The 57,671-nt window shown below is 64.6% G+C and carries 48 protein-coding genes, 1 riboswitch and 1 other annotated feature; of the genes, 29 read left to right on the top strand and 19 right to left on the bottom strand.

Annotated features, from left to right (window positions below; all coding sequences use genetic code 11):
- Positions 1-94: 94 nt before the first annotated feature.
- The 6 genes from acuI (at position 95) to IEX32_RS08520 (ending at position 6,525) form a co-directional block, all read left to right on the top strand.
- Positions 95-1,078, top strand: coding sequence for an acrylyl-CoA reductase (NADPH) (gene acuI / locus IEX32_RS08545; RefSeq protein ID WP_188770461.1), 984 nt, complete (start codon positions 95-97; stop codon positions 1,076-1,078).
- A 73-nt stretch (positions 1,079-1,151) separates the two neighbouring features.
- Positions 1,152-2,864 (top strand): class I adenylate-forming enzyme family protein, encoded by a 1,713-nt coding sequence (locus tag IEX32_RS08540; protein WP_188770459.1) that lies wholly within the window; start codon positions 1,152-1,154, stop codon positions 2,862-2,864.
- The gene (locus IEX32_RS08535) at positions 2,861-3,283 is read left to right on the top strand and encodes a nuclear transport factor 2 family protein (protein WP_188770457.1); all 423 of its coding nucleotides are present in this window, start codon (positions 2,861-2,863) and stop codon (positions 3,281-3,283) included. Before IEX32_RS08540 ends, IEX32_RS08535 begins: the two co-directional genes overlap by 4 nt.
- 237 nt (positions 3,284-3,520) lie before the next feature.
- Positions 3,521-4,258, top strand: coding sequence for an SDR family oxidoreductase (locus tag IEX32_RS08530; RefSeq protein ID WP_188770455.1), 738 nt, complete (start codon positions 3,521-3,523; stop codon positions 4,256-4,258).
- A 36-nt stretch (positions 4,259-4,294) separates the two neighbouring features.
- Positions 4,295-5,776, top strand: coding sequence for an aldehyde dehydrogenase family protein (locus IEX32_RS08525; RefSeq protein ID WP_188770453.1), 1,482 nt, complete (start codon positions 4,295-4,297; stop codon positions 5,774-5,776).
- A complete protein-coding gene (locus IEX32_RS08520; RefSeq protein WP_229736259.1) occupies positions 5,746-6,525 on the top strand; it encodes a TetR/AcrR family transcriptional regulator in 780 nt (259 codons plus the stop codon). Before IEX32_RS08525 ends, IEX32_RS08520 begins: the two co-directional genes overlap by 31 nt.
- Positions 6,526-6,789: 264 nt before the next feature.
- Here the strand turns inward: IEX32_RS08520 and IEX32_RS08515 are convergent, their stop codons facing one another.
- Together IEX32_RS08515 and IEX32_RS08510 are read right to left on the bottom strand one after the other, a co-directional pair.
- Positions 6,790-7,614, bottom strand: a complete 825-nt coding sequence (locus IEX32_RS08515; RefSeq protein ID WP_188770450.1) for an enoyl-CoA hydratase/isomerase family protein — start codon at positions 7,612-7,614, stop codon at positions 6,790-6,792.
- Between the two features lie 16 nt (positions 7,615-7,630).
- On the bottom strand, positions 7,631-9,823 hold the full coding sequence (locus IEX32_RS08510) for an acyl-CoA dehydrogenase family protein (RefSeq protein ID WP_188770448.1): 2,193 nt from the start codon (positions 9,821-9,823) through the stop codon (positions 7,631-7,633).
- Positions 9,824-10,082: 259 nt separating this feature from the next.
- Here IEX32_RS08510 and IEX32_RS08505 point away from each other — a divergent pair, with 259 nt between their 5' ends.
- Together IEX32_RS08505 and IEX32_RS08500 are read left to right on the top strand one after the other, a co-directional pair.
- Positions 10,083-10,871, top strand: a complete 789-nt coding sequence (locus tag IEX32_RS08505; RefSeq protein ID WP_188770446.1) for a DUF2889 domain-containing protein — start codon at positions 10,083-10,085, stop codon at positions 10,869-10,871.
- Positions 10,872-10,909: 38 nt separating this feature from the next.
- Positions 10,910-12,250 (top strand): amidohydrolase family protein, encoded by a 1,341-nt coding sequence (locus tag IEX32_RS08500; protein WP_188770444.1) that lies wholly within the window; start codon positions 10,910-10,912, stop codon positions 12,248-12,250.
- Positions 12,251-12,302: 52 nt separating this feature from the next.
- Here IEX32_RS08500 and IEX32_RS08495 read toward each other — a convergent pair whose 3' ends face one another.
- Complete coding sequence (locus tag IEX32_RS08495) at positions 12,303-13,106, bottom strand: helix-turn-helix domain-containing protein (RefSeq protein WP_188770443.1); 804 nt, start codon at positions 13,104-13,106, stop codon at positions 12,303-12,305.
- A gap of 187 nt (positions 13,107-13,293) precedes the next feature.
- On the opposite strand from IEX32_RS08495, the gene IEX32_RS08490 reads away from it, so the two are divergent.
- Positions 13,294-14,355, top strand: coding sequence for an enoyl-CoA hydratase/isomerase family protein (locus tag IEX32_RS08490; protein ID WP_229736258.1), 1,062 nt, complete (start codon positions 13,294-13,296; stop codon positions 14,353-14,355).
- On the opposite strand, the gene IEX32_RS08485 is transcribed toward IEX32_RS08490, so the two are convergent.
- From IEX32_RS08485 to IEX32_RS08465, 5 genes are all read right to left on the bottom strand, one after another.
- Entirely contained in the window at positions 14,352-15,713 is a 1,362-nt protein-coding gene (locus IEX32_RS08485) for an amidohydrolase family protein (RefSeq protein WP_229736257.1), read from the bottom strand. The genes IEX32_RS08490 and IEX32_RS08485 overlap by 4 nt on opposite strands.
- Positions 15,707-16,930, bottom strand: coding sequence for a CoA transferase (locus IEX32_RS08480; RefSeq protein ID WP_188770438.1), 1,224 nt, complete (start codon positions 16,928-16,930; stop codon positions 15,707-15,709). The genes IEX32_RS08485 and IEX32_RS08480 overlap by 7 nt, the downstream gene beginning before the upstream one ends.
- Positions 16,920-18,419: a class I adenylate-forming enzyme family protein gene (locus IEX32_RS08475; protein ID WP_188770436.1), complete on the bottom strand. Its 1,500-nt coding sequence runs from the start codon at positions 18,417-18,419 to the stop codon at positions 16,920-16,922. The genes IEX32_RS08480 and IEX32_RS08475 overlap by 11 nt, the downstream gene beginning before the upstream one ends.
- A 49-nt stretch (positions 18,420-18,468) precedes the next feature.
- On the bottom strand, positions 18,469-18,759 hold the full coding sequence (locus IEX32_RS08470; RefSeq protein ID WP_188770434.1) for a hypothetical protein: 291 nt from the start codon (positions 18,757-18,759) through the stop codon (positions 18,469-18,471).
- Between the two features lie 125 nt (positions 18,760-18,884).
- Complete coding sequence (locus IEX32_RS08465) at positions 18,885-20,114, bottom strand: CaiB/BaiF CoA transferase family protein (RefSeq protein WP_229736256.1); 1,230 nt, start codon at positions 20,112-20,114, stop codon at positions 18,885-18,887.
- Between the two features lie 352 nt (positions 20,115-20,466).
- Here IEX32_RS08465 and IEX32_RS08460 point away from each other — a divergent pair, with 352 nt between their 5' ends.
- Positions 20,467-20,778, top strand: coding sequence for a hypothetical protein (locus IEX32_RS08460; RefSeq protein WP_188770432.1), 312 nt, complete (start codon positions 20,467-20,469; stop codon positions 20,776-20,778).
- A gap of 134 nt (positions 20,779-20,912) precedes the next feature.
- Here the strand turns inward: IEX32_RS08460 and IEX32_RS08455 are convergent, their stop codons facing one another.
- The gene (locus IEX32_RS08455) at positions 20,913-21,401 is read right to left on the bottom strand and encodes a MarR family winged helix-turn-helix transcriptional regulator (RefSeq protein ID WP_229736255.1); all 489 of its coding nucleotides are present in this window, start codon (positions 21,399-21,401) and stop codon (positions 20,913-20,915) included.
- A gap of 56 nt (positions 21,402-21,457) precedes the next feature.
- Positions 21,458-22,711 (bottom strand): acetyl-CoA C-acetyltransferase, encoded by a 1,254-nt coding sequence (locus tag IEX32_RS08450; RefSeq protein WP_188770431.1) that lies wholly within the window; start codon positions 22,709-22,711, stop codon positions 21,458-21,460.
- Positions 22,712-22,962: 251 nt separating this feature from the next.
- Between IEX32_RS08450 and IEX32_RS08445 the strand changes: the two genes are divergently transcribed.
- The 3 genes from IEX32_RS08445 (at position 22,963) to IEX32_RS08435 (ending at position 28,260) form a co-directional block, all read left to right on the top strand.
- Positions 22,963-24,648 (top strand): MFS transporter, encoded by a 1,686-nt coding sequence (locus IEX32_RS08445; RefSeq protein WP_188770429.1) that lies wholly within the window; start codon positions 22,963-22,965, stop codon positions 24,646-24,648.
- Between the two features lie 132 nt (positions 24,649-24,780).
- Complete coding sequence (locus IEX32_RS08440) at positions 24,781-27,087, top strand: TonB-dependent receptor (RefSeq protein WP_188770427.1); 2,307 nt, start codon at positions 24,781-24,783, stop codon at positions 27,085-27,087.
- A gap of 132 nt (positions 27,088-27,219) precedes the next feature.
- Complete coding sequence (locus IEX32_RS08435) at positions 27,220-28,260, top strand: NAD(P)H-dependent amine dehydrogenase family protein (RefSeq protein WP_188770425.1); 1,041 nt, start codon at positions 27,220-27,222, stop codon at positions 28,258-28,260.
- Positions 28,261-28,399: 139 nt separating this feature from the next.
- On the opposite strand, the gene IEX32_RS08430 is transcribed toward IEX32_RS08435, so the two are convergent.
- On the bottom strand, positions 28,400-29,623 hold the full coding sequence (locus IEX32_RS08430; protein ID WP_188770423.1) for a nitrate/nitrite transporter: 1,224 nt from the start codon (positions 29,621-29,623) through the stop codon (positions 28,400-28,402).
- A 98-nt stretch (positions 29,624-29,721) separates the two neighbouring features.
- Between IEX32_RS08430 and IEX32_RS08425 the strand changes: the two genes are divergently transcribed.
- Complete coding sequence (locus IEX32_RS08425; RefSeq protein WP_229736254.1) at positions 29,722-31,413, top strand: bifunctional protein-serine/threonine kinase/phosphatase; 1,692 nt, start codon at positions 29,722-29,724, stop codon at positions 31,411-31,413.
- A gap of 440 nt (positions 31,414-31,853) precedes the next feature.
- Here the strand turns inward: IEX32_RS08425 and IEX32_RS08420 are convergent, their stop codons facing one another.
- Entirely contained in the window at positions 31,854-32,567 is a 714-nt protein-coding gene (locus IEX32_RS08420) for a helix-turn-helix domain-containing protein (RefSeq protein ID WP_229736253.1), read from the bottom strand.
- Between the two features lie 363 nt (positions 32,568-32,930).
- Between IEX32_RS08420 and IEX32_RS08415 the strand changes: the two genes are divergently transcribed.
- The 10 genes from IEX32_RS08415 (at position 32,931) to cobU (ending at position 43,085) form a co-directional block, all read left to right on the top strand.
- On the top strand, positions 32,931-33,557 hold the full coding sequence (locus IEX32_RS08415) for a response regulator (RefSeq protein WP_188770419.1): 627 nt from the start codon (positions 32,931-32,933) through the stop codon (positions 33,555-33,557).
- Positions 33,558-34,035: 478 nt separating this feature from the next.
- On the top strand, positions 34,036-35,730 hold the full coding sequence (locus IEX32_RS08410; RefSeq protein WP_229736252.1) for a sensor histidine kinase: 1,695 nt from the start codon (positions 34,036-34,038) through the stop codon (positions 35,728-35,730).
- A 224-nt stretch (positions 35,731-35,954) separates the two neighbouring features.
- Positions 35,955-36,146: riboswitch (cobalamin riboswitch) on the top strand.
- A 371-nt stretch (positions 36,147-36,517) separates the two neighbouring features.
- Positions 36,518-36,925 carry a DUF1636 domain-containing protein gene (locus IEX32_RS08405; protein ID WP_188770417.1) on the top strand — a complete coding sequence of 136 codons (408 nt, stop codon included), beginning with the start codon at positions 36,518-36,520 and terminating at the stop codon, positions 36,923-36,925.
- Positions 36,922-37,938, top strand: a complete 1,017-nt coding sequence (cobT, locus tag IEX32_RS08400) for a nicotinate-nucleotide--dimethylbenzimidazole phosphoribosyltransferase (protein WP_188770415.1) — start codon at positions 36,922-36,924, stop codon at positions 37,936-37,938. Before IEX32_RS08405 ends, cobT begins: the two co-directional genes overlap by 4 nt.
- Positions 37,935-38,513 carry a histidine phosphatase family protein gene (locus IEX32_RS08395; RefSeq protein WP_188770413.1) on the top strand — a complete coding sequence of 193 codons (579 nt, stop codon included), beginning with the start codon at positions 37,935-37,937 and terminating at the stop codon, positions 38,511-38,513. Before cobT ends, IEX32_RS08395 begins: the two co-directional genes overlap by 4 nt.
- Positions 38,510-39,223, top strand: a complete 714-nt coding sequence (locus IEX32_RS08390) for an adenosylcobinamide-GDP ribazoletransferase (RefSeq protein ID WP_188770411.1) — start codon at positions 38,510-38,512, stop codon at positions 39,221-39,223. The genes IEX32_RS08395 and IEX32_RS08390 overlap by 4 nt, the downstream gene beginning before the upstream one ends.
- A complete protein-coding gene (cobD, locus tag IEX32_RS08385) occupies positions 39,220-40,206 on the top strand; it encodes a threonine-phosphate decarboxylase CobD (protein ID WP_188770409.1) in 987 nt (328 codons plus the stop codon). The genes IEX32_RS08390 and cobD overlap by 4 nt, the downstream gene beginning before the upstream one ends.
- A complete protein-coding gene (gene cbiB / locus IEX32_RS08380) occupies positions 40,199-41,134 on the top strand; it encodes an adenosylcobinamide-phosphate synthase CbiB (protein ID WP_188770407.1) in 936 nt (311 codons plus the stop codon). The genes cobD and cbiB overlap by 8 nt, the downstream gene beginning before the upstream one ends.
- The gene (locus IEX32_RS08375; protein WP_188770405.1) at positions 41,122-42,582 is read left to right on the top strand and encodes a cobyric acid synthase; all 1,461 of its coding nucleotides are present in this window, start codon (positions 41,122-41,124) and stop codon (positions 42,580-42,582) included. The genes cbiB and IEX32_RS08375 overlap by 13 nt, the downstream gene beginning before the upstream one ends.
- Positions 42,579-43,085: a bifunctional adenosylcobinamide kinase/adenosylcobinamide-phosphate guanylyltransferase gene (cobU, locus tag IEX32_RS08370; protein WP_188770404.1), complete on the top strand. Its 507-nt coding sequence runs from the start codon at positions 42,579-42,581 to the stop codon at positions 43,083-43,085. Before IEX32_RS08375 ends, cobU begins: the two co-directional genes overlap by 4 nt.
- Before the next feature lie 11 nt (positions 43,086-43,096).
- Here cobU and IEX32_RS08365 read toward each other — a convergent pair whose 3' ends face one another.
- Positions 43,097-44,164 (bottom strand): mechanosensitive ion channel family protein, encoded by a 1,068-nt coding sequence (locus IEX32_RS08365; RefSeq protein WP_229736251.1) that lies wholly within the window; start codon positions 44,162-44,164, stop codon positions 43,097-43,099.
- Positions 44,165-44,863: 699 nt separating this feature from the next.
- On the opposite strand from IEX32_RS08365, the gene hslV reads away from it, so the two are divergent.
- From hslV to IEX32_RS08340, 5 genes are all read left to right on the top strand, one after another.
- Positions 44,864-45,424 (top strand): ATP-dependent protease subunit HslV, encoded by a 561-nt coding sequence (hslV, locus tag IEX32_RS08360; RefSeq protein WP_308421035.1) that lies wholly within the window; start codon positions 44,864-44,866, stop codon positions 45,422-45,424.
- Positions 45,425-45,521: 97 nt separating this feature from the next.
- A complete protein-coding gene (hslU, locus tag IEX32_RS08355; protein ID WP_188770401.1) occupies positions 45,522-46,823 on the top strand; it encodes an ATP-dependent protease ATPase subunit HslU in 1,302 nt (433 codons plus the stop codon).
- A 198-nt stretch (positions 46,824-47,021) separates the two neighbouring features.
- Positions 47,022-48,080: an IS110 family RNA-guided transposase gene (locus tag IEX32_RS08350; RefSeq protein WP_188770399.1), complete on the top strand. Its 1,059-nt coding sequence runs from the start codon at positions 47,022-47,024 to the stop codon at positions 48,078-48,080.
- 269 nt (positions 48,081-48,349) lie between these two features.
- Positions 48,350-48,751, top strand: a complete 402-nt coding sequence (locus IEX32_RS08345; RefSeq protein ID WP_188770397.1) for a GFA family protein — start codon at positions 48,350-48,352, stop codon at positions 48,749-48,751.
- 41 nt (positions 48,752-48,792) lie between these two features.
- A complete protein-coding gene (locus IEX32_RS08340; RefSeq protein ID WP_188770395.1) occupies positions 48,793-48,999 on the top strand; it encodes a DUF1737 domain-containing protein in 207 nt (68 codons plus the stop codon).
- Positions 49,000-49,012: 13 nt separating this feature from the next.
- On the opposite strand, the gene IEX32_RS08335 is transcribed toward IEX32_RS08340, so the two are convergent.
- The 6 genes from IEX32_RS08335 to IEX32_RS08310 form a co-directional block, all read right to left on the bottom strand.
- Positions 49,013-50,503, bottom strand: a complete 1,491-nt coding sequence (locus IEX32_RS08335) for a SulP family inorganic anion transporter (RefSeq protein ID WP_188770393.1) — start codon at positions 50,501-50,503, stop codon at positions 49,013-49,015.
- 67 nt (positions 50,504-50,570) lie between these two features.
- Positions 50,571-50,626: a sequence feature (sul1 is cis-regulatory element that is thought to sense ions involved in sulfur or methionine metabolism; They are found in Alphaproteobacteria), on the bottom strand.
- 103 nt (positions 50,627-50,729) lie between these two features.
- Positions 50,730-52,550 (bottom strand): ABCB family ABC transporter ATP-binding protein/permease, encoded by a 1,821-nt coding sequence (locus tag IEX32_RS08330; RefSeq protein ID WP_188770391.1) that lies wholly within the window; start codon positions 52,548-52,550, stop codon positions 50,730-50,732.
- 36 nt (positions 52,551-52,586) lie between these two features.
- Positions 52,587-53,486, bottom strand: coding sequence for an aspartyl protease family protein (locus tag IEX32_RS08325; RefSeq protein WP_188770389.1), 900 nt, complete (start codon positions 53,484-53,486; stop codon positions 52,587-52,589).
- A 128-nt stretch (positions 53,487-53,614) separates the two neighbouring features.
- Positions 53,615-54,814 (bottom strand): glycosyltransferase family protein, encoded by a 1,200-nt coding sequence (locus IEX32_RS08320; protein ID WP_188770388.1) that lies wholly within the window; start codon positions 54,812-54,814, stop codon positions 53,615-53,617.
- Positions 54,811-56,343 (bottom strand): oligosaccharide flippase family protein, encoded by a 1,533-nt coding sequence (locus IEX32_RS08315; RefSeq protein ID WP_229736250.1) that lies wholly within the window; start codon positions 56,341-56,343, stop codon positions 54,811-54,813. Before IEX32_RS08315 ends, IEX32_RS08320 begins: the two co-directional genes overlap by 4 nt.
- A 4-nt stretch (positions 56,344-56,347) precedes the next feature.
- Positions 56,348-57,340, bottom strand: a complete 993-nt coding sequence (locus IEX32_RS08310) for a glycosyltransferase (RefSeq protein ID WP_188770386.1) — start codon at positions 57,338-57,340, stop codon at positions 56,348-56,350.
- Positions 57,341-57,671: the final 331 nt, after the last annotated feature.

Genomic DNA, 57,671 nt, shown 5'->3' with positions numbered 1-57,671 from the left:
TGCGGTGGATTCTAAGTCGCGGCGGGCGCCATCCCGCCGGTACGCGGCATGTTTGGTCGAAGGGCGAGGCCCTCACAGAGGAAGGAAGTTCTCCATGTTTTCCGCGATCGTGATCGACAAGACCGACGAGGGCCAGACGGTTACCCTGCAACAGCTCGATGAAAGCGCGCTGCCCGAAGGCGACGTCACCATCGACGTTGCCTATTCGACGCTCAACTTCAAGGATGGCCTCGCCATCACCGGCAGCTCGCCCGTCGTGCGCAAGTTCCCGATGGTGCCGGGCATCGACCTCGTTGGCACCGTTTCGGATAGCAGCCACGGTGACTGGAAGGCCGGCGACACGGTCGTTCTCAACGGTTGGGGCGTGGGCGAAGCCCACTGGGGCGGCCTGGCGCAGAAGGCCCGGCTCAAGGGCGACTGGCTGGTGCCGCTGCCAAGCGCATTCACCCCGGCGCAGGCCATGGCGATCGGCACGGCCGGCTACACCGCCGCGCTTTGCGTCGACGGACTGGTCGACTGGGGCGTGACCCCGGAACAGGGCGAAGTGCTCGTTACCGGCGCCACCGGCGGCGTCGGTTCGGTGGCTATAGCGCTGCTGAAGAAGCTGGGCTTCTCGGTCGCCGCGCTGACCGGCAAGCCGGGCGAGGCGGATTATCTCAAGGCGCTGGGCGCCGAGACCATCATCGACCGCGCCGAAATGTCCGAAAAGGGCAAGCCGCTGCAGAAGGAGCGCTGGGCCGGCGTGGTGGATACCGCCGGCAGCTTCACCCTCGCCAACGCCTGTGCGCAGACCCGGTATGGCGGCGCGGTCGCGGCCTGCGGCCTGGCCCAGGGCGCGGACCTGCCGGCCACGGTCATGCCTTTTATCCTGCGCGGTGTGTCGCTGCTCGGCATCGACAGCGTCATGGCGCCCAAGGCCAAGCGCCTCAAGGCCTGGGACCGTCTCGCCAGGGATCTCGATCCGGCGGCGCTAGACACCATCGGCCAGACCATTGGCCTGGGCGAGGCGATCGATGCGGCGAAGAAGTTCATGTCGGGTGACGTCAAGGGGCGTTACATCGTCGACGTGAACGCCTGAGCGGGGAGGGGCGGGTACGGGCTTGCCCGTCTCGCCCCATCGACCGTTCCAAAGCAATAATGACGAGGATGGCATGACAGGTTCGGTTAGGGTGGTAGATGACTTGTCGATCGTCCACGGCATTCCTCTTTCGGAAGAGGAGGGCATCGGCCCGCTGACGCTAGGCGGGTTCATTCGTGAAGTGACGCAGCGCCACGGCCCGTCCGAGGCGGCGGTCATTCACCTCGACGGCAAGGTCGAGCGCTGGACTTATGACGATCTCTGGGCGCGTTCGGTCGAAGTCGCGCGATCCCTGATCGCCTGCGGTGTCGGCAAGGGCACGCGCGTAGGCATCCTCACCACCAACCGCCTCGAATTTCTTTCCGGCGTTTTCGGCACCGCGCTTGCTGGCGGCGTTGCGACTACCATCAGCACGTTTTTCACGCCGGCCGAACTCGACACCGTGCTGCAGATGGGCGGCTGCTCGGTGCTTCTGCTCGAACGCAGTGTGCTCAAGAAGGACTTCGCGCAGATCCTCGTCGATCTGGAGCCGCAGATCGGCTCGGCCCAGCCCGGACGCCTTGCTTCGGCCAAGTTTCCGTTCCTGCGCCATCTGGCGGTGGTGGACAGCGACGAGGGAATGGGCGCGATCGAGGGATGGAGCACCTTCCTGGCGCGGGGCGGCAGCGTCGATCCGGCCATGGTCGCCGCCACGTCCGCTTCCGTTACTCCCGCCGATCCGGGAGTGCTGTTCTTTTCCTCGGGGTCGACCGGCAAGGCCAAGGGGATTCTTTCCGCCCATCGCGGCGTGACCTTGCAGCTCTGGCGCTGGCCGCAGTGGTACTCCATCACCGAGCCGCCACGCACCTGGTCGGCCAACGGCTTCTTTTGGTCTGGCAACTTCGCCATGGCGCTGGGCGGCACGCTGGGCTCGGGCGGGTCACTGGTGCTGCAACGCTGGTTCGATGCCGAGGAAGCGCTGGCCCTGATGGAGGCGGAGAAGGCGACGATGATCATCGCCTGGCCGCATCAGTGGGCACACCTCATGGCCGCGCCCAATTACGAGAGCGTCGATCTGTCCGCGATGCACTACCTCGATGCGCAAACGCCTTGCGCGCAGCATCCGACGATCAGCACGAACTGGCGCGAGCCGGCGCAGGCTTACGGCAATACCGAGACATTTACGCTCGTCTCCGTATACCCTTCCGGCACGCCGGATGAGATCGCCGGCAAGTCGTACGGCCAGCCCACGGCGGGATCGACGATCAAGATCGTCGATCCGTTCACTGGCGCGACGATGCCGCTGGGCGAACGCGGCGAAATCGCCGTAAAGGGGCCAACGCTGATGCTCGGCTACCTCGGAATCCCGCTTGACCAGTCGCTTGACGAGGACGGCTTCCTGCGCACGGCCGACGGAGGTTACGTCGATGAGCAGGGGCGGCTGTTCTGGGAAGGACGCCTGAACGACATCATCAAGACCGGCGGCGCGAACGTCTCGCCGATCGAGATCGACGAAGTCATTCGCGCCCATCCCCAGGTCAAGGTCTCGCAGACCGTCGGCGTGCCCGACGAATTGCTGGGCGAAATGGTCGTCACCTGCATCGTCCCGGTGGAGGGGACAAATCCGGACCCGTCGGCTATCCGCGACTACGCCCGGGGACAGCTTGCCAGCTACAAGGTGCCGCGCCGCGTCCTCTTCGTCGAGGACCGCGACCTCAAGACCACCGGCAGCTCCAAGATCAAGACCGCCGACCTTCGCAAGCTCGCAGCAGAACGGGTCGCGGCGCTGGGTGAGGACGGCGTATGAGCACGGCACCGGAATTCGCCGACTGGCTGGCAATCTGCAATCTCAAGGCTGCCTATTGCCGGCTGCTCGACACGAAGGACTGGGAGAACTGGAAGCAGCTCTTCACCGAGGACTGCGTGATCGACACGACGGGCAGCGGGGGCACGGTGGAGCGGAGTCGCGATGACTTCGTTAAGGCTGTCAGCACGTCCCTGACGAATGCCAGAACCGCGCATCACATCCACTCTCCGGAGATAACCATCGACGGCGACGTTGCCCGCGTGGTCTGGGCCATGCAGGACCGGGTTACCAAGGACGACTTCTCGCTGACCGGCTATGGGCACTATCACGAGACCTGCGTGCGCACTGCCGAGGGCTGGAAGATCGCCGAGCAGAAGCTGACGCGCCTCATCATGGAAGTGGATCGGCCTGCTGCGTGAACCCGGATCGCGCGCCCCGAGAGCGCTTCGGTGAGGATAGGAACGCCTTCTTCAAGTCCTTGAAATTGGGCGCTTCAATTCATCCGCAAGCCTGAAATGGCACCCGTTGCGGCGGGCTGCTGAAGCCTGCGCGCGAGCCTTGCGGTAACTATCGCAGTCGCGATAGGCTGGTCCTTGCCGAAGGGCTATGGTGCTGGAAATCAGACGGCTTCAAATGTTGGTCAATCGGGAGGAACTGTGGGCAAGACGATCGTGATAACCGGGGCCGGTGCAGGCCTGGGGCGCGCGCTTGCGCGGCGTTTCGCCGGCGAAGGCGAAACCGTGATCCTGCTTGGCCGGACACTGTCGAAAGTCCAGGCCGTCGCCGAGGAACTCGGCGGCAATGCCATGGCCGTCGAATGCGACGTTGCCTCCGCGGATTCCGTGCGCGGCGCTTTCGCACAGATCGCTGAACGCCATCCGAAGATTGACGTGCTCGTCAACAATGCCGCGATCTACGAACCGTTTACTGTCGCCGAAGCGACCGACCGGCAGATCGACAGTATCGTCGCCATCAATCTCAACGGGCCGATCTATTGTTGCCGCGCTGCCATCCCGATGATGGAAAAGGGTGCGCAGATCATCAATGTGGGCAGCGAATCCATCGTCGTTCCGTTCGTCATGCTATCGCTCTATCAGGCCACCAAGGCCGGGCTGGAGCGGTTCACCGAAGCGCTTGCCGAGGAACTGGAACCGCAGGGCATTCGCGTGACCACGGTCCGCGCCGGGCCGATGTACGATCAGGACAAGGAAGCGCCGGGCTGGGATCCGGATGCCGCGATGCGGTTCCACAAGGGCTGTCTGGAAAAGGGCCTGGACCTCAGGGCCCGGCCGATGTCCAACAGCAATTCGGTGACGGGCGTGTTCCGGTCGCTTCTGGACCTGCCGCCCGACGTCAAGGTTCTCCACGTTTCCGTTGGCGCGCGTCATCCCTGATTCCCGCCGTACCGACATCTTGCCAAGGAAAATACGATGACAACTCTTCCCGATGCCAAGCTCTTTATCGACGGCAAGCTGCGCGATTCGAGCGGCGGCGCGACGTTCGACGTCATCAGCCCCTGGACCGGCGAGCCGGTCTGCAAGGCGGCCGACGCCACTGCCGCCGACGTCAACGAAGCGATCGCCGCCGCGCGCAGGGCCTTTGACACCACCGACTGGTCGACCAATGTCGAAAAGCGCGTCGCGCTGCTGAAGAGGTACCGTGAACTCTTCGAAAAGAACCGCGCGCGCCTGGGTGAGCTGGCGATCCATGAAGCCGGCGCCGCCCAGGGCGCGGTGAACCGCGCCCACGTCGACATGGCGCTCGACGGCTGGGACGACTACATGGCCGTGTTCGACAAGGTCGAATGGGAAAAGGATTATGGCGAGAAGGAAACCTTCGGCCGGATGCACAAGCGTATCGGGTTGCGCGAAGCGGTCGGAGTCGTCGGCGCCATCACTCCCTGGAACGTCCCGCTCTACGTCAATATCGGCAAGGTCGTCGCGGCCCTGCTCGCAGGCTGCACCGTCATTCTCAAGCCCGCTCCCGATACGCCGGGCCTGGGCGCGATCTTCGGTGAACTGGCTCAGGAAGCAGGGTTCCCCGAAGGCGTAATCAATGTCGTCTTCGGCGCTGATCCGGCCCTTGCCGGAGAGATGCTGGTGACCGACCCTCGCGTCGATCTCATCTCCTTCACCGGCTCCACGGGCGTAGGCAAGCGGATCATGGAACAGGGCGCGGCCACGCTGAAGCGCGTGTTCCTTGAACTCGGCGGAAAGTCGGCCAAGATCGTTCTCGACGATTCCCCCAACTTCGCGATGGACGTGGCCACGGCAATGCTGGTCTTTCATGCCGGCCAGGGCTGCGCGGTGCAGTCGCGCTTGCTCGTCCCGAAGAGCCGTTACGAAGAAGCCAAGGCCATCCTCCAGGGCGCCTACGGCAAGTTCGGCGACAACTGGGGTGATGTCGACAATCCGGGGCATATCATGGGTCCGGTCATCTCCAGGCGGCAGATGGAGCGCGTGAAGAGCTATATCGATCTGGGCAAGGAAGAGGGTGCGACGCTGCTGGTGGGCGGCAATATCCGTCCCGACAAGGGCGGCGGCTACTTCATCGAGCCGACCTGCTTCGTCGATGTCACCAACGACATGCGTATTGCCCAGGAGGAGATCTTCGGTCCGGTCCTGGTGGTCATCCCTTACGAAGATGACGAAGATGCGATCCGCATCGCCAACGAAAGTTCCTATGGCCTGTCGGGCGGGGTCTCGGGCAGCCACGATCGCGCGATCAACATTGCCCGCCGCGTGCGCACCGGCTCCATGAGCGTCAACGACGGCATGTGCATTTCGGGCGACATCCCCTTCGGCGGCTGCAAGGCCAGCGGCATGGGCCGCGAATGGGGCGTCGAGGGGATCGAGGAATATACCGACGTCAAGATTCTCGCATGGCCGGTTGGGCAAGCCCAGCCGGCTTGAGTGCGGGCCGCCGCATGGCGGGTGAGGGGGACAGGCAGGACGCGCGGCATCTTGCCGCATTGTCCCCCACCCTTGCCGCGGCGGTAAGCGACGCCTGCGCGTCCGTAAGCCACAATCTCAACGGTCAGCGGCTCGGCAGGAAGGGACGGGTGACCCGCGAGCGCATTGTTGCCGCGGCCATCGAACTGTTCGGGGATAATGAAGAGCCGGTGACGCTTGGCTCGGTAGCCAGGCGCGCCGGACTGGGCCTGACTTCGCTCTACAACTACTTTCCCGACCTGACGGACCTGCTGCTCGCCGTGCTCGAACCGGTCCTGGCGACGGCCGAGAGCGGATATCTCGCGGTCCTGCGCGACCGCTGGCCGGACGAACAGTTATACGAAAACTGCTACGCTTTCGTTCGCTCCTACCATGCATTCTGGGCGCGCAATTCGCAGCTTCTTCATATGCGCAACTCGCTGGCCGACCAGCATGACGAGCGCATGATGAAACACCGGATCACCAGCACGCGGCCGATCATCGAACTGCTCGTGTGGCAGATGGGCCGGAACGTCGCTCCCGGTCAGCACAGCACGTCGATGGCAAGCATGGTGATGACCGGCATTGAAAGGTCGATCACCCTCGTCACCGATCACGAACTGCGGGCGCTCGTGGGAATTCCGCCGGAACTCAACGACGACCGTTATCTGCGGGCGGGCGCCAGTCTGCTGGAACTTGCGATCCGCGATGCGCGCGGCGACACGGCCTAGAGCGGCGTGCGGGATATCTGACCCACCGTGACGGAGCCGATTTTGGCCTGGCGCGAGGCGCGAGGAGGGAGCCATGCCAATGCATAGTGACCGACAAGCAACGCTGTGCCGGGCCAAAAGCGGCCCGCCCCGGAGGGGTTGCCCCAGGAAGCCCCTCGGACAGCGTCACCTTGCTTGTCCGGGCAACCAGCCCGACCTGCGCAAGGTTCCTTGCCGAGAGGCTTCCTGAGGCAATCACGGTGGGTCAGATATCCCGCACGCCGCTTAACCTTTGCCGCCCTTGCCGCCGATGCCCTTGAGGTACTCTTCCATGCCCTTGATGTAGTCGGGGTTGAGCATGAGTCCGCTGTTACCCATGCGTTCGACATGGCGCGCGGAATCGCGGCCGACTTCGGCGCACAGTTCGATGGCGACCTTGGCTGCGCCCATCTGCTCACCGTTTTGCCTGGCCAGGTGACGGCAGAAGTCCATGACCTCCTGCTCGAAGGTCTCGTCCTCGTAGACCTGGTGGACGAGCCCCATCGTGAAGGCCATGTCCGCCGGGGCGGGCTTGTTCGCCATGATCAGCCAGCGCGCCCAGTGCGGACCGCAGATGCGCGTCAGGCGCGATACGCCGCCCGATGCGGGCAGGACGCCGAACAGGCCTTCGGGAAAGGCATAGCCGGCGCTTTTCGCGGCAAGGCGAAAATCGCACGACAGGCTCATCTCCAGACCGCCGCCGACACACATCGCGTGATGCGCCACGACGAACGGCTTTTCGATGTGTTCCATCTCGTCCCACAACTGCTGCATGTTGTTGAGGTTGAGGCGATGGTTCTCGCGGATGCCGCGCGCGCTGCTGCTGTTGTAGACTGGCGAGACGATGTTCTGCTTGCCCCCTCGCAAGTCCGCGCCAGAGCTGAAGTAACGCCCGGCAGAGCGGATCAGCATCACCTTGAGTTCAGGGGTGTCGCGAAAACGCAGGACCGCCTCGGTGAGCAGGTCCATCATCTGCCGGCTGATCGCGTTGAGCTTGTCAGGCCGGTTGAGCGTGGCGATCAGGATGCCGTCGACGTCTTCGGTCAGCAGGTGCGGCGCTTCTTCGCTCATCGTATCTTCCCCGTTCTCAACCGCGCGTCCTGGGCAGGCCCAGGCCGCGTTCGGCGACCATCGAGCGATGCACTTCGCTGGTGCCGCCGTAGATCGTCGTGCCGGCGGCATGACGATAGCACTGGTTGAGGAAGCCGGCGGGTCCATCGCGCTTGGACAGCGAGACCGGCGCGGTCAGGTCCAGCAGGTCACGGCTGTCGCTGAGGAACTTTTCCGACGAATACATCTTCGCCATCGGGCCGAAGCCGAGATTGGGCTTCTTCTCCACGCTCGACCACTGTGCGCGGTAGGCCAGCATGTCGGAGACCCACAGATGCGCCGTGGTGCGTGCGAGGCGGCACTGGGTGCGTGTCTCGCCAAGGATGCCGAGTTCTTCGGTCAGTTTCTCGGCCGCTTCGATCATGGCCTCGATGACCTTGGAGAAACCGCCGCCGTGCTCCAGCTCGAGCGCGGCGCTCATCGTCTTCACACCGCCGTCGATGTCGCCAAGGCGCCAGGCGTCGGGGATCACCACGCCGTCGTAGAAAGTGATGTTGGTGCGCTCGTCCTGGAAGGTGTGGACGGCCTGCACCGTCACGCCCTCGGTCTTGAGGGGCACGATGAACATGGTCAGGCCCTTGTGCTTGGGCACGTCGGGGTTGGTGCGCGCCAGCAGCAGGACATAGCTGGCGAGGTTGGCGCCGCTGGTCCACATTTTGGTGCCGTCGATCCGCCATGATCCGTCGTCGAGCTGTGTCGCCTTGCACTGCGCGGCAAAGACGTCGGATCCGCAGCTCGGTTCCGAATAGCCCAGCGAGCAGAGCACGTCGCCACCGGTGATCTTCGGCAGTACATCCCGCTTGAGTTCGTCGCTGCCGTACTTGTCGATCATCATCGCAATTATGGCCGCGACGTTGGCGCCGGGCGTGTTGTAACCCTGCCGCTCCAGCTCGCCCATCGCGGCAATCCGCGCATAGGGCGGGATGCTGCGGCCCGAGAGGTGCTCTGGCAGGCCGGGGAAAAGCAGGTGGTGCTCGGCGAGCATCTTGTGCACTTCGGGCACGTAGCCCTCCCACGAATAGTGGAACCGGGCCTTCTGCTCCGGCGTCACCTTGGTGGCGAAAAGTTCGGCCAGCTCGGCGCAGACCTGACGGGCCTCATCGCCGAGGTCGAAGTCGATCGGCACGTCGCCTGCTTCGGGCAGCGACACGGTTTCGCCCGCGTAGAGACGGCGTCCGGCTTCCTCGAGCGTGAGCTGCGGGTCGCCCGCGACCAGCGGCCAGGCCTTGGCGCGCAAGTTGTAGAGATGAATGTCGTACTCGACCGACAGGCCGTAACCGCCGAACGTATGCAGGCCCTGCGCCACGGCGCGCGCCGCTGCGTCGCAGGCGTACCAGTAGGCGAGCGAGATGGTCGGAGCGGCTTCCTGTGATCCGTCGAATATGTCTTGGATCGCCTTCCAGCCGAGGAACTTGGCACCATCGATGTCACAAAGCAGGTCTGCGAGCGGATGCGAGATGCCCTGGAACGTGCCGATGAGCTGGCCGAAGGCCTTGCGCTCGCAAGCGTATTCGGACGCCAGCCTGAGCGCCTCGCGGCCAATGCCCGAAAGGCCGATCGCCACGTAGAGCTTCCACTCTTCGAGCGCGGCCGCGAACGCGGCAAGGGCTTCTTCGCCAGACCCGAGAACGGTGGCGGATGCCGCGCCGAGATCGATTTCGACGATCGGTGTCGTCGCAAGATTGGGTTCGGCCTTGCCAGCGTTTTTACCGGGCGTGACGAGCACGATATCCGCGCCGCGCCGCGCGATCACCGCCGCGGCCACGGAGCCTCCGGCGACCCACTGGACCGGCTTGTCGGCCATGTCGTGCATGGCGATCGTCGCGACAGCCTCGCCGCCGATCACGCTTTCGAGCAGTTCGTCCTGCCCGCCAAGCTGCCCCAGCAGACGGGCGGCGACGAGAGCCTCGGCGAGAGGCCCGGAAACGAGCGTGCGCCCGGCCTCTTCCATGAGCAGCGCGGCATCGAACAGCCCCAGCCCCATGCCGCCGGCCTCCTCGGGTACGCGCATGGCGAATGCGCCGAGTTCGGCGAGGCCCGCCCACAGCGCGGCATCGAACCCACCGGTTTCCTGCGCCTTGCGGACGCGGACGGTGCTCGAATTCTCGTCAAGAAACCGTGCGAAGGTTTCGCGCATCATTTCCTGTTCTTCGGTGAGGTCGAAATTCATCGCTGGCTTTCCCGAGAGATCATCGTTGTCATGAAGCCGCCTGAGGCGGGCTACCCGCTAGTTCAACACCACAGTAGGAACAGGTGTTCAATCGGTTTTTGGCGCTATCGCAGGCACGATTGGACAGGCGCGATCAGCGGCGAAAAACCGCCAGCCCCCGGCAATCGTGCCGGCGATGGCTCGCCGCGTTGGGCCGCGCGATCCATAATCGGGTGGCCGGTCGCTCCGGTGGGGGTTAGCCTGGCGCCAGCAGACCAACGTGAGCCCGGACCAGAAGGCCAGAAGTTCCATGGGTGAGTGCCAGAAGCAGGATATCGCGGCCATGCCGGGCTACCGGCGCGTGCTGCGGGTGGAGCCGGGTTACGGCACGGTCATGGCTATGCTTGAGGACGACCTACACTGCATGGCGGTTCGCCTGCGTCACGATGGCGAGAGGGTAGTGGCGGTGGAGCCGCTCACGGACCGTGCGCCGTGGAACATCTGTCCCAACGCGCAAGCCGTTCTCGTCGGCACCTTTACCGGTGTGGCCCTGTCCGAAGTAACCGCGCGGCGGGACAAGAAGCTCAACTGCACGCATCTGCACGACCTCGCCGTGCTTGCTGCCGCTCATGCGCAGGATAGCCGGCCGCTCGAATACCGTGTATACGTCAGCGACCCCGACGGCGCGAAACGCATTCTGGAAATCAGGCGGAACGGCCGGACACTGCACCGCTGGGTGGAACGTGACGGCGTGCTCGCGTCGCCGGGAGATGTTTCGGGGCTTACGCTGGTAACCTTGCGCGACTGGATTGCCAGTCTGGAAGGTGAGGAACAGGAGGCCGCCAGGCTCCTGCAGTGGGCGTCCCTCGTGGCCCATGGCCGGACCATGACCCGCGAGCAGCGCCGCGCCGCCGTCGGCGTGCTGCCAAGCTGCTACGCATTTCAGCCCGAACGGGCCGGAGACGTGGATTTCTGGCGGGAGCCTCAGGATTTCAGCGGCGACGAGCGACAGCCGCTGCAAGGCATTCGCGACAGTTTCTCGGCCGTACATGGCCAATCGGGCGGCTAGTTCTCGCCCGCGAGAAGAACCAAACCGGGAGAGCAATTATGGAAATGAACGATCTGGTGATCATCAGCGTCGATGATCACATCAGCGAACCGCCTGACATGTTCAAGAACCACCTGTCCGGCGAACTGCTCGACTCTGCGCCGAAGTTGATCAAGGACGAGAACGGCAAGGACCTGTGGGTCTATCAGGGACAGAGCTTCGCTTCGGTCGCGCTGAACGCGGTGGTCGGCCGGCCTTTCGAGGAATACGGCATGGAGCCGACCTCGCTCGACCAGCTTCGCGACGGCGTTTATGACGTGCATGCGCGTATCAAGGACATGGACGTCAACGGCGTTGCGGCCTCGCTCAACTTTGGCAGCGTGTTCGATTTCGCCGGCGGCCGCCTGCACCGGGTACCGGACAAGAAGCTCGCGGTGAAGCATGTCAGCGCCTACAACGACTGGCATATCGACGAGTGGTGCGGCGCTTATCCGGGCCGTTTCATTCCCTGCGCGATCCTGCCGACCTGGGACATGGATGCGACCATCGCCGAACTGAAGCGCGTTACGGCCAAAGGGTGCCACACCGTCTCGATCAGCGAGAATCCGACATGCCAGGGCCTGCCGAGCATTCACAACGCGTACTGGGATCCCTTCTACAAGGCGATCAACGAACTCGATATGACGATCTGCCTCCACATCGGTGGCGGCAATCCGGCGCCGCATGCCTCGATGGAAACGCCGATCGAGGCGTGGATTTCGACCATGCCGATGACGATCGCCTACGCCGCATCGGACTGGCTGCAGCTTGAAGCCCTGCACAAGTACCCGGACATGCGCATCGCCCTGTCCGAGGGATCGATCGGCTGGGTTCCCTATTTCACGGAGCGGGCCGACTTCTCGAACTCGCGCCACAAGTATTGGACGCATTCGCGCTTCCAGGACATGAAGCCGAGCGAGATGTTCAGGCGGCACTTCCTGAACTGCTTCATCGACGATGCCTTCGGCCTTCAGAACATCGAATTCATCGGCGAGGACAACATTGCCTACGAGTGCGACTATCCGCATTCCGATACGCTATGGCCGGACGTGCCTGAGCGGCTATGGCCGACGATCAGGCACCTGACCGACGCGCAGATCGAGAAGATCACCCACGGAAATGCAATGCGCTGGTTCCGCTTTGACCCCTTCCGGCACTACGCGAAGGAAGAGTTGACCGTTGGTGCGCTGCGTGAAAAGGCCAGGGCGGAAGGCGTCGACACCACGCCCAAGTCCTCGCTGGGCGAGCGCCCGCTTCCGGAAGGCGAGGTGCGTCCGGTTACATCGGGTGACATCATGAAAATGTTCGCGCGTCACGAAGACAGCGACGGTCCGTCGCGTGGGGCCACGCAGGACGCTTGATACCTGTTCGCAGGGTCATTGCCCGGCGGCCGGTGCCGCCGGGTAACCGTGTTCAGGCTGCGTGCGGGAACTGTTCCACGTTGGTGGTCGCATCCGGATCGGGCAGGCAGCTGCGCATGGCGTCGCCCATGCACTGCAACAGCGTCTCGGGGTTCACCTTGTCATCCTTGCCATAGACGATGCTGACGGCCAGCGGGTGCCCTTCGGGCTGGCGTGGAATGAGGCCGGAAACCGCCTCGACGCCGGTGTTGAACCCGGCCGCTCCAAGGATGTGGCGCGCGTCGCGACACCCGTCGATGAGGGCCATCACTTCCGAGAACTGGAATTTTGACAGGTCGTCCGCTTCGGCGTTGAGGCGGCGGACCATGCCTTCACAGCGCGGGCGGGCGATGGTTGAAAGCATGAGCAAGCCGGCAGCGTTGCGCACCAGCGGCTCCTTGACGCCGCCGGTCAGTTCGCGGGTGGCGGCCGGCGCGCGCGGGCCGTGGCGCCAGCTGACGATCTGCGCGTCGAGGCCGACCATCGCGTGCAGGGCAACCGACAGGCCGGTCTGCGCGACAAGACGGTCCATCAGCCGCACGACGCGGCCGTCACGGATCAGTTCGGGCTGACCCGACGTGCCGAGCAGGGCGGCTCGCGGTGTGAGGCTGTAGGCGCGCGAGTAGGGGTCTTTATGCAATAGACCAAGCTCGACAAGGCTCGAGAGGAGTTCCGAAGTGCTGGACTGCGGCCGGTTGTAGCGGCGGACGATGTCCATCACGGTCGCTTCACGATGGGTGTCGTCGAAGTATTCCAACACCTCGATCACGCGGCGCGCGATCTTTGCCTTGTTTGATGACGTCGTCTTGCCAGCCATGAGGTCTCTCCTCCCTCTGAGTGGTTGTGGAACTCGCTTCCGCCCCTGGGTCAGCTCTCGAAAGTGAAGCCGACTCGTTTTTTACTCAGCTTGGTTAGCATCAACAGTGCTGTTCAGCAAGGCCCTGTGTGCAGGTATACGGTGTCGGGATGATCGCAATCCGGTTTCCAGGCATGAGGCAGGCGCAGTGGGCTCGTTCGGCAGGAATGAGAGGGTTTTCTTTTTTCGGGACTGGTCAAGCGGGATCGGCCGGTTCATGGTTTTTGCGGGGCGAACGGGCAGGGCGAACCGCGCACAACGCATGATTGAAGCAGGCCTGACGATTTCTGGAGAGCAACTGGCGCTTGGCGAGTCGCCGGCCGGTCTGGATATCGGCATCGTCGATCTCGACCGGGAGCCGGATTCTCCTTCGCAGCTCGTCCTCCCTCCGTACCCGGTTATCGGCGTGGGGAATCGTGCGCACCCGATGGCGGGCGCGGTGGATACAATCGTGGAATCGCCGTACCGGATCGAAGCACTCATCGCGGCGGCTCGGGCCCAGCCCCTGGCAGCGATGACGGTTACGCAGCTCCTTCGGATGCTCCCGCGCCTCGAAGGCGCCGACGCGCTGACGGCCGAGTCGTTCGCCTATGCCATGCTTCAGGGCAGCGAGGCGCACAGGACCTGGATCGAGCGGCAGTCGTCAGCGCACTCGCAGGAGAAAGCAGGCAGGGTCGGACTGGAGCGGAACGGGGACGTCCTGACCGTGACGCTCGATCGTCCGGAGGCGGGGAACGCGATCGACCGCCCCATGCGCGACGGGCTGCACGAGGCTTTCGCGCTGGCCAACGCGGACAGGACGATCGAACGGGTCGTACTGCGCGCGGAGGGCAAGGCTTTCAGCCTGGGGGCGGATCTGGCCGAGTTCGGCACGACGTGCGACCCGGTAACGGCGCATGCGATCCGGTGCCGTACCTTGCCCGCACGCGAAGCCATTCTCTGCGCGGAGAGGCTGGAAGCGGAGATCGACGGTGCCTGCGTCGGGGCCGGTCTGGAACTCGCAGCCTTCGCCGGGCGGGTGACGGCGACGCGGCGGTCCTGGTTTCAATTGCCCGAGCTGTCCATGGGCATCCTGCCGGGCGCGGGCGGTTGCGTGTCGCTGTCGCGGCGCATCGGGCCGCAGCGGACCCTTCTGATGATACTTTCCGGCCGCCGTCTGAACGCGCGCGAGGCGCTGGACTGGGGCCTAGTCGATGCGCTGGTGGACTAGCTGCCGGCAATCAGCGTCGCGGCGACATTCGCGCTTGAGAGGCATTCCCGCGCCCGCGCCCATGGCCGGTCCAGCAGGCAAAGGTCGGCCGGTTCGCCCACCACGATCGCGCGCTGCCGTGTGAGGTCCAAGGGATCGGCAAGGTAGAGCGCAAGCGCCTCCTCGGGCGTCAGGGCTTCGCCGCCGCCGATCACCGCTCTGCTCGCCGTGCGGCGCGAAACGGCGGCGGCCATCGCCTGCCATGGATCGGCGGTGCCATAGGGCGCGTCGCTGCCGCCGGCGAGAGGCAGGCCCGCCTTGGCAAGGGTACGCAGGCGGTAAAGATCGGCCTGGTGGCGCGGCTCCACCTCGGCAAGGTAGCGGTCTCCACGCTCGGCGATGAAGTGCGGCTGCACGCAGACCTGCAAATGCAGCGCCGCCATCCGCTGGGTGAGCTCAAGGGAGGCCACGGAGGCGTGTTCGATGCGGTCCCCCCGGATCGTCCCTGCCGCCTCGAACAGGGCCAAGGTGAAGACCAGCTCCAATTCGCTCACGCAATGCACGGCGACGCCGCGCCCTTGAGCATGGGCCGAGCGGATGAATGCGAGCGCATCGTCGAAGGCGGGCAGGGCGGCTTCGTGCAAATGGAGCTTGGCAGGCCCCAGGAGCCACAAACGCGGCGGCGCCTCGATCAGCGACAGGGTGCCGGCGAGGATCAGGTTCTGGCGCAGCTTCCGTTCCCGGCGCTGCCGCCCGAAATGCTCCGCCATGACCGTGTCGTTGCGCGGAGACATGTCGGTGATGCCGGTCACGCCGAACCGCGCCAGTTCGCGGCTTGTGTCGGCCAGGTCCGGCGGCGTGCCGGCAAGTGTCCGCCGCAGCCAGGGGTCGTCGTCGAACAGGCGGCCCGTGAAGCGTCCGCCCTCACGCTCGAGTCCCGGCGAGGGTTCGGCGTTCGACAGCAGTATTTCCAGAGCCATGCTGTTGAAGAACCACATGCGCCCGGTGCTGTGCTGCATACGCAGCGGCCGGTGAGACACTATCCGGTCGAGCGTGGCGGCGTCCGGCAGGCGGCCCAGCACGCTCTCGTGAAAATCGACGCCGCGAAGCCACCCCTCTCCGGGAACGGACAAGGCCGCCGCGAGGCCGCCGGCGTCGACGACATCGGGCGGGCCGCAGGGAACCGAGTTCCTGCGCGCCGCAAGGCCGGCGAGATGGATGTGATGGTCATGCAGTCCCGGCAGCAGCGCGCCGCCGCGGGCATCGAGCACCGTTTCGCCGGGGCGCGGTTCCAGCACGCCGATCGCGGCGATCTTCCCGCCTTCGCACCGCAAGTCACCCGCGCCCACGCCGTGGATTCCGGCATTGCGGATCAGCATGGCGCAAGGTGCGGGAAGTAGCGGCGCGTATCGGCGCCGGGCTGCCGCACTTCGGCCAGCAAAGCGCGGCGCGGAATGCAGGGGAAGCGCTTGCCCGTCGCCTCGCCCCAGGCGCGCAGTTCGGCTTCCAGCAGACCGGGATCGAAGGCGCGCTCTTCGGCGAGGGCCGTGGCGACGATCGCGCTCATGGAAAGGCCGATGCGCTGTGCCTCGCCGCTCCGGTACGCGCGCAGGGCTTCGCGCGCGCCAATGATGCCGGTGAGAGGGTCGGCAATGGCATCGCCGACGAAGCCGATTTCACCGGTGATTTCGACCAGTGCGCGAGAGAGGCCGCCGGCAACCGCGCAGTCATTGCCGATGCCAACCCAGTTCGCGGGTTCTCCCGTCGCGCCGTGCCCGGTGACCGACAACCAGACCAGCCCCGGCACCTCGCGTACCAGTACGTCCGCGTCGATCCCCAGGTGCCGCAAGGCGCGGGGCCGGGAGGATTCGATCACGATGTCGGCGCGCCGGATCAGCGCTACGAGTTCGGCCTTCTGCCTAGCGTCGGCGAGGTCGATCAGGACGTTCGCCTTGCCCTGGTTGATGAGGTCGAATGTCGCGGGATCGTCGCGGCGGATCAAATCCGGCCGGGTCGGGCTTTCGACCTTCACCACGTCCATTCCGGTCTGCCAGAGAAGATGGCCGATGAGAGGGCCGGACCAGATCGCCGAAAGATCGACGACAAGCGCCTTGTGGCCAGCGGGGCGCTGGCGCGCCGCACCGCGCGTCATGATCTCGACGGCGCCGGCCTTCGGCCTTTCGTCGGAACAGGCTACCGGAAGCCCGAGCGACCTTCCGCGTTCCAGCAATTCATCCGCATCATGCCGCAGCACCGCCGCCGCAATGGCGTCCGCGTCGCGAATGTCGAGATCGGGTTCGCCGAACAGGGCGGGCAGAAGCTCACGGTCGACCTCGCGAATGATGGTGAGCGCGAACCAGCGACCATCGCGCGTGGGCAGAAGACGGCTGCCGCCCAGGCCCGCCGAAACCTTGCCGTTGATGACATAGCCGCCGTTGGAGCCGCGTTCGCCCAGCAGCGTGGGGCCATCCAGTGCGGCAAGACCGGCAGAACCGGTCTCGCGAGCCAGGGCGTCTAGCTGCCGGCTTGCCCAGCGCGCCAGCGGAATGGCCGGACCGCGCGGCCCGGCATTGCCGGCCTGGGGCTCAGTCGGCAAGAACGTCCTTGACCTTGCGGCGCAGCAGCTTGCCCATTTCGTTGTAGGGAAGCTCAGTCACGAACACGACCTTTTCCGGCACCCGGCTGGAGCGCAGGCGGGCGCGGATCAGATCCTTGATTTCGGTCTCGCAGGGACACTCGTGACCGTCGCGGGTGACTATGGCGACGCCCACGGCCTCGCCCCATTCGACCGAGGGGATCGCGCAGGCGCAGGCATCGGCCACGGCGGGATGGGTGAGCAGCACGTCCTCGATCTCACCCGGCGACATGTTCTCGCCGCCGCGCACGATCACGTCGTCGGCTCGCCCGGAAAGGAAGAGATAGCCGTCCTCGTCGATGTAACCCGCGTCGCGGGTGGGGAACCAGCCTTCGGCGTCAAGCGCGCTCTTTTCCTTGTATTCGCCGGAGACCTGCTCACCGCGCACGTAGATCTCGCCGGGTTCGCCGACGGGGACGAGCTTGCCATCCTCGCCCCGGATCTCGATCTCCACGGTGGGGATCGGCTTACCGAGCGAAGTGAGGCGCGCGCGGACCTTGGGGTCGTCGGACGCCAGGGCTTCGCGATGATCCTCGGGACCGAGCAGGGCGATGGTCGAGCTGGTCTCTGTCAGGCCATAGGCATTGGTGAAGCCGGCCGAAGGGAAGCGCTCGAGCGCTTTCTGGATGACCTCGAGCGGCATCTTGCCGCCGCCATAGGCAATGGCGCGCAGCGATGAGACATCCTTGGCGAGGCCCTTTTCCATCACATCAATGATGCGCGTCAGCATGGTCGGCACGACGAAGGCGTTGGAGATCTTCTCCGCCTCGACAAGGTTCAGCCAGCCTTCCGGGGAGAAGCTGGGCAGCATGACGATCTTGCGCAGCGAATAGATCGAGGAGAGCAGGGCGGAGATGCCGGCGATGTGGTAGGGCGGCACGACCATCAGCGCGGCGTCCTCCTCGTCGGCCGAGCCGAACTCGACCGTGCCGAGGATATAGCCCAGCAGGTTCGAGTGACGCAGGATCGCCGCCTTGGGCGCGGCGGTGGTGCCGCTGGTGAAGAGCTGGATCGCGACGCCTTCGCCCGGATCGTATTCGCGCGCATCGTCAGCCGGCACGGTCTCCTGCGCCTTGAGGCTGAACTCCTCGCGCGAATAGATCAGATGCCCCTGATCGCCCGCGATGCTTGTCACGCGCGCCTCGTCGCCGATGACGAGGGCAGGGGATATCCTGCCAAGCAGCGCCTTCAGGTCGGCATCGGGCAAGCGGTAGTTGAGCGGGCAATAGGGCACCCCGGCCAGCGCCGCGCCGAACACCGCGATCAGCGCCGCCTCGCTGCTCTCGTCCAGCAGCGCGACATATTCGGCTTGGCTCTCCTGGATCAGCTCGAAGGCGCCGCGCGCAGCGTCGAGCAGGTCGCCGTAGGTCCAGCGCTTACCGTCGCAGACGAGGCCTACGCGGTCGGGCGCGGCCTCGGCCGCCATTTCGAGAAGGAGCGCGATGTTCATCTGGTCTGCTGTGCCTCGGCGTTCGAGTTGCTGGATTCGCGGCGAAAGATCAGTCGGACGCCGGAAGCGGCTTGGCGTCCTTCACGACCAGCGCCACGCTGTCGACCGAAAGCGATCCCTTGCCCGGCTTGACGCAGAGCAACTCGTACTTGCCGTCGGCATCGACATAGCGCTTGCCCATCAGGGTGCCGGCTGAAAAATCGGCCGCGAGCGGAGCTGCCTCGGCGGGTTTGGCCTCGCCCATCGGCGCCCCGCCGCATTCAATCTGGCCGTCGGCGCAACGGATCACCATCACCTCGGTATCGCAGGCGGCGCTTTTCAGTCGGGTACCTGGCTTCATCGCAAATTCCTTGTATCGTTTGTCTCAATGTAGCGCTTTATCTCGCGGAATGTCAGGGGTTTCGAACCACGCGAGCTGGCCATTGGCATGATAGCCGCTTGACTTCGAATATCGCAACCAAAGCTTCAGGCGATGGCGCCCTTGGCCTTCCACTCCTCGATCTTGTCCCATTCGACGCCCATCTCCATGAGCACGATCTCGGTGTGTTCCGAGGCCTGGGGCGATCGTTCGGTCGCGAGCGGTTCGCCATTCCACTGAATCGGCCCTCGCACCAGCTTGAGCGGCGCGCCGCCGTCGGCGGCCTCGACTTCGACAATCATGTCGTTGGCAAGCGCCTGCTCGTCGGTCAGCAGGTCGGCAAAGCTCTGGATCGGCGCCCACTGTCCCGAGAAGGTCTTGAGGTGCTGGCGCCAATATTCGAAGGGCTTGGCCGCGAAGGCCTTGACCAGAATGTCGCTCGCCGCGCCAGCATTCTCGAACAGCGCGCGTGGCTCGGAGAAGCGTGGATCGTCCGCCGCCTCGGGTGCGCCGACATGCTCGAACAGACTGCGGATGTGCCCCGTTGGCGAGATGGTGCACAGGTTGATCGTGCCGCCGTCGGAAGTCTGGTAATTGCCCATGAAGGGATTGCGCGTTGCGCCGCCCGAGCCGGGCATCGCGTTGCGGGTGACCACGCCGGTCTCGGCGACCTGCGCGATCGACGCGCCCGAGGCCCAGGCCGCGGCGCTGAGCAGCGAAACGTCGATTTCGGTCGCTTCGCCCGTCTTTTCGCGATGATAGAGAGCAGCGGAAATGCCGCCGGCAATGAACATTCCGCCGATGGAATCGCCGAAAGCGGGAATGCCCTGGGCCAGCGGGCCTGAAAGTTCCTCCGGCGTCATCGAATAGGCGATGCCGCTGCGCGACCAGAAGCAGGTGCCGTCAAAGCCGCCGACCTCGCGCTCCGGCCCCTTGTTGCCCAGCGCCGATCCACGCGCGTAGATGATGTTCGGATTGACCGCGCGGATGTGTTCGATGTCGAACTTGTTCTTCTGGCGCACCTGTGGGAGGTAGTTGGTCAGGAAGACGTCGCACTGCCTGGCGAGCTCATAGAGCACTTCCTGACCTTCCGGCGTCGACAGGTCGATGCCGACGCTGCGCTTGCCGCGGTTGGGGTGCTCGAAAAGCGTGTGGCGCATCGGGTCGAGCTGGACGCCGCCCATGTTGAGAAAGCCGCGCTGCGTGTCGCCGCGCACCGGGTGCTCGATCTTGATGACGTCCGCGCCCCAGTCCGCGAGGATCGCGCCGGCGGCGGGCGTGAAGGTGAACTGCGCCACTTCGAGGACGCGTACGCCCTGCATGACCTTTGTCGACATCTGCTGCCAGTCCTGTGTGTTTGAAATTTCAATTACGAAACGATGAGAGACCGCAAAAAACGGGTTCACCATGCACGAATTTTGGTTTGCGCGGAATCGCAGGGGGGATCAACCGCGGACCCCATCGTGCCGACGATCAAGGACGTGACCGGGGGCGGTCACGTGGCCATGGCGAGCCGTGTTTTGCGGCGGAAACTGTCTGAGAATCACGAATCTCCGCCGATTCTGGCAGTTTGGCAATCCGCGTTAGCGCTTGCAATAATGACAATTGACACATGCGGGACCAACTACCAACCTAGGTTAGCAATTGAATAAACTTTCCCTGAGTTTGGAATTTCGGAGTCATTGCACAATGAAGAAGTTTGTCCCGCTTGCGGCTTTCGCCACCATTGCGGCCCTCCCGACCGCGGTCTTCGCCGAGACTGAGCAGTCGGCTGGTGAATCAACCCCCGAGGCTGCTGTTTCGGCCGAGATCAACGCCGGCAAGATGCTCTACAGCTCGCATGGCTACCGGATCGCGTCGATCTACCGCGTTAACCAGGAAGGTGATCCGCAGATCATCCTGAGCGGTCGCCTCGTCACGGTTCCGGCTTCGACCCTGAGCGTGGTCGACGACAAGATCACCACCTCGCTGTCCAAGAAGGAAATCGCTGCGGCGCGCTAAGCCTTCACAAGCTCTCAAGACGGGAAGGGCGGTGCCTCGGCGCCGCCCTTTCTGTTTTCGCCGCCGCGGGGGAAAGCGGCGACCCGCTTTCGACCGCTTTGTAAAAGACGCGTCCCTGTGGAGAGAGGGCCGGCTCAGCCCCGGCTGACGTTCTCGTAGATCCGGTTCATGTAATCGAGAAGTCGCTCGATCTCCTCGTCCGAAAACCCCTGGAACATCCGTTCTTCGCTCTCGTTGGCGATCTTGCCGAGCTTTTCGAGGAGCGGACCGGCGGCATCGGTGAGGTAGACCGCGCGCGCGCGCCGGTCATCGCGGCGATCGCGCCGTTCCAGCAATCCGTCCGCGCAGAGACGGTCGATCAGGCGGCCGGCCGATGCTTCCGACATCTCAAGGTATTCCGCGACCGTCCGCTGCGTCGATCCGGGGTAGCGGGCGACGACAGCGATCATCGCCCATTGGGAGCGGGTGACGTTCAGGTCCGTGACCTTGCGGTCGAAATTGTTGCGCTGGAGGCGGGCGATCACCGTCATGCGAAGGCTGACCCGGCGCCGATGGCTGAGGTCGCCCTCCATGAACGGGTCCTTCGGGCATTCTGCTGACGTCTTGTCCGCCGGGCTGGTCACACTGGCTCCTTGTCTTGGCTTTCCGAGAGCCCCACCGGCCTCGAAACGATCCCGCTTCAGATGCGCTCGATAATGATTGCCGGCGCCATGCCGCCGGCCGCGCACATGGTGATAAGGCCATAGCGTCCGCCGGTGCGTTCGAGTTCGTCCAGGGCGGTGCCGATCAGGATCGCGCCCGTTCCGGCGATGGGGTGGCCGAGTGCGATCGCCCCGCCGTTCGGATTGACCTTGGCCCGGTCAAGATCGAGATCGCGGATGAACTTTTCGACGACGACCGCAAAGGCTTCGTTGACTTCCCAGGTGTCGATGTCGTCCTTGGTCAACCCGGCCTTGGCAAGAGCCTTCCTGGCTGCCGGCACCGGTCCATTCAGCATCAGCGTCGGGCAATCGCCGGTTTCGGCCATGGCGACGATGCGCGCGCGCGGCTTCAGGCCGTGCTTCTCGGCATAATCCTTCGAGGCGAGAAGGATTGCCGAAGCCCCGTCGACCACGCCCGAGGAGATGCCGACATGGTGGATCGGCTTGATCTCGACGTCTGGATAGACCTGATTGATGAGTTCGGCGAAGGTCTTCCCGCCCGGCTCTGAAGGCATGTTGAAGAACATCTCGAACGCCGGCTTGAGCTGGGCAAGGCTTTCGAGCGTCGTGTCGGGGCGGGGATACTCCTCGTGGTCGAGAATGACGTTGCCCTCATCGTCCTTCACCGCGATCGTCGACTTGGCGAAGCGGCCCTCGGCGATGGCCCTGGCCGCCCGGCGCTGGCTTTCGACGCCCAGCTCTTCGAGCTGCTCACGCGTGATCCCTTCCATCGCCGCGATGGCATCGGCGCAAATGCCCTGGTTCGACTGCGGGTGCTTGGCCTGCAGGCGCGGGTTACCGGCGCCCATCCCGGCACTGCCGACCCCGGCTTCGCGCATCTTCATGCCCATCATGTTGGCATAGGAGAGCATGTCCATGCCGCCCGACACCATCAGGTCCGACATACCCGACTTGATCATGGCGGCGGCGAAACTGGTCGAGGTGATGCTCGATCCGCAGAACCGGTTGAGCGTTACACCGCCGGCCCTGACGTCGTAGCCCGCGTCGAGCGCTGCCATGCGGCCGATGTCGCCGGCCTGGAGGCCGAGCGCGGCCGACACGCCCCAGATCACGTCGTCGACATCTGCGGTATCAAAGCCGTTGCGATCCCTGAGAGCCGCGAGAACGGCCGCCGAAAGATGTTCCGGGTGCATTTGCGAGAGCGCGCCCTTGCCCATCTTGCCGATGCCACGGGGCGTACGGACGGTATCGATAATATAGGCCTCGGTCACGAAAAGGTCTCCTTGAAATCCCGGCTTGGCGTGCGTTCGCCGCCGTCACCGCGCGGGGTCATGCTAGGGCGCTTACTGAATTGCAATCGACCGGCGGCGTCCTATCGCAGAGGCGATTGCTTGCAACGGTTAGTATATCGGAAGCGTGGACATCCGTTTCAAACCCCCATCCTTGCGATTGCCTCGGCTTGACGAACGGGTCCTGCCGGACAAGATCGCGGCCCAGAAGCAACCGCGGGGAAGAACAGAGTATGTCCGGCGAAAAGAGTGCCGAATCCAGGGCAGCAGCCGGAGCTGGCCGCGGCGGCGCGTTCGTTCCCCTGCGGGTACCGACGTTCCGCAGCATCTGGACGGCCAGTCTGTTTTCTAACTTCGGGCAGCTGTTCCTTGGTGTTGGCGCGGCCTGGGAAATGACGCGTCTAAGTTCCGACCCGACAATGGTGGCGCTGGTCCAGAGCGCGATGATGCTGCCGCTGATGCTGGTGACGCTGCCGGCGGGGGCCATTGCCGACATGTTCGACCGGCGTCGGATCGCCATGACCGGTCTGGGTTTCAGCTCTCTCTGCGCGGCGCTGCTGACTGTTCTCGCCTTCATGGGCCTGACGACGCCGTGGATGTTGCTGCTGTTCTGCGTACTCATCGGCGCGGGCGTGGCGCTGTTCTCGCCTTCCTGGCAGGCGTCGATTCCCGAACAGGTACCGCGTGAACATCTGCCCGCTGCCGTTGCGCTGGGCACGATCAGCTACAACGTCGCGCGCAGCTTCGGGCCCGCGCTGGGGGGCGTTATCGTCGTCCTCTACGGGGCCAAGGCGGTGTTCGGGATGACCTCGCTGCTGTACCTGCCGCTGCTCACCGCGTTCTTCTTCTGGCGCCGCAAGCACGTTCCTTCCCGGCTTCCTCCCGAACGGATCGACCGGGCGATCATCAGCGGAGGACGCTATGCCCTTCATGCGCCGGCGATCCGCACCGCGCTGCTGCGCGTTCTGGCGTTCGGCCTGACGACGGCGACCGCGTCGGCGCTCGCCCCTCTCGTCGCCAAGAACCTTCTCGCCGGCGATGCCGCAACCTTCGGCATTCTGCTTGGAGCGCAAGGTGTGGGAGCCGTGGGCGGCGCGCTTTTCGTGAGCAGCATTCGTGATCGGATTTCGACTGAAGTCGCAGTGCGCCTGTTCGCCGTGTCCAGCGGGATGGCGCTTGTAATCATCGGTTTCAGCCATTCGCTGGTGCTCAGTTGCCTTGCGTTCCTGATCGTAGGGGCGGGCAATATCCTGACAATCGCCATGCTCAACGTCACCGTCCAGCTCTCGGCCCCGCGCTGGGTGACGGCAAGAGCGCTTTCGCTGTTCTCCTCCGCCATTACCGCAGGGATCGGCATCGGCGCCTGGGGCTGGGGCCTGGTCGCCGGAGCCTATGACGTGTCCTTTGCGCTCGTCGTTTCGGGCATCGCGGTGGCCTGTACCGCGCTGCTCGGTTTCATCCTGCCGCTGGCGCGGGATCAGGAGGCCGACAACTCCACCGTGGAGATCGGCCATGAACCGGAGGTCGGCATGCCGCTGACGCTGCGTTCGGGGCCGATCGTGGTCGAAGTGGAATATGACGTCGACCCGGAGCAGGCCCGGGAATTCTACGGCGTGATGATGAATATGCAGGGCGTGCGAAAGCGCATCGGCGGCTTTCAATGGTCGATCTCGCGCGACATCGCCGATCCGGCGCTGTGGATCGAGCGCTATCACTGCCCGACCTGGGGTGACTACCTGCGCATGCGCGATCGCTACAGCCAGGCCGATTTCGACATCCAGGCGGCGGCGGATTCCTACAACCGTACGCGGCCCGGGCGGAGAGTCAGGCGAAGGCTCGAGCGGCCCTTCGGTTCGGTGCGCTGGAAGGCCGAATCTTACGATCCGCGGCAGGATACGCTCGACTGGATCGGGCCTTGATCGGCGGCGCGTTGTTTAACAACTTGTTGCGGCAACTTGTTGCTCGCGGTATTTGAACGCTTGTACAGTCAAAAGACTGGCACCGCGCGCGCTTCATTCGAAGGGCCGCGAAAGGTCAAAGGGAGGGAAATTATGAGATTTGGTAGGACATCAGCGTCCGTCTTCGGGCTGGTAGGTCTGGCGGCGCTGGCACCGGCGCCGGTCTTCGCCCAGCAGGTCGGCGAGGCCGCCAGCGATAGCAGCGTGATTATCGTCACCGCGCAGCGCCGCTCGGAAGCGCAGGTCGACGTGCCGATCACCATCACCAGCCTGAGCAGCGAGGCCCTGGCAACCGCCAATGTTGCGCAGCTCTCCGACATCGGCAAGATGACCCCGGCGCTGCGTTTCGACTTTTCCGGCGGGTTCTTCCAGCCGACGATCCGTGGCATCGGTACGGCGGTGATAACCTCCGGCGGCGGCGGCAATGTCGGTATTTATGTCGATGGCTTCTATTCGCCCAACCCGCTGGCGGCCGACTTCGATCTCATCAGTGTCGAGGGGATTCAGGTTCTGAAGGGACCGCAGGGCACGCTGTTCGGCCGCAATACGACAGGCGGCGCGATTCTGGTCTCGACCAGAGAGCCTTCCACCGCCGGCAATTCGTTTGAAGGCCGGGCCAGGTACGGCCGCTACAACGAGGCCGCGGTCGAGGGGCTTGCGAACTATGTTATCTCCGACCGTGTCGCGCTCGGCATCGAGGGGCAGTACCGGCGCGGCGACGGCTGGCTGCACGACATCTCGAACAACGACAAGCGCGTTGGCGACTACGAGAACTGGTCGGTACGCCTGAGCATGAAGGCCGAGCTGACGGACAGCGTCGAAGTGCTGCTGCGTTACAAGCACGGGCAGGTCGACGATCCCTCGTCCACGCTGGCCGCGACCTTCGAGAACGACGAGTTTGGTCTCGGAGCGCCCTTCGGCGGAATCCCGGGGACGTTCACCACCGCCAAGAACAAGATCGCATCGGGCTCCGTGCCCGAGTTCTTCCGCTCGAACACCGACGTCCTGCAAGGTACGATCAAGGCCGACCTTGGTTTCGCCGACCTGACGTCCTATTCGCAGTATCGCAATGAGAAGGTCAATTCCTCGCTCGATCTCGATTATTCGGGAGCCGACATTTTCCAGCTCGGCCTGCCGAACAACAACGAGACCTGGAGCCAGGAAATCCTGTTGACGTCCAAGCCGGGAACCCGGCTGCAATGGACCGCTGGCCTGTTCTATTTCCAGAACAAGGACCAGTATATCACATTTATCGACAATGCCGGGAGCGGTCCTGGCGAGCGGATCCGGTTTGGCGGGTCGAGCACGACGGTCAAGAGCTATGCCGCGTTCCTCGACGCAACGTACGAAATCGTCCCCGACCGCCTGTTCGTGACGGCCGGCGCGCGCTACGCGCGTGACAAGGTGGACGATGCCTATTTCAATACCCGTTTCCTGGCGCCGTTCCTTGATCTCAACGGAAACGGTATCTTCGATATGGGGACGGAGCCCGAGGCGCCCGGCGGCCGCGTCTATATATCGGAGTTTCAACCCGAAGCGGCGGAGTTTGCGAAAGACGACCGCATTACGCCTCGCTTCGTGATCCGCTACAAGCCGACCGACCGGACCAGCATCTATGCGTCCTACACCAAGGGGTACAAGGCGGCGATCATCGACGTCGGCGGATCGTGCCAGAATGCTCCCTTCGAATGCGCCCAGGTGAAGCCCGAGACGATCAATGCCTACGAGGTCGGTTTCAAGTATGAAAGCGCCGGTCTCTCGCTGGAGGGCGCGGGCTTCTACTATGACTACAAGGACCTGCAAATCTCGCTCTTCGAGGCGGGCACGGCGAGCATCGTCAATGCCGCCAAATCGGAAATCTACGGTCTGGAAGGCCAGCTTCGCTACAACTTCAGTCCGGCGTTCCAGTTTTCGGCGGGCGCCTCCTGGGTGCATGCGCGGTACAAGGAGTTCAACAATGCTCCGATCTACACCCGGTGCTCCGACTTCGGGCAGGATTTCTTCAATGCCAACTGCGCGCCCAACGGCGTAACCTTCCTTGTGATTGGACAGGATCTCGAGAACGTCACCATGCAGCGCACGCCGGAGTTCACCGGGTTCGTCGGCGCGCGCTACACGACCGAGATTGGCGGGGGCGAACTCGCGCTGTCGGGTAACCTTTCCTATTCGTCGAGCTTCTTCTTCGGCCCCTCCGGTATCCAGTTCCGTCAGGGCGGGTACGAGACCCTGTCGCTGCGCGCGCAGTGGACCGCGCCGGACGATCGCTGGTACATTGCGGCCTACGGCGACAATGTCACCGACAGCCGCTATCGCACGGCGGTCCAGTATTCGAACTTCGGCATCGGGACGAACTGGTCGAAGCCGGTCACGTTCGGCGGGGAAGTCGGCGTCAAGTTCTGACAGCCCTCCGCGCTGGCGTCCCCAATAGGGGATTGCCGGTGCTGTTCGCCTCTGACCTAATGCGGCAAGGCAACGCCGGTTCGGGAATGCCCCGAGCCGGCGTTGATTGCGACAGGGCTAGGGAGAAATGCGATGCCGGAAGGCAAGACCTGGAGAGTGATCCAGTGGGCGACGGGCAATGTCGGCAGCCGCGCGCTGCGCACGGTCATCGAGCATCCGCGGATGGAGCTGGTCGGGCTCTGGGTGAGTTCGCCCGAGAAGGTCGGCAAGGATGCCGGCGCGCTTTGCGGCTTGCCCGAAACGGGAATCAAGGCGACCAATTCGGCCGAGGAACTGATCGCTCTTGATGCCGATTGCGTGCTCTACATGCGCCAGGGCACCGATTACGATGAACTCTGCGCCCTGCTGGCCTCGGGCAAGAACGTGGTCACGACACGCGGTGATTTTCACTACCCGCCGATGATGGACCCGGTGAACCGCGCGAGGATCGAGGAAGCCTGCGCGAAAGGCGGCACCTCTATCTACAGCACGGGTTCCAGCCCCGGCTTCAGCACCGAGGCGTTGGCGATCCCGCTTCTCTCTCTGCAGCGCCGCCACGGCCTGCTGACGATTGACGAATATGCTGACGTATCGAGCCGCAATTCACCGGACATGCTGTTTCGGATCATGGGTTTCGCCGCTCCGATGGCGCCGTTCGACCAGCGCCGCGCCGAACACCTCAAGGGCGATTTCGGCAGTTCGCTCTCGCAGATCGCCGCAGCCATCGACCTGCCGGCGGACGAGATCGAGGCCGTAGGCGAGCTTTCGGCGACGAAATCCGACATCGAGATCGCCGCCGGCAAGGTTCCCGCCGGCACGGTCGGCGCAATGCGCACGACGATCACATGCAAGCACAAGGGCCAGCCCGTGCTACGCTTTCGGGCCAACTGGTATGTCACTACCGACGTGGAGGACGACTGGAACCTGCGCGAATCCGGTTGGAGGATAACCACCGAGGGCGACACGCCGGTGAAGGTCGACATCTATTTCCCCGTTTCCGATGAGGACTATGCGGCATATACGCCGGGGCTGACCGCGCATCGCCCGGTCAACGCCGTACCCGCCGTCTGCGCGGCCGAACCGGGCATCCGCACGACGGTCGATCTGCCGCAGATCGTGCCGATCTTCTCGTGACCGGCCGCGCGCCCGGGTCTGCCTCGCTCGCCTGATCGCCGTGCGGGCAAGCCGCACGGCGACTTGGGCCTTGCGTGCAGCGTAGGGACTACGCTGTGCGTCGAGGTTGTCGGGAAGCTGCCGATCCTTCCGCGTTCGATCAGATACGCACGCCTTGGATGGCGGCACCCCAGGTGGTGCGCCAGCGCTTCTTGACCGAGCTAAGGCCTGCCAGCGCGATCAGCGCCAATCCGGCGAAGATCAGGAATCCGGCCGCGGGCGAACCCGTCCATTGCTTGGCGAGGCCTAGCGAGGATGCGAGGTAGAAGCCGCCGACGCCGCCGCCGAACCCGACGAGGCCGGTCATGACGCCGATCTCGTTACGGAAGCGCTGCGGGACGAGCTGGAACACCGCGCCGTTGCCGATGCCCAGCACGCCCATCACCGCGAAGAACAGCGGGAACATGACCAGGAAGCTCACCGGGGCGAAGCTGATGACGGCGAGCAGCAGCGCGGATATGGCATAGACGAGCGAGAGCGTCCGGATCCCGCCTATACGGTCGGCCATGGCGCCGCCGACGGGGCGGACGAGCGAGCCGACGAACACGCAGGCGGCGGTCGCGTAGCCGGCCTGGATCGGCGTCATGGAGAGCTCGCCGGTGAACCAGCTGGGAAGCGAGCCGGCAAGTCCGACGAAGCCGCCGAAGGTCACGCCATAGAACAGGATGAACCACCAGGCATCGCCCTCGCCCAGCATGCGGAAATAGCCCCGGACATATTCGCCCATGGTCTTGGCGGGCGGCTGGTCGGCGCTGTCCTTGACCAGCAGCATATAGGCGATGAAGACCAGCACGAGCGGGATCAGCGCGAGGCCGAAGACGTTGTTCCAGCCGAAAGCGTGCGCAAGCAGCGGGGCGAAGAGGGCTGCCAGCACCGTTCCCGAATTACCCATGCCGGCAATGCCCATCGCCTTGCCCTGATGCTCGGGCGGATACCAGCGCGATGCAAGCGGGAGCGCCACGGCAAAGGACGCACCGGCAAAGCCGAGGATCACGCCGACGGCGATGACGCCCTCAAGGCTCGACACGCCGAACCACCAGGCAACGAAGAGTCCGGCGATCACGATCAGCTGGCCGATCGCTCCCGTCACCTTCTGGCCGATCCGGTCGACCAGGAAGCCGTTGACGAGCCGCAGCACCGCGCCGGCCAGCGTCGGCACGGCGATGATCAGCCCCTTCTGCGCGGGGTTGAGGCCGAGTTCGCCGGCGATGATCGGCGCAAGCGGACCCAGCAGGTTCCACACCATGAAGGCGACGTCGAAGTAGAGGAACGCCATGATGAGCGTCGGCCGGTGGCCAGACTCCCAGAACGATTTCCCAGTCATGCGGGATGCTTCCTTTTCTCGATTGAATTTGCTTGACGAGCACGTATCGACGCCGCTCCCCTCGCATGCGTATGCGAAGGGCGGGAATGGGGGCGTCGATGGTGCGACCGGAAGGACGATTGCTGGTTCTCGGCGGCTTCGCCTGTGAAAAGGGCGCCAGGGCCGAAAACCAGGATTTCACGGGGATCTACACGGCGACCGAACTGGAGCGCACGCATCACGGCATGATCGCCGCGGTCGCCGACGGCGTGAGCGGGGCGCGAGGCGGACGGATCGCTGCGGAACTGGCCGTGCGGGCGCTGATCGAGGGCTTCTATCACCAGCCCGACACGATCGGCGTGCCTGCGGCGGCCCATCGCGTGATGGCGCCCTACAACCGCTGGCTGGCCGCCATGGGCCGATCCGAGACAATGGCCCATGCGGCAACGACCTTCACCGCTTTCGTGCTCAAGGGACGCAAGGGCCATGTGCTCCACGTGGGCGATACGCGTGCCTGGCATTTCCGCGACGGCCGGCTGACGCTGCTGACTCAGGATCACACGCTTTCCCACCCTGATCAGCGGCATATCCTCTACCGCGCGATCGGTATCGAGGATCGCTTGCGGCTCGATCATCATGAGGTGCCGCTGGCGGTTCATGACCGGCTGCTGCTGACATCCGACGGTGTCCACGCCACGCTTTCCGCAAGGAGGCTGGAGAAGCTGCTGGCGGTGCGCAACTCCGGCGATGCCGACGCCCGTGCGATCGTCGAGGCGGCGCTCTCCGCCGGAAGCCAGGACAATGCCAGCGCGATCGTGCTCGATGTCGTCAGCCTGCCGGCTGTGGGCCACGACAGCGTGGCCGGAGACGTGGGTAGGCTCCCCATCCTCGATCCGCCCTCGCAGGGGGAAAGCGTGGACGGATTCCGGCTGGATCAGCTGCTTTCCGACGGACGCTATACCCGCCTGTTCCGCGCCACCGATACCGCCACCGGCAAGACCGTGGTGGTCAAGTTCCCCAAGCCGGCCCTGCTTTCCGAGCAGGGCGCGCGCCTGGCCTTCACGCGGGAAATTCTGGTGGGCAGCCGTGTCACCAGTCCCTTCGTCGGCGAAGTCATCGCCGTCCCGCAGGAGCGGCAGACGCGGCTCTACGGCGTCCAGCCCTACTATGGCGGGCAGACGCTGGAAGATCGCCTCCAGTCGCACATGAGCCTGGCCGACGGTCTGGCGATCGCCATCAAGCTCACCCGCGCGGTGGCCGCGCTGCACCGGCTCGACGTGATCCACCGCGACATCAAGCCCGAGAACGTGATCCTGCTGCCCGACGGCGGGTTGAAGCTGATCGACCTGGGCGTTGCCCGCCTGCCGCGCGTGGACGAATTCGAGGCCAAGGAAATCCCCGGCACGCCGAGCTATCTGGCGCCCGAAATGTTCAACGGAAATCTCGGGGACGAAGCCACCGATCTGTTCGCGCTCGGCGTCACGCTCTGGCGCATCTTCACGCGCAGCTACCCCTACGGCGAGGTCGAGGCTTTCAGCCGCCCGCGCTTTCGCAAGCTCGAGGCGCCCAGCAAGCTTCGCGCGGAACTGCCTGCCTGGCTCGACGTCACGATGATGCGCGCGGTAGCGGTCGACCCTGACGAGCGCTTCGGTGACGCTGTGGAACTCTTGCGCGCGCTGGAGGGCGGGGCGGCGGTAGAGCGGGTGGACATGCGGTATGTCCCGCTGATCGAGCGCGATCCGGTGCGCTTCTGGCAGATCGTTTCCGCCGGCCTGTTCATCGCACTGATCGCGGCCATTGCCCTGCGTTAAGGCGAAGCACTGGGACGCAGCCGATGCAACTGCGCCCTGGCGCAGACCGTCCTTCCCCTCGTCGTTCGTGCCGCGCATTGCCGTTCCAACACAAAAAAACCGCGCATCCCGAATCCCCTGAGGGATTGAGCCGCGCGGCGCCGTTGCCACCGATTCGTCTGCTTTTGCTTGCAGCTTCAACATGTTGAGCCGCGTCGATTCCAGCGGGACTTCATCGCCCCGATAGTTCGAACCGCCTAATGCTGCACAATGTGCGCTGTTTCAACCACAATTCTGCATTGCGCAATCGCATGTGCGCGGACGCTGTTCGCGTCCGTCAGCCCGTCGCCCCTGCCTTCATGGCGAGGGGCGACGGGATGCGGAAACGGCAGGATTCCATCATATTCGGGATACGGTTACGAATAGTCTGGAAGAGTGCACCATCTCTCCTGCCGTCTGCGCTATGCTTCGATCAGTATTCTGACCTGGGAAGGGTCGACACCTATGAGATCCGCGATTTCAGCTTTCTTGACGGCGATCATTCCGTCCGGCTTCTGTAAGGGGGCAACGCGGGGTTGCTCGCGCCGACCGTTCGGGTGCTGACTGCCGTAAATGAGTTCCCTTTCGGGCACGCCAAGTACGCGGGCGACAACCTGGACCATGTCCTGGCGCGGGAAGACACTGCCTTTCTCCCATTTCCAGAGCGTTGGTCTGCTGACGCCGATACGACTGGCAAGGTGGACCATGCTGTAGCCGCGCTTGCGCCGTAGCCGTCTGATACGCTCTCCCAGCGTTTCCCCTGGAGCCTCATCCGTGAGCATGTGGTCTTTCTCGTTGTCGGCGCGACGTTCGGGCGGGCTTTGGAGCTGGATCCTCTTGATGGACGCGGTGCTGAGAGCCTTTCCGAACTCGCAGGCGAAAATGGACTCGTTCGCCCACACCACGATCGCCGAACACGAGTCTTCTTCCGGAAGCAGAATCCGCAGTTGTTCGCCCACGGACAGTGGGGCTGCGGTTTCCAGCAGCATTCCGGTCCGAGACAGGTTGTTGACATACACGGCGTCGTTGCCGCCCTTGAACGAGGCAGTCTTACCCTCCAGGCTCAGCTTCCTGGTTGGTTCGCCCCGCATGACGCCCATGCGGCTCCGTAGGTTGATTTGCCCCATCACCGTCATCTGAACAACTCCGCACCGGACGCCCGCTAGCCACTCAAACGGTTACGCTACGAGGAAGGATTCGCAATATCCAAAGATATAAGCTGTTAGATAATGACACAAGCTCGCAAATATAGCTAGTCCGTTGTCGCCATGGGAAATGCGCGTTTCTTTGCGAAATCGGCGTAGGGGCTGATGCGATTTCGGATCGGTGGACACGCGGAGCGGATCGCGGATTTACACCGATGTTATTGATTAGGTGCGCCCATGCGATTGACGTAGCCTGCCAGGCCTTGCAAGAATTGCGCCGGGCATGGATCGGGCGTCAAAACAGATGGGTGTCTGCTCGTCCGGCCTGTTGTCACTGGGCAGGAAGTTCTGATTGTGTCGCGAATTCTGGTAGCCGACGATCATCCATTCTTTCGCCTGGGCGTCGACGCCGTGTTGAAAATGGGCGGGCATGAAGTGGTCGCGATGACCGGAGACGGCGATGCGACGCTCGCCGCCATCGAACGCGAAGATCCGGACATTGTCCTTCTCGATGTGCGGATGCCCTGCCGGGACGGCATATCAACGCTGCAGGCGCTGCGCGGCAGCGGCGATGACCGGCCGATAATCATCCTGACGGTCGAGATGGATGATGACCAGCTTTTGGCGGCCATTCGCGCCAAAGTGAATGGCATTGTCTTCAAACACGACGCGGAGGAAAGTCTTCTGAAGGCGATCGCGGCGGTGGAAAACGGCTTGCGATACGTGGATGGCGAACTGATCGAACAGGCCATCGCTCACGCCAGCACCACAAGTCTCCCGTCTCGTCTGGCAACGCTCACTCCCAAGGAACTCGACGTCGCGCAACATGTCGCGCGTGGGTTGCGCAACCGGGAGATCGCGTCGCTCATGGCGACAACGGAAGGAACGGTGAAGGTCTATCTTCACAGCATCTACACCAAGCTGGGCATCTCGAATCGCACGGAACTGGCAATGATTACGCGCAGCGAAACGAAGAAATGACCTGGCGATTCGCGAGGTAGCGCGCGTCTTGTACGGGATATTGCACTACGATGATGTCTCGCGCGAGGTATCGCTGTCCATGTGATTGGGGCTTTTCCTGGGGGCGTTGTCAGTGTCGATCTCCGGTAGAATAAGCCTCTTTCCGAAAGGCATCTGAACGACCTCGAACTCCGCCGGGATGAATACCCCATCAGTAGAAATTGACTAACCGATGATATAATTTTAGCCTTATCAAGAGGCAGCTATTGCGCTTGTCTTGCGCTATGCGACTGCGCCCGGTTTGTATTTTCCGGCGAACATGTCGCAGTGAGCCCGGAGCAGAATTCGAGCTATCAAGCGCGGGCTTTGCACGCAATGTACAACGGGAGGAGGAGGGTCCGGATGTATCTTGCGTTCATCGCATCCTCGTGCGCGCCGGGCGATCGGCTGATCCGTGTTTCCCATGAATGACTCTGTCCGAGGTGTGAGCTCGGTGTCGGTGGGGGGTATTCCGAAGGGGTCGCTCCGACGAGACATCATCGGACGCCTGAGCAATCTGTCGCAACTGGGCTACTTCGCGTATTCCAATCTCGTGATCGCCGCCAGCCGGACGATCTGCGCCTTCGTTCTGCTGCTTTTCGTACTGACGGAAGCGCCCGTAACGGCCTTCCGGTTCGATTTCCACGACATGATCGCGATGGCCTATGCCGGTTTCGCCGTCCTTACCCTGATCATGTCCTTCAAGAGCTGGTATCTCGATTTTACGCTGTCCGGGACGTTTATCGTCATCGACATCGTGACGTTTGTCATTCTCATAGCGTCGCGCGCGGCGTTGGATGCAAGTACCGTCATACTGGCGCTATGGTTCATGGCTCATGTCCTGGCGGGCAGCGTGCTGCGCTGGCGGTCCGGCGCCGTCCTGGCGGTCGCCGTGTCGGTCAATATCTTCTGGATCGCAGACATTGTTCTGTTCGAGTTGCCGCGCGGGACCGTGGGTGAGGCAGTCGCGCTTCGCTGGATATTCTTCTCCGTACTCGTGTCGCTGATCGTCGTGTGGACGAGCGCGCAGATGCTGAGGGCAAGCCTGCCTAGGTTCGCGGGCGACGCCCCTCGTGCGGGGCTTCCGCTCGCAGCTTCCGCCATTGACTATGCGATGCAGTCGACGCGTGCTTCCGGCGCCATCCTTTGCTGGATCGATCCGGAGGATCTTGGCTGCCATGCCTGCCGGGCCGAGGCGCTGGAAGGCGAGCCGCATCCCGAGAAGTTGAGTTTCGGTGCCGCCGATGCTTTCCGAAAAATGGTTCCGGTGCTGTTCGACGCGGCGCGGGGCAAGGCCATTGTGTCGGAAGACGGTGGTTTCGTCGCTCATGCCCTGGCCGATGTACCCGGATATGCCTTGTTCACCGAGCTGGGCGTGGAGGCGGGCCTCTGCATTCCGGTGGACGGTGACGAAGGGCGAAGCTGGTTGATCCTGACGGGAATTCCCGTCCTGGGGTGGGGACATCTGCGCCTGGTCCGCGCGATCTGTTCCGAGATCGAGCAAGGGATGACGTGGCAGACGGCCTCGGTGAACGCGCTTGATTCCGCGTTGTTCCGGCTCAGGCGGACAGTCGCATGCGACTTGCACGATAGCGTGGCCCATTCATTGGCCGGCGCCAGGTTTCTGCTGGGCGCGCTGCGATCGCGGGTCGGCCAGGATTCAGAGATCGGCCGGGAGATCGGCACTATCAAGGACGCTCTCGATGCGGAGCATCTCCATGTCCGCAGGCTGATAGAGCAACTGCGGGAAACCGATTCAGACCCGCGCGTCCGGAACCTTGTCGAAGATCTCGATGCAGACCGTGCGACCCTTGCATCGCGCTGGCAAATCGCGGTCGACCTGCTCGATTCCGACTTTCGTGTGGAGGTGCCTGTCTGGCTTTCGCTGGAGGTCCAGCAGCTCGTGCGCGAGGCGGTCTCCAATGGCGTGCGTCACGGCAGGGCGTCGGCGGTCACCGTCAAATGCAGAAGGCGCCTTGGCACGATCGAGATCGAAGTGAGCGACAACGGCTGCGGATTTCCCGATCCGGAGAATCCGGTCCCGCCGCATTCCATCGGTGAGAGGTTGGCGCAGCTCGGTGGATCGCTGAAAGTCCTGTCCTCTCCGGGCTCGACCAGGCTGCGGATGTATATTCCTTCGCGCGCGGCGGACTGACGCGCGCGGTTTCCTTCTTGTCGGCGCTCTCGGCGGAAATGCGAACATCGAAATTCGCGGAGTAAATGTGCGTCGCGCGCATGATGCACTCCGAATTCGGCGGCTTTGTCGTCGGTCGGACTTCCCGCTTAAGCCCTTGGGGGCACCCGTTAACCCTCGGTCGATATGCGATTGGCGAGGGCGACTGCAAGCATTCGCGCTTGCAGCATTTGTCGGGCGGCTGTATTCGTTGCGGCGCGACAGGTTCCCCGTGAGGGGATCAAAAGGGAACTCGGGTGAAAGCCCCGGACTGCCCCTGCAACTGTAAGCGGCGAGCCGATCGGCCAAATCGCCATTGGGACCGCAAGGTCCTGAGAAGGCGGCCGGACCGGCATTGACCCGCGAGCCAGGAGACCTGCCTGTCGCGGTCGTTCTTCGTTCGGACAGGGTGTGCCGGACGTTCGAGGTTCTCGCGCGCCCATCCAAGGCGAAGGCGGGTCATCCCTCGCGTAGCGACAGTCACCGCCTGCCGGGATAGCCCCGTGCGGGAGGCGTCGCGCGTGCGGCCTCGGGGCCGTTTCCGCGGGCAAGCGCCCCCGTGCGGTCCGACCGGCAGGCAATGCCGTTCGTTAGCAAGGGGGCCGCCGATGCGCCTTACCGGTTTGGAATATGTCTGTGTCCTCCTCGTCCCCCGGTGTCTGCCGCGCGCGGCTCATGCCGGGGAGGCGGTGTCTGATTCCTCAATAGTCGTCAGCGGCTACAGCGCGTTCGGCGGCACGGTCTATCTGGGCCCGAGGAGCAGGTTCTGATGCTGCGCCCGGTAGAAGCCGGGCCGGCGGTGGTGGTCTGTGCCACCTGCCGGCTCGCCGCTGAGCGGCGCGAAGATGAAGGCGGGCGGCGCGGCGGCGCGCTGCTCGCCCAGGCCATGCGCGACGTGCAGGCGGAGCAATCCGCGCTGGCTGGCGTCGCCGTGCAGGAAATGCGCTGCCTCTTCGCCTGCAAGCGCCACTGCGCGGTCCATATCCGGGCGCCGGGCCGCGTCGGCTATGTGCTGGGCGATTTTACGCCGGGCGAGGCCGCCGCCCGCGCGATACTCGAGTATGCCGTCAGCCATGCCGCGAGCGCGGAAGGTGTCGTCCCTTATGCCCAATGGCCCGAGGGCGTGAAGGGTCACTTCATTACCCGCACGCCGCCTGAAGGATTCGTCTGCGAATGATCGAGTTTGCAGAACCCGCCGCATTCGTCGCCGCGCTTTGCGGGCTTCCCTCTCCCGATGCCGCCGCGCTGTCCGCCGCACGGGAACGGCAGGGGCAGTTGACCAAGCCCGCCGGCTCGCTCGGGCGGTTGGAGGACATCGCCGTGTTCATGGCCGGTTGGCAGGGCACGTCACGCCCCGCCGCCGATCGCATCCGGGCTGCGGTATTCGCTGGCAACCATGGCGTCGCCGCGCGCGGGGTCAGCGCTTTTCCGGTCGAGGTGACCGCCCAGATGGTTGCGAACTTTCGCGCGGGCGGCGCGGCGATCAACGCGCTTGCCCGTTCCTGCGGGGCGGAACTTTCCGTGATCGCCTTCGATCTTGAGCGTCCGACCGGCGACATAGCAGTGGAGCCGGCGATGAGCGAAGCCGATTGCCTTGCCGCGCTCAACGCCGGGGCCGCTGTCGTGGCGGCGGACACCGACCTGTTGTTCGTCGGCGAAATGGGGATCGGCAACACCACGCCTGCGGCCGCGCTCTGCGCCCAGGCTTTCGGAGGCGGTGCCGCAGGATGGTGCGGCAGGGGCAGCGGGATCGATGATGGCGGCGTGCTGCGCAAGACCGATGCAGTCGCGCGCGCCCTGGCGCTTCATACCCCCCAATGCACCACGCCATTCGAAAGCCTGCGCCGGCTGGGCGGGAGGGAGATCGCCGCCATGGCGGGAGCGATCCTCGCGGCGCGGATGCTGCGCGTTCCGGTATTGCTCGACGGGTTCATCGCCTGCGCCGCGATCGCGCCGCTTGTCGCCGCCGATCCCGCATTCGCCGATCACTGCCTCGCCGCGCACTGTTCCGCAGAAGGCGGCCATGCGCGGCTGCTCGACCATTTCGGGCTGGACCCCTTGCTGCGGCTGAACATGCGCCTGGGCGAAGGGACCGGCGCGGCCGTAGCGGTGCATCTGGTACGCGCCGCGCTCGGGGCGCACAACGAGATGGCGACCTTCGCCGAAGCGGCGGTCACGGCGGCGCTGTGAGCGGCTTTCTTCTTCATCTGCTGCGCCACGGCCCGCCGCTCAGGACAGGGTTGCTGCTGGGATGCACGGACGAGCCCCCGCTTGATGCGGCCTGCCCGAAATTGCTGGCCCGCGTACATGCCCTGGCGGTGGAAAGGATCGTGACGTCCGATCTCAAGCGCGCCAGCGTTTCCGCCGAAATTCTGGCTGAGGCGCGCGGTTTGCCCCTGTCCGTCGACCCGCGCTGGCGTGAGCTGCATTTCGGGATGTGGGACGGCCTCGCGCCCGCAACGCTGCCGCGTGAGGCTCTTGAACGGTTCTGGGCCGATCCCGATGCCTGTCCGCCTCCGGGCGGTGAGCGCTGGTCCGATCTGCGGAGCCGGGTAAGTGACGCCATCGGCGGAATTTCGGACCATACGCTCGTCATCACCCATGCCGGCGCGATGCGCGCGGCACTGTCTGTGCTGACAGGCCTCGACCATCGCGGCGTCTGGGCGCTGGACTTGCCCTACGGCGCGCTGCTGACCCTGAGGGTCTGGCCCGGCGATCACCTGTCAGCGCAGGTCATCGGCCTCCGGGCGGAGGACATGGGGTGAAGCCGCTGGTGCTTGCGCTGCAGTTCATGACCCGCCTGCCGCTCCCCGCCATCGCGGCGGACGCGCATGACTTCGGCCGGGCCATCCGCTGGTTTCCGGCAGCCGGTCTGGTGGTGGGTGGGGGCATTGCCGGCGCCGCATGGCTCGGCTTGCGGCATGATCCGTGGGCGGGAGCGCTGCTGGCACTGCTCGCCTGGGCCTGGCTGACGGGGGGGCTTCATCTCGATGGCCTTGGCGACATCGCCGATGCGGCCGGCGCCGCCCATGGCGACCGCCACCGCCTTTCCGCCGTGCTTGCCGATCCGCATATCGGCAGTTTCGGCGTGATCGCGATCTGCCTGCAACTCGCGGCGAAGCTGGTGCTGCTGCGGCTTGCGCTCGAAGACCACTCTCCCTGGCCGCTGGTGCTCATACTCATGCTGGCAAGGATCGGGCCTTTGGTGTGGACGCTCATACTGCCGCCGCTCCATGAGGGCATGGGCACGACATTCCGTGCCGGAGCCAAAGTGTGGGTCGTCGCCGCGTGGCTAGCGCCGCTCGCCGCAATCACGGTGTGCGTCGAGCCTGCGATGCTGCTGGCCTTGCCGACGATCCCGCTCTGGGCCTGGTGGCTGCGCCGCCGGATCGGCGGCATATCGGGCGATGGGCACGGGGCCGGCATCGAACTGGCCGAAAGCGCTGCGCTGGCCTTCTGGGTTTTCGCCGGATGAGCGGCGGGCTTTCCGTCCACGGCGGCAGGCTGGCCGAGGCCCGCTCGCGCTTCGGGGGTGCGCGCGAGGACTGGCTTGATCTTTCCACCGGTATCAATCCTGTCGCATGGTCGGGAGGCGCGACGGCCGATATCGACTGGCGGTCCTTACCCGATCCCGGCGATCTCGCCCGCCTCGAACGACAGGCCGCGCGCTACTTCGGGGTCGACCCGGCCTTGTGCTGCGCCGTGCCCGGCAGCGAGACGGGGCTGCGGCTGATAGCTCGCATTCTCGGCGGGCGGGGGCTTCATCTGCCGCTGGCGTACAGCACGCATGCCGATGCCTTCGAACACGCCGATCCGGTCGCTTCCCTTGCGCAGCTGCCCGCCGCGCCGGGCACGCTCGTTATTGCCAATCCCAACAATCCCGACGGCGTGCTGAGGGCGACAGAGGCGTTGCTGAACCTGCTTGAGCGGCAGGAGAGCGGGAGCGGCTGGCTGATCGTCGACGAGGCTTTTGCCGACTGCCGGCCGGAGCACAGTATCGCGGGCCATGTGGCGAGCGGGCGGCGATTGATCGTGCTGCGATCGTTCGGAAAATTCTTCGGCCTTGCGGGCGTGCGACTGGGCTTCGTGGTCGCACCTACGGAACTGCTTGGCCAGCTGCGGCGCCGTCTGGGTGAATGGCCGGTCAGTGCTGCGGCGCTGGCCTTTGGTACCGAGGCATATGGTGATGCCGGATGGATCGCGGCCACGCGCCGGACCTTGCCGGAGCAGGCTTCCCGTCTCGATGCCGTGCTGAAGCGCCACGGCCTTGCCCCCCGGGGCGAATGCCCCTTGTTCCGGCTGGTCGAGACCTCCGAAGCAGGGGCGCTGTTCATCCGGCTCGCGCAGCGGCATATCCTGATCCGCCCTTTCGCGGACCACTCCCGCCTGCTGCGCTTCGGCCTGCCGAACGGCGATGCTGCGCTCGGCCGGCTCGACGCGGCCCTCGCGCATGGCTGAGCCCGTGGCCCTTGCCGCACTGGCGCTGGACGGGGCGCTGGGCTGGCCTGCATGGCTCTATCGACGGGTCGGCCATCCGGTGGGGGCTTTCGCGCGCATTATCCTCGCATGTGAGCGGGTATGGAACCGGCCGGAGCTGAGCGGCCGGCAGCGGCGCTCGTTGGGATTCCTGACCGTGGCGCTCCTGGCCGGCGGCACGGCGCTTGCCGCCCTGCTTGCCGAAATGTCCATCCGACATCTCGCCGGCCCGGCCGCCTGGCCGCTCATCGCCTTGGCCGCCTGGCCGGCTCTGGCTCAGCGCAGCCTGTACGATCATTACCTGCCGGTCCTCGCCGCCCTTGAGCGTGGCGATCTGGCCGCTGCCCGGCAGGCCGTAGGCATGATCGTGGGGCGCGACACCGGTGTGCTCGACGAGGCGGGTGTCGCGCGCGCCGCGATCGAGAGCCTGGCCGAAAGCTTCTGCGACGGCATTGTCGCGCCGCTGTTCTGGCTCGCCGTTCTCGGGCTGCCGGGCGTATGGGGCTACAAGGCGATCAATACCGCCGACAGCCTGATCGGGCATCCGGAAGAGCCCTTGCGCGCCTTTGGCTGGGCCGCGGCGCGCAGCGACGATATAGTGAACCTGATCCCGGCGCGGCTCGCCGGGGTGCTGATCTGCATTGCCGGCGGCGGCGGATGGCGGGTTCTGCGGCGCGATTGTCGCAACCACGCCTCGCCCAATGCCGGCTGGCCGGAAGCAGCCATGGCCGGCGCCCTGCGCGCGCGGCTGGCCGGGCCGGTCAGCTATGACGGCCACTTGCGCGACAAGCCATGGATCGGCGAAGGGGCCGATGCCTCGCCGGCGGCTATGCGCGGGGCGAGGAATGTGTATCTGCGGGCGTGCGGGCTCTTGTGGCTGGTGGGGGGAGGATTGGCATGGCTGGCCTGATGGTGCAGGGGACCGGCTCGGACGTCGGCAAGTCGGTGCTGGTCGCGGGCCTCTGCCGGGCGCTCGCAAACCGGGGTCTGCGCGTCCTGCCGTTCAAGCCGCAGAACATGTCGAACAATGCCGCCGTGACGGTGGACGGTGGGGAAATAGGCCGGGCGCAGGCCCTGCAGGCCATTGCCGCGCGCGCCGAGCTGCATACGGATATGAACCCCGTATTGCTGAAGCCCCAGGCGGATCGCACGTCCCAGTTGATCGTCCACGGCAAGGTACGCGGTACTCTGCACTCGGCCGGGTTCCGCGAAGGCAGGCGGAACCTGCTGCCCGAAGTGATGGACAGCTACCGGCGTCTGGCCGGTCGCTGCGACGTGGTGGTTGTCGAAGGTGCCGGCTCTCCTGCCGAAATCAACCTGCGCGAAGGTGATATAGCCAACATGGGTTTCGCCCGCGCGGCGCAAGTGCCGGTCGTGCTGGTCGGTGATATCGACCGGGGCGGCGTGATTGCCTCTCTGGCGGGCACGCGCGCGGTGCTCGACCCGGACGATGCCGCGATGATCCGGGGCTTCATCGTCAACAAGTTCCGGGGCGACCCCGCCCTGTTCGCCGATGGCTATCTCGCGATCGAGCGCCTGACCGGCTGGCCGGGGTTCGGCCTCGTGCCCTGGATGTCCGCCATCGCGCGTCTGCCGAGCGAGGACGCGGTTATTCTCGAGCGCGGTCTGGTCGCCGATCCGGGCAAAAGGCTCGTCGCCTGTCCGATCCTGCCGCGCATCGCCAATTTCGACGATCTCGATCCCCTGAAGCTCGAAGCCGATGTCGAAGTGGCGATGATCCCGCCGGGAATGCCGATCCCGGCCGGAGCAGCCATGGTCGTACTGCCAGGGTCGAAGGCGACGATCGCCGACATGGCGTTCCTGCGCGAACAGGGCTGGGACATAGACATACTGGCCCACCACCGCAGGGGCGGCGCGGTGCTGGGCATTTGCGGGGGTTACCAGATGCTGGGGCGCCGCATCTCGGACCCGCTCGGAATCGAGGGTGAGCCGCAAGAGGTCGCCGGCCTCGGGCTGCTCGACGTGGAAACCGAACTGCGCGCCGACAAGGCGCTTCACCGCGTGGCCGGCACGGCGCTTGGCGCGGCCATGGCCGGTTATGAAATGCACATGGGCGAAACGGCGGGACCGGGCACTTCCCGGCCCTTTGCGCGCCTCGACAACGAACGGGCCGACGGCGCGATCAGTCCCGACGGCCTGATACTTGGCACGTACTGCCATGGACTGTTGAGCGGGCCTGCCCTGCGCGCCGTCCTGCTGGAGCGCATCGGGGCGCGGTCCGGCGGCGTGGATCACGCTCATGCGGTCGACGCTGCACTGGAAGAACTGGCCGCCGGGCTCGAATGCCACCTCGACATCGGCAGTCTGCTGTCGCTCGCCCGGAGTTCTGCCGCATGAAGACACTGTTCGTGATCGGGGGCGCGCGCTCGGGCAAGAGCCGATATGCCCAGGCGCGCATAGAGGCCTTGCCGGGCAGGTTCGCCTATATCGCGACCGCGCAGGCGCGCGATGCGGAAATGGCCGGGCGGATCGCACGCCACCAGGCTGATCGCGGGGGCCTCTGGAGCACCATCGAGGCGCCCGTCGAGCTTGCTTCGGCGATTGCGCGGGCCTCCACGCGATACGATGCCATTCTGGTCGATTGTCTGACCTTGTGGCTGTCCAACCTCATGGAGGCGGGAGTCGCGCTTGACCGCGCGTTCGGCGAACTCAACCAGGCGATAGGTTCGTGCGGGAGCCCGCTTGCCCTCATCGCCAACGAGGTCGGCTTGGGTATCGTCCCTGACAACCCGCTCGCCCGCGCGTTTCGCGATGAAGCTGGCCGCCTGAACCAGCAAATCGCCGGCACTGTCGATGAAGTGGTGCTTGTCGCGGCAGGTTTGCCGCTCCGGCTGAAATGAATACGTCGCGCCTATTCGACGGGCCGTCCTGAATCGAGAAGATCCTTGTCGGCCTCCGGGGCTTCCCTCCGTTCCCTCTCGACCATTTCGCTGATCTCATCGTCAGGGGCCGTGCGCTCCGACGTTTCCCCGATGGCAGGCGCGGCGATTGACGGCCTTGTTTCGGCCGGAACGACCTTGTCGGTGACGTCACGCAGCGCCAGCGGAGCGCTCGAATCGAAGCGCAGACGAAAGATCGGCTCGGGCAAGGCGAAACCTGCTGCCTCGAGCGCGGCTTTCACTGCGGGGATGGCCTGGCTGCGTGCCTTGTGCCAGTCGGTCCGATCCTGATCGATCCAGCCCAGGAACTTGATGACGATATTTGAATCGCCGACGTTCTCCAACCTCGCGGCAGGAGCCGGATCGTCGAGGACAAAACCGAGTTTCCCCAGGGCATCGACACCCAATTGCCTCGCGGCGTTCGGGTCGGCCTCGCCGTCGATGCCGAGGTCGAAGTCGAAACGCCTCTGGGGGTTGCGCGTGTAGTTCAGGATAACCGCCTTGAAGACGGTGCTGTTCGGAATGCGCAAGTGATTGCCGTCAAGCGTCATGAGGATCGTGGCCCGGCTGGTGAGACGAATGACGCGGCCCTCATACTGATCGATCACGACCCAATCATTCGCGCGGAAAGGCTGGCGAACCGACAGCATGATCGAGGCCACGTAGTTCTCGATGGTGTCGCGCATCGCGAAGCCGAGTGCGATACCGATGATGCCGGCGCCGCCGAGCACCGCGCCAAGCAGAGCGCCGGCGCCGAGCATCTGCAGGGCAATGACGATGCCGCTGGCCACGAACGCGAAACGGACGGCGCTCGCGATAAGATCGCTGAGGAACGTGTTGGGTGCCACCCGCCGCCAGAACCATCTCAGCGAGCCCAGCACGTAGCCGATGCCGGCGATCACGAGAGCGACGAGAAGCGCTGCTCCGACGAGCGGCAGCATTCTCACGAAATTCGAGATATTCTGGGAGAGGCCGCCAAGCGACTGAACGCTCTCTCCTACGGAGATGTCACGCTCGATGTCGTTTTCGATGGTAACCACACCCGAAATGCGCGTGGCGATCTGCTCCGCGCGGTCGATGCCCGGACGTAGGGGAAACCTCGGGTTGCGCTTCGGAAGTGGGCAGGAGCGCCGCAGCCGCCGATACCGGGAGCGCCGCTGCCGTCAGCGCGAGCAGGAGGGTCGCCGGTGCAATGATGCCGCCGAATGTCCGTTCGGTGTGGCGCCTTCCGGGATCGGCGATGTCTGTTGTTCCCCGCACCTGCATCCTCGGCGCTGCCGCTCAAGCGACCTAGGCCGTAAACTCATAAACGGCACCATCGAGGCGCCCAAATGGCGAACATATCGGGCCAAATCGCCCGCCGGGAAGGCTGGTTGCCTTTCCAAGGGCGATTTGGTTCGAGATGGAAGCCATTTGGGCGTCGCGCAGCGATTTGACCAAAATGGCCCATCGCCGCGTCAAGAAGTCTTGAAATATCGACATATTCCTGCGTCTTCTTTCCTTGCGCTGAGCCATTTTGCTTCAAACCTCGAAGGCGCCCGTTTATGAGTTTACGGCCTAAAACTGGGACCTGGGCGTTCGGGTGTCAAATCGAATGATGCCGGTGCGATCAGCGGCGCCACGCCGCTCGTATTGAAATCGCTCGGCAAGGTCAGTTGCGCGCGGATTGTCGTCAGATTAGCGCCGGGACGGAACGGCTTGCGCTTGAACCTTGCGCCTCGCGGCATATATCCGCGAGCATGGATAGAAACGGGGCGAGCCACGGCTTGATCGAGTGGCACGGGACGACGATCGTCGGCGTGAAGAAGGGCGGCAAGACCGTCATCGCAGGCGACGGGCAGGTTTCCATGGGCAACACCGTCATGAAGCCGAACGCGCGCAAGGTGCGGCGCATCGGCGAAGACGAGAAGGTCATTGCCGGCTTCGCGGGCGCCACCGCAGATGCCTTCACCCTGTTCGAACGCCTCGAACGCAAGCTGGAGCAGTATCGCGGCCAGCTGATGCGCGCCGCAGTTGAGCTCGCCAAGGACTGGCGGACCGACAAGTACCTGCGCAACCTGGAAGCGCTGATGATCGTGGCCGATGCCGACACGATGCTGGTGCTCACCGGCAATGGCGACGTGCTCGAACCCGAAGGGGGGATCGCCGCGATCGGCTCCGGCGGGAACTACGCCCTTGCCGCCGCCCGCGCGCTCGACCCCTACGAGGAAGATGCCGAGACCGTGGCCCGCAAGGCCATGCGGGTCGCGGCGGACATCTGCGTATACACCAATGACTGCGTGACGGTTGAAGTGATTTGACCATTGACCAGTAGCCGTTCGTGTCGAGCGAAGTCGAGACACGGCGCCCGGCATGTGTCCCGGCTTCTCTCGACATGAACGGATGTTTGGAACTGAAATGAAAGAAAATCTCACCCCCAAGGCCATTGTGCGCGCGCTGGACGAGCACATCATCGGACAGATCGAGGCGAAGAAGGCGGTGGCCGTCGCGCTGCGGAATCGCTGGAGAAGGCAGAGGCTTTCGCTCGACCTGCGCGACGAGGTAACGCCCAAGAACATCCTGATGATCGGCCCCACCGGCTGCGGCAAGACCGAGATCAGCCGCCGTCTGGCCAAGCTGGCGGACGCGCCTTTCGTCAAGGTCGAGGCGACCAAGTTCACCGAAGTCGGTTATGTCGGCCGCGATGTCGAACAGATCGCGCGCGACCTAGTCGAAGAGGCGATCCGGCTGGAGAAGGACCGCCGCCGCGAAGCCGTGCGCGAGGCGGCTTCCAAGGCCGCGATGGACCGTCTGCTCAATGCCCTGGTGGGCGAGGGCGCTTCGGAGGCGACCCGCGCCTCGTTCCACCAGCGCATTATTGAAAACGCCATGAATGAGACCGAGGTCGAGATCGAGGTGGAGGACAGCCCCGCCGCGCCGATGGAGATCCCCGGCATGGGCGGCTCGGTCGGCATGATCAACCTGTCGGACATCATGGGCAAGGCCTTCGGTCAGCAGCCGTTGAAGCGCCGCAGGATGAAAGTGCCCGACGCCTGGGACAAGTTGGTCGACGAGGAATCGGAAAAGCGCATGGACCAGGACGACGTCGCCCGCGTCGCGCTGGCGCACGCGGAGACCAATGGCATCGTCTTCCTTGACGAGATCGACAAGATCGCTGTTTCCGATGTGCGCGGCGGTTCCGTCTCGCGCGAGGGGGTGCAGCGCGACCTGCTGCCGCTGATCGAAGGTACGACCGTCGCCACCAAATACGGGCCGATGAAGACCGATCACGTCCTCTTCATCGCCTCGGGCGCGTTCCATGTCGCCAAGCCGAGCGACATGCTGCCCGAATTGCAGGGGCGCCTGCCGATCCGCGTCGAACTCAAGGCGCTGACGGAGGAAGACTTCGTTCGCATCCTCAGCGAAACGCGCGCCAACCTCGTCGAACAGTACAGCGCGCTGCTCGGCACCGAGAACGTGACGGTCGAAGTGACTCCCGGCGCGATCCGCGAAGTGGCGAAGATCGCGGCGCAGGTGAACGACAGCGTTGAGAACATCGGTGCCCGCCGCCTGCAGACGGTAATGGAAAAGCTGCTCGAGGAACTCAGCTACGAGGCCGAGGACCGCGCTGGCGAGATGGTGACGATCGACGAAGCCTACGTGCGCGAGAAACTGGAAGGTCTCGCCAGCAACGCGGACCTTTCGAAGTATATCCTGTAACGCGGCGCGCGCATTTGTTCCTTGAATGTTCCGGTTTTTCAAGTAGCCTTTGCGGCGAAGGAGCCGGTATGAAAGCGCCAAGCTTCGATGACGGAACGGAGCGGTGAGATGATCACCGTTGAGACCAGGATGCATCCCCTCGTGGCATCACGACCGTATAACGGATTGCCGAACCTCCTCGGCAATGGAGATGCACCCATGTCTTATGATTATCACATTGGCGTGGATTACCACAAAGCCTACACGCACCTGGTGGTCCAGGACGGCGGCGGCAAGGTTCTGCGATCGGGCAAGGTGAAGAACGATCCGAGCTCGCTCGCCGGGTTTTTGACGCCTTATCTCAAGAACAGCCATGCGGTGATGGAAGCGAGCCGCAACTGGACGGTGATGTACGACTGGCTCGATGAGCTGTGCGACGATGTCGTCCTTGCGCATCCTCTGAAGGTGAAGGCAATCGCCGACGCCAAGGTCAAGACCGACAAGATCGACGCGACGATCCTGGCGCATCTGCTGCGGGCCGATCTGATCCCGGAATCCTACGTCCCGTGCGAGGCGGCGCGCGAATTGCGCCAGGCCCTGCGCGAGCGGATCTTCTTCGTCCGGCTGCGCACGATGGTGAAGAACCGGGTGGTGACGATCTTCGACCGCTATCCCGAGCAGACCAGGGCGCTGCGCGAGATGTCGGACCTGTTCGGCAAGATCGGGCGCGGCCAGCTGGCGCTGCTGTCGGTGTCGGCCATCGATCGCGAGCATATCGACCGCGCACTGGCCTTCATCGACGACATCAACCAGCACATCCGCGCGGCCGAAAAGACGATCCGCCGCTTCAGCACGGACAATGCTGAGGTCAGGCGTCTGAAGACGATGCCTGGCGTCGGTGAGTTCTTCGCGCGCCTGATCGCCGCCGAGATCGACGATGTCTCGCGCTTCCGCTCAGCCAAGAAGCTCGCGGCCTATGCCGGTCTTGTGCCTTCGACCTATGCAAGCGGCGGCAAATGCTGGAACGGGCGGATCATCAAGGCCGGCAACAAGTGGCTGCGCTGGGCCTTCGTGGAAGCGGCCACTCCGGCCGTGCGCGCAGAGCCTGCTCTCAAGTTCGAATACGAGCGCCTGAAGGCAACCAAGGGCGCGAACCGCGCCAAGGTGGCCGTGGCGCGCAAATTATTGACGATCGCCTACCACATGCTGCGCGACCAGCGCGACTATGAGCGCCGCGACGCGCTGGAGCGACCGTCTGCAAGTTCTCGGCTGTCCTGATGGTGATCTAGTGGGTTCCGCATCGCGGAGCCGCACTCTGAAGGAGAATGGGAAGCCGAGAGCCGAACACCGGAATGTGACCAAGCCTACACGGTAAGGTCACGGATTGGAGAATGGCTCAATGCCGATACGAGGACAGGGCGCTTGTCCTCGAAAGCTGCAACTCGTCCGTAGGGGCGCCGACGGATACAGGAACAACACCGAACCCACGAGGAAATGCGCAATTTACACGCACTCACCCTCTTGAGTTCTTTCATTGGAGAATCGCCATGACATACGAGGGTGGATGCCACTGCGGCACCGTTCGCTACAGGGTCGAAGGGGAGCCGGTGCATGCCGCGCTTTGCCATTGCAGAGATTGCCGCAAGTCCTCCGGCGCGCCCATGGTGGCGTGGGCGGCCTTCGCTTCGGACAATTTCGCCCTGACGGCCGGGGAGCCTAGCGTCTATAACGGCACGGGCCAGTCGATGCGCTATTTCTGTCCGAGTTGCGGCAGCGGCGTTTATTTCGTGAACGAGGAAGTGCTGCCGGGCCTGGTCGACATCCAGATCGCCACGCTCGATGACCCGGACGCTTTCCCGCCGCAGGCCCATATCCAGATTGCCGAGCGGATCGGCTGGATGACGGGGACGGAGGCTCTGCCGCAGTTCGAGCGTTTTCCGGGGCAATGATTTCGATTGGTGACCGGCGAGGGCAGCGCTAGACCGCGATCATGTCCGCATACCAGACCCCCGACGACCGCCCGAGCTACCGTCTGCTTACCGGCAAGGACGACCGCGCCTTCTGCGAGCGTGTGTCCGAAGCACTGGAGCAGGGCTGGCGACTCTATGGCTCACCCTCGATCTCGTGGGATACGGCCGAGAACTGCATGAAGGCGGCGCAGGCCGTCGTCTGGCATGAGGCCGACGTCGTGAAGTGACGCCGATGCCGCCTCAGTGCGGCACCGTGCCCAGTTCGAAGCCGGTCTTGTCGTGCAGGGCGAACCTGTCGACGATGTCTTTGCTCGCGCCGTTATAGCCAATCACCTTCACGTCCGCGCCCATCTTGGAGAGCTTGCCGACGATCTTGTCGAGCGCGTCAACCGAGGAGATGTCCCACAGGTGCGCATCGGTCATGTCGATGACCACGTTCGGCGCGGTTTCCTTGTCCACCTGCATCTGCTCGGTAAAGCGGTGGACCGAGGCGAAGAAGATTTCGCCCGAGATGCGGTAGGTGGCGGTGCGGCCGTCGCTGCTGGCCTCGCGCTCGACGCGGAACAGGCGCTGGACCTTCTGCGCGAAGAAGATGCCCGAAAGCAGCACGCCCGCGCCGACCCCCAGTGAGAGATCGTGCGTGGCGACCACGACCACGACGGTCGTGACCATGACCACCGAACTCTGCCACGGATGGCGCCGCAGGTTCGGGATCGAGTTCCATGAGAAGGTACCGATCGAGACCATGATCATGATCGCGACCAGCGCCGGCATCGGCACCTGGCCGACCCATGAGCCGAACAGCGCGAGCGCCACGAACAGCACGAAACCGGCGGTGAAGGTCGAAAGCCTGCCGCGTCCGCCGGAGGTCACGTTGATCACCGATTGACCGATCATGGCGCAGCCGCCCATGCCGCCGAACATGGCGGCGACCATGTTGGCGATGCCCTGGCCCCGGCACTCGTAGCGCTTGTAGGAATCGGTGCCCGTCATGTCGTCGACGATCTGCGCCGTCAGCAGCGATTCGAGCAGGCCGACCGCCGCCATGGCGAGCGAATAGGGGGCGATGATCCGCAGCGTCTCGATGGTCAGCGGCACTTGCGGTAGCGAGAAGGAAGGGAGGCCCGAAGGCAACTCGCCCATGTCCGCCACGGTATGGACCGGCAGGCCCAGCGAGATCGAGATGGCGGAGAGGATGAGGATCGAGACCAGCGGCGAAGGTACGGCGGTGGTCAGGCGCGGCAGCAGATAGATGATCGCGAGACCCGCCAGCACCATGGCGTAGGTATGCCATGTTACGTTCATCAGTTGCGGCAACTGGGCCATGAAGATCAGGATTGCCAGGGCATTGACGAAACCGGTGATGACCGAGCGCGAAACGAACTGCATCGCCAGATTGAGGCGCAGAAGGCCGGCTATGATCTGGAACACGCCCATCAGGATCGTCGCGGCGAAGAGGTATTCGACGCCGTGGTCGCGCACCAGCGGGATCACCAGCACCGCGACCGCGGCGGTCGCGGCGGAGATCATGCCCGGCCGCCCGCCGGTGAACGATATGACGATGGCTATCGCCACCGAGGCCCAGAGGCCCACAGCCGGATCGACGCCGGCGATGATCGAAAAGCCGATAGCCTCGGGTACTAGTGCCAGGGCGACGACAATGCCGGCGAGAATGTCGGCGCGGATGTTGCCAAGCCAGTCCTGGCGGAATCGGGTAAGGGTATTAGTCATGAATTATCCGCATCATGCACATGTCCATGCGCCGCGCAGCACGCGGTGTGCTATTGAACATGTATGATGTTGCCCGGCGGATCGGCGGCCGGGATAGCCACCCGGAATTGCACCGGGTCCAAGCGAGTGGCGCGGCCTTTGCCGTGTTGCGAGTACGATTGCAACCCGTGGGGTGTTACGTTCATGAAATCCCCATCCCCTGAAGCGGAGGGGCCATTCTCGCCCGCTATTCCGCCGCTTCGCCCAGTTGCTCCGCCTCGGCGGCCTGGCGCAGCCACATTTCGGCGTAGAGCCCGTCGCGGCGCAGAAGCTCCGCATGGCTGCCGCTCTCGGCAAGGCGGCCGTCGTGAAGCACCAGGATCCTGTCCGCGTCGGCGATCGTGGAGAGGCGGTGCGCGATCGAGATCGACGTGCGGTGCTCGGCCACGCGGTGCAGCGTGGCAAGGATGTCCTGCTCGGTGCGCGTGTCGAGCGCGCTGGTCGCCTCGTCTAGCACGAGGATCGGCGGGTTCTTGACCAGAGTTCGCGCGATCGCGACGCGCTGCTTCTCGCCGCCCGAGAGCTTCAGCCCGCGTTCGCCGACTTCGGTTTCGAAGCCCTGGGGCAGGCGGTCGATCAGGCCCATCAGCGCGGCCCCGCGCGCGGCGGCCTCGACCTCTTCCTGCGTGGCCCCTTCGCGGCCATAGGCGATGTTGTAGCCGATGGTGTCGTTGAACAGCACCGAGTCCTGCGGGACGATGCCGATCGCGGCGCGCAGGCTGGACTGCGTCACTTCGCTGATGTCCTGCCCGTCGATCAGAATGCGCCCGTCCTGCGGATCGTAGAAGCGGAACAGCAGGCGGGCGAGCGTGGACTTGCCCGCGCCGGAAGGGCCGACGACGGCGTAGTTCCGCCCCGCCGGCACTTCGAAGGACAGGCCGTGCAGGATCGTGCGGTCCTTCTCGTAGCCGAACATGACATTGTCGAAGACGACCGAGGGCCTGCGGATGACGAGAGCCGGAGCGCCGGGCTTGTCCGCGACCTCGACGTTCGTGTCGAGCAGGCGGAACATCTCGGCCATGTCGATCAGGCCTTGCCTGATGGTGCGGTAGACCATGCCCAGCATGTCGAGCGGCCGGAAGAGCTGCACGAGATAGGTCTGCACGAAGACGAGCTGGCCGGCGGTGTACTGCCCGCGATACCAGCCCCAGACCGTGTAGGCGAGGGCGCCCGCCATCAGCAGGTTCACCACCACGGCCTGCGCGATGTTGAGCAGGCCCAGCGAATTCTCGCTCTTTATCGCGGCCTGCGCATAGGCGCGCGTCGCCTGGGCATAGCGCCCTTCCTCTCGCGCCTCTGCCGAGAAGTACTTCACCGTCTCATAGTTGAGCAGCGAATCCACCGCGCGGGACAGCGCCTGCCCATCGAGCCGGTTCATCTGCTCGCGCAGCTTGGTGCGCCATTCGGTGATCGTGCGCGTCACCCAGATGTAGGCGACGACGGCAACGGCGGTGGCGGCGACGAGGCCCCAGCCGAAGTTGACGTAGAAGATCACCGCCACGACCGCGAGCTGGATCACCGTCGGCGCGATATTGAACAGCATGAAGTAGAGCATCGTGTCGATGCTCTTGGTCCCGCGCTCGATGGTCTTGGTGATCTCCCCCGTGCGCCGCCCGAGGTGGAAGCGCAGGCTCAGGCGGTGGAGCTGTGCGAAGACATTCTCTGCCAGCGCCCGTGTCGCATCCTGCCCGACGCGCTCGAAGACGATGTTGCGCAAGTTGTCGAAAGCGGCCTGGGAAAATCGCCCGGCGGCGTAGCCGAGCACCACGAGCATCGCCAGTTGCACCAGCTTCGGCCCCGTGGCGCCCATCGTGTCGACCGCCCATTTGAGCAGGTAAGGCAGGATGAGCTGCGCGCCCAGCGAGAGCAGTATGAACAGACAGGCGACGACGATCCGCCAGCGCAGCGCCTTGTTTTCGGCCGGCCAGAGGTACGGCAGGAACCGGTAAAGCGTGTGCCAGCCGTCGTGACGGGCGGCGGGATCATTGACGGCTGTATCGGGCGGCATCCGCGCTATTTAGGGTTTCCGGCCCGATACACAATCTCACCCCGGCAGATCGAACAGGATCTTGCGCGTGGTGAAGTCGATGGCGATGCGATTGAACACGCGCAGTTCGCGCATGCCGAGGAAGATGGCCGGGCGCTCCTTCAGGCCCAGTTCGGCGAAGGCGGGAGCATCGGCGAAGGCGATAGCGACGTTGGAGACTTTCAGCCTGTCGACCTTTAGCGTTCCGGCCAGCTGGAAATCGACGGACAGGGTCTGCCCGGTGACGCTGGTCAGCGTTCCGGTACCTTTGAACCGTTCGCGCATGGCGCGCTGCAGGGCACGATTGCCAACCGTGATGCTGGCACCCGTATCGATAACGACATCGGTACGGATACCGTCGACCAGGGCATTGGTCATGACGAGCCGGCCCGTCCGGCGTTTGGCGCGCACAACGATCTCGTAGCCCCGCTTCCCCTTCATGTCATGCGGATCGCCGATTTCGATCGTGTTCTTGACGAAATCCAGCACGATGCGCTGGTGCTGCAGGCTGTCCGTGCCGAGAATGCCATCGGCTCCGATATGATGGTCCTGCAGGAGCGGGACGGTCAGGTCGTAAAACGAACGTGCGCCCACGTCGATGTCGTGGACCTTCGCCGTCGCCACCCGGACTTCGCCGGCAATGCTTACCACCCGCACAGTCGGGCCGGCCGGCAGCTTCAGCGCTTGCGCCAGCGAGGTTGAAACGACGGTATTCTGGGAGCCGGTATCGATCAGGAAACGATAGGGACCGTCGCCGTGAACGGCGACGTCGATGGTCATCCGGTCTTCGATGTCGGTCTGTGCCTGCAAGGTCTCGCTGGCGGCATCGCCGTCGTCAGGCGGCGCAACCGGAGGCGATCCCAGTATCACGGATTCCGTGACCAGTGTCATCGCCAGGGCCAATGCCGAGCCTGTCATGTCATCCCTCCCGGGAAGTCGAATTCGCCGGTCGGCGCGTCAGGTTGACGTTACCATCAATCAGGCGTTCCACCAAGGATTCCGAGGGGCCTTGGCGGGTTCGATCGGGCCGGATCGCCGCCGCCACGCTATCGCGAAGCGCGCCTCGCTGGCGTGAGGTCGTCGCTAATCTGACAGGCAGCGGCCCGCATCCCCGCGCTTTCGAAGGCGGAGCGAAGATCGATGTCCGGCGTGAAGCGGTCCGGCTCGTAGTCGCAGGCATCCCAGCGCACTTCTTTCCAGCCTTTGGAGATGCCGCGCATGTGGCGATAGGCGAACTCGCCGGAAATCCGCCGGTTGCGCCGGGCGCCGAAAAGATTGTGGGCCGACCAGCAATGGCGCGTGCGGCTGGTCTTGGCCGGAACCACGCACCACTTTGGCGGACATGTGTCCTGCTCGCGTGCGTCGAGCAGCCAGAAATCTCCATGTCGGCCGCATCCGGGCGCCACACCGTGCGCAGTGGTGGCGCTGATCCAATGGCCGGCGAATTTCAGGAAGCCGCCGGGCGTCTGTTCGGTCGCCTCGAAAACGGAGCGCCCCCGGTCGGACAGGACGAGTTCGTCGATGTCGACATTGAGCACGCTGCGCGCTTGGCCGAGAAACCGGAAGCGTGCGTGCTGCATCGAACCGGTCTGGCAGAAGTCCGAATCCCAGGGCGCTTCCCGGCCGTCGACCGCGCCGGCCATGCCGCCTTGCGGGCCGTAGCGGAACGGCCAATCGACCACTCTTGCCGTCACGTCGGGAAAGGCTTGCGCAAGTGCGGCGCGAAGGTCGTCGCTCGAATAATCCGTAGAGGCATTGTCGTAGAGCAGAACGGCGTCGGCCCCATGGACGGCCACGTAAAAGCGCACCCAGTCCAGAATCCAGGCGATATCGTTGTTGCGGGAAAGCGTATGGAGTACGCGCCGCCCGGCGAACGGTTCGGAGAGGTTCGGCTGCACCGCGATGTCGTGGCAACCGAGTACGCTTTCAACGACAATTCTGTCATCGCCATCACGGACCCAGTATTCGCTGCTGCGATTCCGTTCGATCAGTTTCGCACGGGGAAACAGGCCGGTCATGCGTGAGGCGAACCATTTGCTGTCTTCGATCGCCCCGCGCAAGTTGAGCAGCGGCGGCCCCTGAAAGACGATATGGCGCCCCACGCGGTAGACATCGTAGAACAGCGTGTCCCAGTCGAACTGGTCGGCATAGGCCGGGTTGCGCAGTTCCGGCGGGCGGGGGGGCTGGCGCACGATGCCGCTTTCCGGCACGACCCGGCAGGTAGCAAGGGTCACGGGCTCGGTCATGCCCGCTGCTCCGGCGCTACCGCCTTCAACATGCGACCCAGCGGACGAACCATGGGAAGCGTCTCGGCAATGCTCAGCATTTCGGCCAACGCGGGGTGGCGAAGCAGAACGAGGGAGCCGAGCCAGCACAGCCCCCCCGCGAACGTGGCGGCGCACAGCGTGGGAAAGCCGATGCGGTCGGGGGTCGTCCACAAGGCATAAGTAAGGGCCAGAGGGGTTATGGCGGCGATCGTCGCGATCGCGCTGCGCAGGTAAATCGAGAAAAGGCCGGTCAGGCTGAAGCGGACGAGTCCGTGAATGAAACGCGCATAGAGCAGGAGCCAGAGCACCGCATAGACGAGGCGCGAGGCCGCGGCCCCCTCCACGCCGCCCCACCATGCGCCCAGCGCGAGCAGGGTCAGCGACATTGCCGTATCAATCATGTTGTAGGCGAGCAGCCGGTTCATCCGGCCGAGCAGAATAGGCAGGTCGCTCACCAGCGGCAGCGAGATCAGCAGGATCTCGGTCAGCGAGATCATCGTCAGCAGCGGAGCCACGCCCATCCACAATTCACCATAGAGCAGCCGGACGATGGGTTCGGCGGCCAGGGCAAGTCCCGCCATTCCCGGCCAGATTACCGCTGAATACCCGGCGCAGACGCGCAGGTAGGGTTGTCCCATATCCTCGCCGCGGTCGCGGATGCGCGCGAATGCGGGAAAGAATACGCTGCCGATCGCTCCGGAAACGAGTGTGCGGAACTGATCCGAAAGGCTTGCGGCGCGGCTGTAGAGACCCACCGCGGTGAGCGTCAGGAGTTTGCCGATGATGAGATCGGGTGTGCGTGTACCAAGCGCGCCGGTAAGGTAGAGCGCGCTGGTGCGGGTGCCGAAGTTGAGCACCGTGCGGAGACGGTCGAAGCGCAGCGGCCATGGCGGCGCGGGACGCAGAAGTTGCGCGATGAGCCCGCGCGTGAGACCGGCCGCCACGGTCGCCCAGGCCAGTGCGAATGTGGAATAGCCCAGCGCCGCCAGCGAGATCGCCACGCCGGCCTGGACGCCGGCGCTGCCGACATTGATGGCAAAGTGCCCGTCGAATCGCATCTCGCGGGCAAGCAGGGCCATAGGAACGACAGCAAGCGGGAGGAACAGGTAGCTTCCCGCTATGATCGTCAGCAGCGGAACCAGTGAGGGCAGGTCATAGGCGGCCGCTACCGGCCACGCGAGAAGGGCGATGACGCCCGCGACCACAAGCGAGAAGAGCAGGGCGACCGAACTGCATCTGCTGATCTCGTGTTTGTCGATAACGGGAAGGCCGGAAATGTACCGGGCGAGGCCGAAATCCTGAAGGATCGCCACCAGCAACGCGGCGGCAAGCGCGATCGAGAACAGGCCGACTTCTCCGGGAGTAAGGAAGAAGCGCGAGATAACGACGGAACTGGCGAACTGGATCGCGAACGACAGGTACTGCCCCGCCATGGCCCAGACGGCCGCGCCGCGCACGCTCATGGCGGCAGGTTCGCGCGGGGCCGCGGAAGGCTGAGTTGTCGTCATCCGTTCAGCCGGTCGCCAGCGTGGCCGCGAGCCTTGCGGCGCGCAGCGGTTCGCCGAAACGCAGCAGCCGGGCCACCGTCCGCCACATGCCGTCGCGGCAACCGCCCTCGCGCACGTAACGACAGATCAGGTCGAAGCCGTCGCCGCGTAGCCCGGTCCGCGAATAGAGCAGGTTGGGGGCGACCCGGGCGCGTATCGCCCGTGCCACTCCCTGACGCCCGAACAGGGCATCGAGTTCGTTGAGGGGGGGCAGCCGGTCGAGATCCGCCGTCGGATCACGGAGCCCGGCCGCGCGCTCGCAATAGGCGAGATAAGCCACGGCCGCGCCGATCTGCTGTTCGGTGGCGTGACGGCTCGAGACCTGATTCTCGTAATGCCGGTAACGGATAAGGCGTTCGGGAATGCTGCCCAGCCGGGCCACGCTGGCGAGGCGCAGCCAGAGGTCATAGTCTTCGCAGTGCCGAAACGCGGCGTGGTAGCCTCCTACCGAGAGCACGATGTCGCGTCGGAACATCGCCGCGGGATGGCACATCAGGGGCCAGCCATTCTCGATGGCTTCGATGAAGCCGGCATGGTCCTGCGGATGATCGTTGCCGGTAACTTGGTAGGGCTCGTCGTTTTCGTCGATGTCCTCGGTCCAGCTCCCGACAACACCGTAGTCGGGATTGTTCGCGAGGAACGATGTCTGCCTCGCGAAACGCTCCGGACGCGAGATGTCATCGGCGTCCATGCGCGCGACGATGGGAGCCCTGGCTTCGTGCAGCAGTTCGTTCAGGCTTGCGACGAGACCCCGATTCTCGCGCATGATCGGACGGATGCGCGAATCCTTCGCCGCATAGTTGCCGATGATGCGGGCGCTGGCGTCGGTCGAACCGTCGTCGAGGATGAGGAATTCGAAATCGTCGAAGGTCTGGGCCAGAATGCTTTTGATGGCGGACGCAAGGAAGCGCTCGCCGTTATAGACGCTCATTGCGACGCTGATGGCCGGCATCGGCATTGGTGGTTCCCGGTTCTCGACGGGGGTGACTTCAACCCCGCTGGCTCAGGGCCGGATTACTCCCCCATGGTAAACAAAGGGTTTTGCGGGAACGCCTCGCGTCGAGGCCCTGGGGCGGCAGCATCGGAACTCGCCGGTTTCGTTGAGGCGCACGGCCGGCCGGGGCCGGGGAGTGCCGTTCCATGATGGAACGCCGCGGTTTTCGGTGTATTTTGTGTTTTGTGGTGATTTTTTGAAAAAAGGGTTTGACGGAATCGGTGGTGGGATTTAGAGGCGCTCTCACCGCAGCGGACGGGGTGATAATCACCGTTTGGGGCGGTCGCCAGAACAG

This window comes from Novosphingobium endophyticum (genome assembly GCF_014640675.1).
Taxonomy (GTDB): Bacteria; Pseudomonadota; Alphaproteobacteria; order Sphingomonadales; family Sphingomonadaceae; genus Novosphingobium; species Novosphingobium endophyticum.
The sequence above is the reverse complement of the archived record's forward strand: the minus strand, read 5'-3'. Positions and strand labels throughout refer to the sequence as shown.

Coding starts and splice junctions, on each gene's coding strand:
- acuI (WP_188770461.1), top strand. CDS start 95: ATGTTTTCCGCGATCGTGATCGACAAGACCGACGAGGGCCAGACGGTT.
- IEX32_RS08540 (WP_188770459.1), top strand. CDS start 1,152: ATGACAGGTTCGGTTAGGGTGGTAGATGACTTGTCGATCGTCCACGGC.
- IEX32_RS08535 (WP_188770457.1), top strand. CDS start 2,861: ATGAGCACGGCACCGGAATTCGCCGACTGGCTGGCAATCTGCAATCTC.
- IEX32_RS08525 (WP_188770453.1), top strand. CDS start 4,295: ATGACAACTCTTCCCGATGCCAAGCTCTTTATCGACGGCAAGCTGCGC.
- IEX32_RS08520 (WP_229736259.1), top strand. CDS start 5,746: ATGGCCGGTTGGGCAAGCCCAGCCGGCTTGAGTGCGGGCCGCCGCATG.
- IEX32_RS08515 (WP_188770450.1), bottom strand. CDS start 7,614: ATGAGCGAAGAAGCGCCGCACCTGCTGACCGAAGACGTCGACGGCATC.
- IEX32_RS08510 (WP_188770448.1), bottom strand. CDS start 9,823: ATGAATTTCGACCTCACCGAAGAACAGGAAATGATGCGCGAAACCTTC.
- IEX32_RS08500 (WP_188770444.1), top strand. CDS start 10,910: ATGGAAATGAACGATCTGGTGATCATCAGCGTCGATGATCACATCAGC.
- IEX32_RS08495 (WP_188770443.1), bottom strand. CDS start 13,106: ATGGCTGGCAAGACGACGTCATCAAACAAGGCAAAGATCGCGCGCCGC.
- IEX32_RS08485 (WP_229736257.1), bottom strand. CDS start 15,713: ATGCTGATCCGCAATGCCGGAATCCACGGCGTGGGCGCGGGTGACTTG.
- IEX32_RS08475 (WP_188770436.1), bottom strand. CDS start 18,419: ATGAACATCGCGCTCCTTCTCGAAATGGCGGCCGAGGCCGCGCCCGAC.
- IEX32_RS08470 (WP_188770434.1), bottom strand. CDS start 18,759: ATGAAGCCAGGTACCCGACTGAAAAGCGCCGCCTGCGATACCGAGGTG.
- IEX32_RS08465 (WP_229736256.1), bottom strand. CDS start 20,114: ATGTCGACAAAGGTCATGCAGGGCGTACGCGTCCTCGAAGTGGCGCAG.
- IEX32_RS08460 (WP_188770432.1), top strand. CDS start 20,467: ATGAAGAAGTTTGTCCCGCTTGCGGCTTTCGCCACCATTGCGGCCCTC.
- IEX32_RS08445 (WP_188770429.1), top strand. CDS start 22,963: ATGTCCGGCGAAAAGAGTGCCGAATCCAGGGCAGCAGCCGGAGCTGGC.
- IEX32_RS08440 (WP_188770427.1), top strand. CDS start 24,781: ATGAGATTTGGTAGGACATCAGCGTCCGTCTTCGGGCTGGTAGGTCTG.
- IEX32_RS08435 (WP_188770425.1), top strand. CDS start 27,220: ATGCCGGAAGGCAAGACCTGGAGAGTGATCCAGTGGGCGACGGGCAAT.
- IEX32_RS08430 (WP_188770423.1), bottom strand. CDS start 29,623: ATGACTGGGAAATCGTTCTGGGAGTCTGGCCACCGGCCGACGCTCATC.
- IEX32_RS08425 (WP_229736254.1), top strand. CDS start 29,722: ATGGTGCGACCGGAAGGACGATTGCTGGTTCTCGGCGGCTTCGCCTGT.
- IEX32_RS08420 (WP_229736253.1), bottom strand. CDS start 32,567: ATGACGGTGATGGGGCAAATCAACCTACGGAGCCGCATGGGCGTCATG.
- IEX32_RS08405 (WP_188770417.1), top strand. CDS start 36,518: ATGCTGCGCCCGGTAGAAGCCGGGCCGGCGGTGGTGGTCTGTGCCACC.
- cobT (WP_188770415.1), top strand. CDS start 36,922: ATGATCGAGTTTGCAGAACCCGCCGCATTCGTCGCCGCGCTTTGCGGG.
- cobD (WP_188770409.1), top strand. CDS start 39,220: ATGAGCGGCGGGCTTTCCGTCCACGGCGGCAGGCTGGCCGAGGCCCGC.
- cbiB (WP_188770407.1), top strand. CDS start 40,199: ATGGCTGAGCCCGTGGCCCTTGCCGCACTGGCGCTGGACGGGGCGCTG.
- IEX32_RS08375 (WP_188770405.1), top strand. CDS start 41,122: ATGGCTGGCCTGATGGTGCAGGGGACCGGCTCGGACGTCGGCAAGTCG.
- cobU (WP_188770404.1), top strand. CDS start 42,579: ATGAAGACACTGTTCGTGATCGGGGGCGCGCGCTCGGGCAAGAGCCGA.
- hslV (WP_308421035.1), top strand. CDS start 44,864: ATGGATAGAAACGGGGCGAGCCACGGCTTGATCGAGTGGCACGGGACG.
- hslU (WP_188770401.1), top strand. CDS start 45,522: ATGAAAGAAAATCTCACCCCCAAGGCCATTGTGCGCGCGCTGGACGAG.
- IEX32_RS08350 (WP_188770399.1), top strand. CDS start 47,022: ATGTCTTATGATTATCACATTGGCGTGGATTACCACAAAGCCTACACG.
- IEX32_RS08345 (WP_188770397.1), top strand. CDS start 48,350: ATGACATACGAGGGTGGATGCCACTGCGGCACCGTTCGCTACAGGGTC.
- IEX32_RS08340 (WP_188770395.1), top strand. CDS start 48,793: ATGTCCGCATACCAGACCCCCGACGACCGCCCGAGCTACCGTCTGCTT.
- IEX32_RS08335 (WP_188770393.1), bottom strand. CDS start 50,503: ATGACTAATACCCTTACCCGATTCCGCCAGGACTGGCTTGGCAACATC.
- IEX32_RS08330 (WP_188770391.1), bottom strand. CDS start 52,550: ATGCCGCCCGATACAGCCGTCAATGATCCCGCCGCCCGTCACGACGGC.
- IEX32_RS08325 (WP_188770389.1), bottom strand. CDS start 53,486: ATGACAGGCTCGGCATTGGCCCTGGCGATGACACTGGTCACGGAATCC.
- IEX32_RS08320 (WP_188770388.1), bottom strand. CDS start 54,814: ATGACCGAGCCCGTGACCCTTGCTACCTGCCGGGTCGTGCCGGAAAGC.
- IEX32_RS08315 (WP_229736250.1), bottom strand. CDS start 56,343: ATGACGACAACTCAGCCTTCCGCGGCCCCGCGCGAACCTGCCGCCATG.
- IEX32_RS08310 (WP_188770386.1), bottom strand. CDS start 57,340: ATGCCGATGCCGGCCATCAGCGTCGCAATGAGCGTCTATAACGGCGAG.